50 protein-coding genes and 1 pseudogene (1 of these 51 running past the window's edge) are annotated in these 56,312 nt (G+C 72.8%); 28 read left to right on the top strand and 23 right to left on the bottom strand.

The window, feature by feature from the left end; genetic code table 11:
• The first annotated feature begins 90 nt into the window (after window positions 1-90).
• Together ACFY0X_RS00515 and ACFY0X_RS00510 are read left to right on the top strand one after the other, a co-directional pair.
• Window positions 91-597, top strand: coding sequence for a carboxymuconolactone decarboxylase family protein (locus ACFY0X_RS00515; protein WP_387747198.1), 507 nt, complete (start codon window positions 91-93; stop codon window positions 595-597).
• A 195-nt stretch (window positions 598-792) separates the two neighbouring features.
• On the top strand, window positions 793-2,700 hold the full coding sequence (locus tag ACFY0X_RS00510; protein WP_387747196.1) for a penicillin-binding transpeptidase domain-containing protein: 1,908 nt from the start codon (window positions 793-795) through the stop codon (window positions 2,698-2,700).
• Between the two features lie 57 nt (window positions 2,701-2,757).
• On the opposite strand, the gene ACFY0X_RS00505 is transcribed toward ACFY0X_RS00510, so the two are convergent.
• Entirely contained in the window at window positions 2,758-3,069 is a 312-nt protein-coding gene (locus tag ACFY0X_RS00505; protein WP_387747194.1) for a hypothetical protein, read from the bottom strand.
• 242 nt (window positions 3,070-3,311) lie between these two features.
• Here ACFY0X_RS00505 and ACFY0X_RS00500 point away from each other — a divergent pair, with 242 nt between their 5' ends.
• Window positions 3,312-4,220 carry a UTP--glucose-1-phosphate uridylyltransferase gene (locus ACFY0X_RS00500; protein WP_387747192.1) on the top strand — a complete coding sequence of 303 codons (909 nt, stop codon included), beginning with the start codon at window positions 3,312-3,314 and terminating at the stop codon, window positions 4,218-4,220.
• Between the two features lie 80 nt (window positions 4,221-4,300).
• Here the strand turns inward: ACFY0X_RS00500 and ACFY0X_RS00495 are convergent, their stop codons facing one another.
• Window positions 4,301-5,578, bottom strand: a complete 1,278-nt coding sequence (locus tag ACFY0X_RS00495; protein WP_387747190.1) for an FAD-dependent monooxygenase — start codon at window positions 5,576-5,578, stop codon at window positions 4,301-4,303.
• 377 nt (window positions 5,579-5,955) lie between these two features.
• Between ACFY0X_RS00495 and ACFY0X_RS00490 the strand changes: the two genes are divergently transcribed.
• From ACFY0X_RS00490 to ACFY0X_RS00465, 6 genes are all read left to right on the top strand, one after another.
• Complete coding sequence (locus ACFY0X_RS00490; protein ID WP_387747188.1) at window positions 5,956-6,288, top strand: hypothetical protein; 333 nt, start codon at window positions 5,956-5,958, stop codon at window positions 6,286-6,288.
• 137 nt (window positions 6,289-6,425) lie between these two features.
• Window positions 6,426-8,003 (top strand): peptidoglycan-binding protein, encoded by a 1,578-nt coding sequence (locus ACFY0X_RS00485; RefSeq protein ID WP_387747186.1) that lies wholly within the window; start codon window positions 6,426-6,428, stop codon window positions 8,001-8,003.
• A 5-nt stretch (window positions 8,004-8,008) separates the two neighbouring features.
• On the top strand, window positions 8,009-8,503 hold the full coding sequence (locus ACFY0X_RS00480) for a protease inhibitor I42 family protein (RefSeq protein WP_387747183.1): 495 nt from the start codon (window positions 8,009-8,011) through the stop codon (window positions 8,501-8,503).
• Window positions 8,500-8,904 carry a hypothetical protein gene (locus ACFY0X_RS00475; protein ID WP_387747180.1) on the top strand — a complete coding sequence of 135 codons (405 nt, stop codon included), beginning with the start codon at window positions 8,500-8,502 and terminating at the stop codon, window positions 8,902-8,904. Before ACFY0X_RS00480 ends, ACFY0X_RS00475 begins: the two co-directional genes overlap by 4 nt.
• Window positions 8,905-9,103: 199 nt before the next feature.
• Complete coding sequence (locus ACFY0X_RS00470; protein ID WP_387747177.1) at window positions 9,104-9,934, top strand: glycerophosphodiester phosphodiesterase; 831 nt, start codon at window positions 9,104-9,106, stop codon at window positions 9,932-9,934.
• Between the two features lie 164 nt (window positions 9,935-10,098).
• Complete coding sequence (locus tag ACFY0X_RS00465; RefSeq protein ID WP_387748039.1) at window positions 10,099-11,427, top strand: MFS transporter; 1,329 nt, start codon at window positions 10,099-10,101, stop codon at window positions 11,425-11,427.
• A gap of 92 nt (window positions 11,428-11,519) precedes the next feature.
• Here the strand turns inward: ACFY0X_RS00465 and ACFY0X_RS00460 are convergent, their stop codons facing one another.
• Both ACFY0X_RS00460 and ACFY0X_RS00455 read right to left on the bottom strand, forming a co-directional pair.
• Window positions 11,520-13,106 carry a trypsin-like serine protease gene (locus tag ACFY0X_RS00460; protein WP_387747174.1) on the bottom strand — a complete coding sequence of 529 codons (1,587 nt, stop codon included), beginning with the start codon at window positions 13,104-13,106 and terminating at the stop codon, window positions 11,520-11,522.
• Window positions 13,107-13,383: 277 nt separating this feature from the next.
• Window positions 13,384-13,905: a hypothetical protein gene (locus ACFY0X_RS00455; RefSeq protein WP_387747171.1), complete on the bottom strand. Its 522-nt coding sequence runs from the start codon at window positions 13,903-13,905 to the stop codon at window positions 13,384-13,386.
• Between the two features lie 331 nt (window positions 13,906-14,236).
• On the opposite strand from ACFY0X_RS00455, the pseudogene ACFY0X_RS00450 reads away from it, so the two are divergent.
• The 3 genes and pseudogenes from ACFY0X_RS00450 to ACFY0X_RS00440 all read left to right on the top strand — a co-directional run.
• Window positions 14,237-14,500 (top strand): annotated as a pseudogene (locus ACFY0X_RS00450) (ALF repeat-containing protein); the annotation flags it as partial.
• Window positions 14,501-14,518: 18 nt separating this feature from the next.
• Window positions 14,519-17,857, top strand: a complete 3,339-nt coding sequence (locus ACFY0X_RS00445; protein ID WP_387748037.1) for an ALF repeat-containing protein — start codon at window positions 14,519-14,521, stop codon at window positions 17,855-17,857.
• Between the two features lie 74 nt (window positions 17,858-17,931).
• Window positions 17,932-18,471, top strand: a complete 540-nt coding sequence (locus ACFY0X_RS00440; RefSeq protein WP_387747168.1) for a hypothetical protein — start codon at window positions 17,932-17,934, stop codon at window positions 18,469-18,471.
• A 185-nt stretch (window positions 18,472-18,656) separates the two neighbouring features.
• On the opposite strand, the gene ACFY0X_RS00435 is transcribed toward ACFY0X_RS00440, so the two are convergent.
• Complete coding sequence (locus ACFY0X_RS00435; protein WP_387747165.1) at window positions 18,657-19,022, bottom strand: hypothetical protein; 366 nt, start codon at window positions 19,020-19,022, stop codon at window positions 18,657-18,659.
• Between the two features lie 579 nt (window positions 19,023-19,601).
• Window positions 19,602-20,915 carry a helix-turn-helix transcriptional regulator gene (locus ACFY0X_RS00430; RefSeq protein ID WP_387747162.1) on the bottom strand — a complete coding sequence of 438 codons (1,314 nt, stop codon included), beginning with the start codon at window positions 20,913-20,915 and terminating at the stop codon, window positions 19,602-19,604.
• Window positions 20,916-21,074: 159 nt separating this feature from the next.
• Between ACFY0X_RS00430 and tgmA the strand changes: the two genes are divergently transcribed.
• From tgmA to tgmC, 3 genes are read left to right on the top strand one after another with little or no spacing between them, the layout of a single operon-like run.
• Entirely contained in the window at window positions 21,075-21,347 is a 273-nt protein-coding gene (gene tgmA / locus ACFY0X_RS00425; protein ID WP_387747159.1) for a putative ATP-grasp-modified RiPP, read from the top strand.
• Window positions 21,347-22,309 carry an ATP-grasp ribosomal peptide maturase gene (gene tgmB / locus ACFY0X_RS00420; protein ID WP_387747156.1) on the top strand — a complete coding sequence of 321 codons (963 nt, stop codon included), beginning with the start codon at window positions 21,347-21,349 and terminating at the stop codon, window positions 22,307-22,309. The genes tgmA and tgmB overlap by 1 nt, the downstream gene beginning before the upstream one ends.
• Complete coding sequence (gene tgmC / locus ACFY0X_RS00415) at window positions 22,306-23,448, top strand: ATP-grasp peptide maturase system methyltransferase (RefSeq protein WP_387747153.1); 1,143 nt, start codon at window positions 22,306-22,308, stop codon at window positions 23,446-23,448. Before tgmB ends, tgmC begins: the two co-directional genes overlap by 4 nt.
• Window positions 23,449-23,965: 517 nt before the next feature.
• On the opposite strand, the gene ACFY0X_RS00410 is transcribed toward tgmC, so the two are convergent.
• The 4 genes from ACFY0X_RS00410 to ACFY0X_RS00395 all read right to left on the bottom strand — a co-directional run bounded on the left by ACFY0X_RS00410 (window position 23,966) and on the right by ACFY0X_RS00395 (window position 25,775).
• Window positions 23,966-24,340, bottom strand: coding sequence for a hypothetical protein (locus tag ACFY0X_RS00410; protein WP_387747150.1), 375 nt, complete (start codon window positions 24,338-24,340; stop codon window positions 23,966-23,968).
• A gap of 660 nt (window positions 24,341-25,000) precedes the next feature.
• Window positions 25,001-25,174 (bottom strand): hypothetical protein, encoded by a 174-nt coding sequence (locus tag ACFY0X_RS00405; protein ID WP_387747147.1) that lies wholly within the window; start codon window positions 25,172-25,174, stop codon window positions 25,001-25,003.
• Entirely contained in the window at window positions 25,171-25,416 is a 246-nt protein-coding gene (locus ACFY0X_RS00400; RefSeq protein WP_387747144.1) for a hypothetical protein, read from the bottom strand. The genes ACFY0X_RS00405 and ACFY0X_RS00400 overlap by 4 nt, the downstream gene beginning before the upstream one ends.
• A complete protein-coding gene (locus ACFY0X_RS00395) occupies window positions 25,413-25,775 on the bottom strand; it encodes an ATP-binding protein (protein WP_387747141.1) in 363 nt (120 codons plus the stop codon). The genes ACFY0X_RS00400 and ACFY0X_RS00395 overlap by 4 nt, the downstream gene beginning before the upstream one ends.
• Window positions 25,776-26,088: 313 nt before the next feature.
• Between ACFY0X_RS00395 and ACFY0X_RS00390 the strand changes: the two genes are divergently transcribed.
• The 3 genes from ACFY0X_RS00390 (at window position 26,089) to ACFY0X_RS00380 (ending at window position 27,744) form a co-directional block, all read left to right on the top strand.
• The gene (locus tag ACFY0X_RS00390) at window positions 26,089-26,952 is read left to right on the top strand and encodes a helix-turn-helix domain-containing protein (RefSeq protein WP_387747138.1); all 864 of its coding nucleotides are present in this window, start codon (window positions 26,089-26,091) and stop codon (window positions 26,950-26,952) included.
• Window positions 26,945-27,148 carry a DUF397 domain-containing protein gene (locus tag ACFY0X_RS00385; protein ID WP_387747135.1) on the top strand — a complete coding sequence of 68 codons (204 nt, stop codon included), beginning with the start codon at window positions 26,945-26,947 and terminating at the stop codon, window positions 27,146-27,148. The genes ACFY0X_RS00390 and ACFY0X_RS00385 overlap by 8 nt, the downstream gene beginning before the upstream one ends.
• Before the next feature lie 71 nt (window positions 27,149-27,219).
• On the top strand, window positions 27,220-27,744 hold the full coding sequence (locus ACFY0X_RS00380; RefSeq protein WP_387747132.1) for a DUF6879 family protein: 525 nt from the start codon (window positions 27,220-27,222) through the stop codon (window positions 27,742-27,744).
• A gap of 66 nt (window positions 27,745-27,810) precedes the next feature.
• Here the strand turns inward: ACFY0X_RS00380 and ACFY0X_RS00375 are convergent, their stop codons facing one another.
• The 4 genes from ACFY0X_RS00375 to ACFY0X_RS00360 all read right to left on the bottom strand — a co-directional run bounded on the left by ACFY0X_RS00375 (window position 27,811) and on the right by ACFY0X_RS00360 (window position 36,505).
• On the bottom strand, window positions 27,811-28,506 hold the full coding sequence (locus ACFY0X_RS00375) for a hypothetical protein (RefSeq protein ID WP_387747129.1): 696 nt from the start codon (window positions 28,504-28,506) through the stop codon (window positions 27,811-27,813).
• Window positions 28,503-32,693: an NEW3 domain-containing protein gene (locus ACFY0X_RS00370; RefSeq protein WP_387747126.1), complete on the bottom strand. Its 4,191-nt coding sequence runs from the start codon at window positions 32,691-32,693 to the stop codon at window positions 28,503-28,505. The genes ACFY0X_RS00375 and ACFY0X_RS00370 overlap by 4 nt, the downstream gene beginning before the upstream one ends.
• A gap of 23 nt (window positions 32,694-32,716) precedes the next feature.
• A complete protein-coding gene (locus ACFY0X_RS00365; RefSeq protein WP_387747123.1) occupies window positions 32,717-35,164 on the bottom strand; it encodes a discoidin domain-containing protein in 2,448 nt (815 codons plus the stop codon).
• A gap of 252 nt (window positions 35,165-35,416) precedes the next feature.
• A complete protein-coding gene (locus ACFY0X_RS00360) occupies window positions 35,417-36,505 on the bottom strand; it encodes a LacI family DNA-binding transcriptional regulator (RefSeq protein ID WP_387747120.1) in 1,089 nt (362 codons plus the stop codon).
• A 209-nt stretch (window positions 36,506-36,714) separates the two neighbouring features.
• Here ACFY0X_RS00360 and ACFY0X_RS00355 point away from each other — a divergent pair, with 209 nt between their 5' ends.
• From ACFY0X_RS00355 to manA, 7 genes are all read left to right on the top strand, one after another.
• Window positions 36,715-38,004 carry an ABC transporter substrate-binding protein gene (locus ACFY0X_RS00355; protein ID WP_387747117.1) on the top strand — a complete coding sequence of 430 codons (1,290 nt, stop codon included), beginning with the start codon at window positions 36,715-36,717 and terminating at the stop codon, window positions 38,002-38,004.
• Window positions 38,005-38,114: 110 nt separating this feature from the next.
• Window positions 38,115-38,987 carry a carbohydrate ABC transporter permease gene (locus ACFY0X_RS00350; protein ID WP_387747114.1) on the top strand — a complete coding sequence of 291 codons (873 nt, stop codon included), beginning with the start codon at window positions 38,115-38,117 and terminating at the stop codon, window positions 38,985-38,987.
• A 3-nt stretch (window positions 38,988-38,990) separates the two neighbouring features.
• Window positions 38,991-39,917 (top strand): carbohydrate ABC transporter permease, encoded by a 927-nt coding sequence (locus ACFY0X_RS00345; protein WP_387747111.1) that lies wholly within the window; start codon window positions 38,991-38,993, stop codon window positions 39,915-39,917.
• A 42-nt stretch (window positions 39,918-39,959) separates the two neighbouring features.
• On the top strand, window positions 39,960-41,246 hold the full coding sequence (locus tag ACFY0X_RS00340) for a glycosyl hydrolase (protein WP_387747108.1): 1,287 nt from the start codon (window positions 39,960-39,962) through the stop codon (window positions 41,244-41,246).
• A 1-nt stretch (window position 41,247) separates the two neighbouring features.
• The gene (locus ACFY0X_RS00335; RefSeq protein WP_387747105.1) at window positions 41,248-44,289 is read left to right on the top strand and encodes an alpha-mannosidase; all 3,042 of its coding nucleotides are present in this window, start codon (window positions 41,248-41,250) and stop codon (window positions 44,287-44,289) included.
• 147 nt (window positions 44,290-44,436) lie between these two features.
• On the top strand, window positions 44,437-45,369 hold the full coding sequence (locus ACFY0X_RS00330) for an ROK family protein (RefSeq protein ID WP_387747102.1): 933 nt from the start codon (window positions 44,437-44,439) through the stop codon (window positions 45,367-45,369).
• A gap of 20 nt (window positions 45,370-45,389) precedes the next feature.
• The gene (gene manA / locus ACFY0X_RS00325; RefSeq protein WP_387747100.1) at window positions 45,390-46,679 is read left to right on the top strand and encodes a mannose-6-phosphate isomerase, class I; all 1,290 of its coding nucleotides are present in this window, start codon (window positions 45,390-45,392) and stop codon (window positions 46,677-46,679) included.
• Window positions 46,680-46,776: 97 nt separating this feature from the next.
• Here the strand turns inward: manA and ACFY0X_RS00320 are convergent, their stop codons facing one another.
• The 6 genes from ACFY0X_RS00320 to ACFY0X_RS00295 all read right to left on the bottom strand — a co-directional run bounded on the left by ACFY0X_RS00320 (window position 46,777) and on the right by ACFY0X_RS00295 (window position 51,843).
• Window positions 46,777-47,172, bottom strand: a complete 396-nt coding sequence (locus ACFY0X_RS00320) for a DUF2267 domain-containing protein (protein WP_387747097.1) — start codon at window positions 47,170-47,172, stop codon at window positions 46,777-46,779.
• Window positions 47,173-47,427: 255 nt separating this feature from the next.
• Complete coding sequence (locus ACFY0X_RS00315) at window positions 47,428-48,042, bottom strand: acyl-CoA thioesterase (protein WP_387747094.1); 615 nt, start codon at window positions 48,040-48,042, stop codon at window positions 47,428-47,430.
• Between the two features lie 17 nt (window positions 48,043-48,059).
• Window positions 48,060-48,257, bottom strand: a complete 198-nt coding sequence (locus tag ACFY0X_RS00310) for a hypothetical protein (protein WP_049657510.1) — start codon at window positions 48,255-48,257, stop codon at window positions 48,060-48,062.
• 371 nt (window positions 48,258-48,628) lie between these two features.
• A complete protein-coding gene (locus ACFY0X_RS00305) occupies window positions 48,629-49,591 on the bottom strand; it encodes a DUF6528 family protein (protein ID WP_387747091.1) in 963 nt (320 codons plus the stop codon).
• A gap of 258 nt (window positions 49,592-49,849) precedes the next feature.
• Entirely contained in the window at window positions 49,850-51,238 is a 1,389-nt protein-coding gene (locus ACFY0X_RS00300; protein ID WP_387747088.1) for an NAD(P)/FAD-dependent oxidoreductase, read from the bottom strand.
• Window positions 51,239-51,345: 107 nt separating this feature from the next.
• Window positions 51,346-51,843, bottom strand: a complete 498-nt coding sequence (locus ACFY0X_RS00295) for a flavoprotein (RefSeq protein ID WP_387747085.1) — start codon at window positions 51,841-51,843, stop codon at window positions 51,346-51,348.
• A 212-nt stretch (window positions 51,844-52,055) separates the two neighbouring features.
• On the opposite strand from ACFY0X_RS00295, the gene ACFY0X_RS00290 reads away from it, so the two are divergent.
• Both ACFY0X_RS00290 and dmpI read left to right on the top strand, forming a co-directional pair.
• The gene (locus ACFY0X_RS00290) at window positions 52,056-52,949 is read left to right on the top strand and encodes a LysR substrate-binding domain-containing protein (RefSeq protein WP_387747082.1); all 894 of its coding nucleotides are present in this window, start codon (window positions 52,056-52,058) and stop codon (window positions 52,947-52,949) included.
• A 102-nt stretch (window positions 52,950-53,051) separates the two neighbouring features.
• Window positions 53,052-53,234 (top strand): 4-oxalocrotonate tautomerase DmpI, encoded by a 183-nt coding sequence (gene dmpI, locus ACFY0X_RS00285; RefSeq protein ID WP_387747079.1) that lies wholly within the window; start codon window positions 53,052-53,054, stop codon window positions 53,232-53,234.
• Between the two features lie 125 nt (window positions 53,235-53,359).
• Here the strand turns inward: dmpI and ACFY0X_RS00280 are convergent, their stop codons facing one another.
• A complete protein-coding gene (locus ACFY0X_RS00280) occupies window positions 53,360-53,842 on the bottom strand; it encodes a hypothetical protein (RefSeq protein ID WP_387747076.1) in 483 nt (160 codons plus the stop codon).
• Window positions 53,843-54,022: 180 nt separating this feature from the next.
• The gene (locus tag ACFY0X_RS00275; protein WP_387747073.1) at window positions 54,023-54,979 is read right to left on the bottom strand and encodes an FAD-dependent oxidoreductase; all 957 of its coding nucleotides are present in this window, start codon (window positions 54,977-54,979) and stop codon (window positions 54,023-54,025) included.
• 381 nt (window positions 54,980-55,360) lie between these two features.
• Between ACFY0X_RS00275 and ACFY0X_RS00270 the strand changes: the two genes are divergently transcribed.
• Entirely contained in the window at window positions 55,361-55,918 is a 558-nt protein-coding gene (locus ACFY0X_RS00270; RefSeq protein WP_387747070.1) for an RICIN domain-containing protein, read from the top strand.
• 92 nt (window positions 55,919-56,010) lie between these two features.
• Here ACFY0X_RS00270 and ACFY0X_RS00265 read toward each other — a convergent pair whose 3' ends face one another.
• A protein-coding gene (locus tag ACFY0X_RS00265; RefSeq protein ID WP_387747067.1) for a cysteine/serine endopeptidase inhibitor crosses the window boundary here: on the bottom strand, window positions 56,011-56,312 show its 3' portion. The gene runs 184 nt beyond the window's last position; only the last 302 of its 486 coding nucleotides appear in the window; its start codon lies beyond the right edge, outside the window — the gene reads right to left on this strand; its stop codon occupies window positions 56,011-56,013.

Here is a 56,312-nt window from a genome sequence, read left to right as displayed (position 1 = left end):
AGGAAAACGGGCTCCGGCTGTCACACATCCGCGCCGCGATCCGTCGGACCGGTGACCGCACGGTTCACCCGCGAGAAGAGGAACGCCACGATGAACGCCCGCCCGATCACCGCCGAGATCCCGCTGCGCCCGCGCATGGCCCAGGACCCGGTGGAGCTCGTCCCCGAGATCTCCGAGGTCTCGGCCGCCCTGTTCAAGGCGACCGGCAACCACTCGGTCCCCCGCAGCACCATCAGCCTGATCCAGCTGCGGGCCGGCCAGATCGCCGGCAGCACCTACCTGACCGTCCTGCACACCGGCTTCCTGCGCAAGGCCGGCGAGTCGGAGGAGCGGATCGCCTCGGTGGCCGGCTGGCAGGACTCCCCCTGGTTCACCGCCCCCGAGCGCGCCGCGCTCGCCCTGGTCGAGGCCGTCCTCCAGCCCAACCCCCACGGTGAGCGGGTGTCGGACGCGCTGTACGCCGAGGTCGCCGGGTACTACGACGACAAGGCGTTGACCACGCTCATGCTCGCCATCGGCCAGGTCAACTTCTTCACCGCCATCGCCCTGGTCGCCAAGCCCGTCCCGGGCCGCTCCTTCACCGACCCCTGGGCCTGACCGGCCCCGGGGCCCGGCCCCGGTAGCCCGCCCGGCCGAGCGCCGGGCGGGCCGTCCCGCCGTCGACCGGTCCGGTGGTCCGGCATAGGCTGATCCGCGCCCGAACGGACCTTCGTCCGGTCATCGGGCCGGCGGGCCGACATGCCGGAGGGGGCGTGCCCGCAGCACACACGGGATCGCAGGGGGGACGGAACCATGTCCGGGGAGCGTAGGAACGACCGGCACGACCAGGACGGCCGGCACGACGAGGACGGCCGGCACGACGAGGACCACTGGCACGAAGACGATCACTGGCACGGCGAGGACCACGTGCACGACGACGGGTTCCACGGGCCGGACGGCCACGGGGCCTACCAGGGATACGACGAGCTCGCTGACGACGACGGCCCGTACGACGCCCGTGACGCCTACGCCGAGGACGGGGACGGCGACGGCGACGGCGACGGCGCCCCGCGCGGTTCGGCCAGGCGCCGGATCGTGCTGGTGGCGGTCGGCGGGGTCTTCACCGCCCTGCTGGCGGTCGGCGGCTACGGCGCCTACAACGTGATGAACGCCGTGACGAACAACGGCCCCTCCGGCGGCGGCCAGGGCTCCAGCGCCGCGGCGCAGGCCCCGCAGGTCCCGCCGACCGCCGAGCAGGCCGAGTCGGCGGCCAGGGAGTTCCTGGCGGCCTGGAGCCGCGGTGACGTCACGGCCGCCGCCGGTCTGACGGACCGCCCGGAGAGCGCCCGCGCCGCGCTGACGTCGTTCCAGCAGCAGGTGGGTGCCCGCTCGCTCGCCCTGACCGGGACGGGCCGGGCGCAGACCGACACCCCGAGCGAGCCGGCCCTCGGGTTCCGGGTGAAGGCGGAGTTCGAGGGCACCCCGGACGCCTGGGAGTACGACAGCGTGCTGAGCTTCGTCCGGTCCCAGGACGGGCGGCCGGTGGTGCGCTGGCGGCCTTCCGTGGTCCACCCCAGGCTCACCACCGGGACGACCATCGGGGTGAGGGCGCTGCCCAACCCGGTGTCCAAGCCCACCGACCGCAAGGGCCGGCCGCTGGACGCCTTCCCGTCACTGCGCGCCGTCCTCCCCCAGATCGCCCCGCCGGACGGCGCCGCCGTCGCCACCGGTCGGGCCGTGGTGCTCTCGAACGCCGGCGGGACCGGCGGCGAGCCGGAGCAGCTGTTCGTGCTGACGCCGTCGAGCGCCCCGCAGGTCAGGCTCACCCTGGACGCCGACCTCCAGCAGGTCGCCGAGGACGCGGTCAAACAGCAGTCGGCGAACGGCAATCCGGCCTCGCTGGTGGCCGTCCAGCCGAGCACCGGCAACATCCTGGCGATCGCGAGCGCCCCGCAGGGCGGCTTCAACCGGGCGGTCGCCGGCGGTCAGGCGCCCGGCTCGACGATGAAGGTGATCACCTCGGCCGCCCTGCTGGAGGCCGGGGTGACCCCGGACACCGTGGTGCCCTGCAAGGACACCACCTACTCCCCGCGCGCCTGGCACAACGACGAGCGCGGCGACTTCCCGGACTACACCCTCGCCGACGACTTCTCCCACTCCTGCAACACCGGCTTCATCGACAAGGGCCTGGAGAAGCTCCAGCCCGGCGCCCTCGGCAAGGTGGCCCGTGAGCAGTTCGGCCTCGGCCTGGAGTGGCACATCGGCATCCCGAGCCGGGACGGCACCATCCCGGCGCCCGGGAACAAGGACGAGGCCGCGGCCCAGTACATCGGCCAGGGCCAGATCCAGGTCAACTCGCTGCTGATGGCGTCGGTCGCCGCCACCGTGCAGAGCGGAACGTTCCGCCAGCCCGTGCTGCGCGAGGACGCCAAGCGGGCGACGGCGCCCGGCAGGCTCCCGGCCGACGTCGCCCGGGACCTGCGCGCCATGATGGCCAGGACCGCCACCCAGGGCACCGCCCGCACCCCGATGGCCGGCCTGTCCGGCCAGATCGGCGCCAAGACCGGCACCGTCGAGGCCGGCGGGCAGAACAACAACAGCTGGTTCATCGCCTACTGCGGGGACCTCGCCGTCGCCGCCGAGGTCGAGGGCGGCGGGCACGGCTTCAGCGCGGCGGGCGTGGCCGCGGCCCAGGTGCTGAAGGCAGGCGGCAAGGGCTGAGCGGGCGGCCGTACGGCCGTGCGGCGGCCGCGCGCCGGCCGTGCGGCCGCCGGGTGTTCAGGAGGATCCGCCCCCGCCGCGGATCAGGCGGAGGTTCGGCAGGCCGGGGTACGGCGGGGTGTGCTCCGCCTCCCGGTCGGTGATCAGGTCGGCCAGCATCCGGGCGCCCCTCGCCCGGAACGCGGCCTTGCGCTCCTCGTCGGCCTCCTCCTCGCCGGGGTAGAGGGTGATGTGGACGGCTCCCTCCTCGTCCTCCCAGGAGTAGCTGCGGTACGGCGGCAGCTCGGGCCAGTCCGGCTCGGCGCCGTCCGGCGCTTCGGGCCCGTCCTTCGCCTCGGGCTCGTTCGGCATCTCCGGCTCGTCCGTCATGGGGAACCTCCGGTGGTCGTCCTCTGGTGGTCTGACACCGTGGGCAACGAGCCGGGAGCAAAAAGGGCCCGGTCCGGCGGCTCGCTCCTCCCCGCCCACGGCACCGCCGGACGGCTGCCGGGGGGCCAACTTCCGTACGCCGACCGTCCACTTAACGACAGGTCGGGCCTTGATAGCGTCGGCACCGTAACGCCGCGTCACCACGGCGCAGCAGCAGCACCGACGAAACGAGAGGGCGTCACATGGCCCCCAGGACGATCCGCCGAGCCGTCATCCCCGCCGCCGGGCTCGGCTCCCGCCTCCTGCCGCTGACCAAGGCGACCCCCAAGGAGATGCTGCCCGTCGGTGACAAGCCGGTGATCGAGCACACCGTGCGGGAGCTGGTCGAGAGCGGCATCACCGACATCACCATCGTCGTGAACGGCGACAAGGGCCTGATCCAGGAGCACTTCCGCCCCAACCCCGTCCTGGTCGAGCAGCTGCGCCGGGACGGCAAGACGGCGTTCGCGGCGGCGGTCGAGGAGGTCGGCGAACTGTCCCGCAAGGGCCACATCAGCTACCTCTACCAGCACGGCCCGTACGGCAACGGCACCCCGGTGCTCAACGCCGCCCGCCACTTCGGCGACGAGCCCTGCCTGGTGCTCTGGCCCGACGACGTCTTCGTGGCCGAGGTCCCCCGCGCGCAGCAGCTGATCCGGGCGTACGAGCAGACCAACGCGCCGGTGCTCGCGCTGATGCCGATGGCGCCTGAGGACTCCTACCGCTACGGCGTGCCGGTGGTGAAGGAGGACCTCGGCGGCGGCTCGCTGCGGATCACCGGCCTGGTCGAGAAGCCGAAGCCGGACGACGCGCCCTCCTCCTACGCCGCGATCGGCGGCTACGTCATCACCCCCGGCATCGTCGACGAGCTGCGCGAGCTGACCCTCCGATGGGCCGAGAAGCCCGAGGACGAGGTGTACCTGACCGACGCCATCAACGCCTACGCGGCCCGGCGCGCGGTCTACGGGCAGGTCATCGACGGCACCTGGTACGACACCGGCAACCCCGCCGCCTACCTGCGCGCCCAGTTCGCCGCCGCGCTCGCCAATCCCGAGTACGGCCCCGAGCTGCGCCGGCTGGCCGCGGAGCTCTCCCCGCCCGTCGCCCGGTAGGGGCGCGGGACGGGCCGTGCCCGACGGGCGGGCCGACGGGCCGTACCCGACGACCGGGCACGGCCCGTCGGCCCGGCCGGTCAGTAGTCCGGCAGGTCGAAGGCGAGGGCCGCCTGGTGGAGCGCCTCCAGCCTCGGGTCGACCAGTCCGAGGTTCGTGACCATCTCGGACCGGGCCTTCCGGTCCCCGGTCACCTCCAGGATCGCCTGGTTCGCGGCCACGTGGTCGCGCAGCCGCCGCTCGTAGGCGGGGAAGGCCGTGCGGTGGTCGCCGTCGGCCGCGTGCAGTTCGCCCGCCAGGACGTAGGCGGCGGTCAGGGCCACGCTGGTGCCCTGGCCGGTGGCCGGGGAGCAGCAGTAGCCGGCGTCGCCGAGCAGGACGACGCGGTTCTTGGACCAGCGGTCCATCCGGATCTGGGCGATGACGTCGTAGTGGAAGGACGCCCCGGGCTCCTCCATCGCCCGGAGGAAGCGCGGCACCTCCCAGCGGGCGTGGGCGGACCGCTCGGCGACCAGCGCGCGCTGCCGGGCGGGCTCGCGCGGGAGCATGTCGTCGAGCGGCTCGTCGCTGTGGAAGCCGACGAAGACGCGCAGCTCGCTGTTCTCGCGGACGGTCATCGCCATGCAGAACCAGTTCGGGTCGGCGCTGTCCCGGAAGGCGACCTCCCAGCGGTCGAGGCCGAGGTGGTTGGGCGCGCTCCAGCCGGCGAGGTAGGTGCCGATGGGGTGCAGGTAGTCCGCCTCGGGGCCGAAGACGAGGCGGCGGGTGTTCGAGTGCAGGCCGTCGGCGCCGACGACCAGGTCGAAGGGGCGCTCGGTGCCGCTGCGGAACCGCACCTCGACGCCCTCCGGGTGCTGCACCAGGGTCTCGATCGCGTCGTCGAAGCGGTACTCGACGCCGGGCCCGGCGCTCCCCGCGGTTACGGCTGCTCCGGCTGCTCCGACGGCCCCGGCGGCCCCGGTGCCCTCGGCGGTCTTCTCCGCTCCGACGATCAGCTCGGCGAGTTCGTCGCGCAGGATCTCCACGTCCGGGCCCTCGATCGGCCCGCCGCTGGCCGTCCACTCGGTGCTGCGGTTCAGCTCTCGGCCGTCCGCGTCGACCACGGACATCCCGAGCAGCCCGGTCCGGCGGGCCCGGACCTCCTCCAGCAGCCCCATCCGCTCGACCACCGTCAGGGCGGTGCCGCGGATGTCCACCGCCTGCCCGCCGCCGCGCAGCGAGGGGGCCCGCTCCACGACGGTGACGTGGAAGCCGTAGCGGTTCAGCCAGTAGGCGAGCGCGGTGCCGGCGATCCCGGCGCCGGAGACCAGGACCGAGGTGGTGCGCGGGTCGGAGTCCGGCCGGGTGCTGTTCGACATGGTGACCTCCCATGGGTCGTCTGCCTCGTTTCGACTCCAGCCTGGGACGGGCCACTTGCAGGTGGTGGACAGGGCGCTGTCACCGCTGACAGGTCACCGGCACCGCGCTGACAGGACGGTGCCCTCGCCGGGCCGGCGCGGCGCCGGCGGCAGCCGTCGCTCGGCGCCGCACCGGCCGTGGACGGGGCGTGGACGGGGCGTGGGCGGGCCGTGAACGGGGCGCCGGCGGCGGTGGTCACCGGATGGTGGACGGTGTGTCATGAATCGGCAACACCGCTGCGACCAGGCGCGATACGAATTGCCCGGGCACCGGAGGGCCCGTATGGTGCTCGGACGCCGTCGCGCGGACGGCTCGGGGGACGCACGAGAGGTGAACCATGGCGCAGGGGTCGGGGTACGCGATCCAGGCCGGCGGGGCCGAGGGTCAGGCGAAGGCGCTGGACAAGGCGTCCGGCGACGAGGGCAGGATCGGGACGGCGATCAGCGACCCGATGTGCTACACCGCGGACGTGTTCGGAGGTGAGGACGTCGACCCGGCGTACCAGAACTTCAGCAGCGCCTGGCAGGCGGAGAGCGCGACGATCAAGAGCGCGCTGAGCGAGCTGGCGGGGAAGGTACGGAGCTCCTCGGCCGGTTACCAGTCGGCCGACGGCACCGTGGTGAAGGACCTCGCGGCCGCGGGCAGCGGCGAGTACCGGCCCTTCGGCTGAGCCGGGCGTCCGACGGACGGACGGCCGACGGACGGCCGACGGGCCGCCGGCAGCGGCCGACGGGCAGCGGTGAGAACGAGCAGCACCAGCAGGAACCACACCACGGGCAAGGAAACAGGGGGGGCGAACGAGCCGCCATGGCAGGGGAATCCACCACCCAGCGCTGCAAGGCGCTGAGCGAACGGCTGAAGGACGTCCGCGGGGCGGACAGCAAGAACGGCCTGATCTCCGCGATCAAGGGCGCCCTCGCGGTGCACGCCCCGGTCGGGGACGTGGGCACCATCGAGGCCACCGGCAACCGCTACAAGACCGCGGCCGCCGACTCCAACCAGCTCCACCAGGACGTCCTGGCGGTGTCCACCTCCGGGCTGCCGGACGTCTGGACCGGTTCGACGGGCGCGAAGGCCGCCGAGGTGGTGGCCGCCGCCGCCCGGGCCGTCGACCAGCAGACCACCGCGCTCCACAACGGCGGGATAGCCCTGCTCCACCTCGCGGACGCGCTGCGCACCGCCCAGAGCCAGGACGGCGCCGCGCGCTCCGGGCTCCAGCAGGTGCTGAGCTCGCTGGGCGGCGAGGACGGCTGGTTCGACGACATGGTCGAGTACGACGACGAGGAGGCGGAGCGCAAGAAGGCCCAGCAGGCCGCCGCCCCGTACGTCGAGTCGATGCTGGCCGCCGCCAAGCACGCCGACGAGGCCGCCCGGGCCGCGGCCCGCGACCTGAACAAGCTGGCCTCCGAGGCCCGCGCGGGCAAGATGAAGACCAACGCGGTCACCGCCGCCGACAAGATCGTGCTGGCCGAGACCTCCGGTCCGGACGGTCCGACCGAGCTTAACGAGCTGCTGACCGCCAACGACATGAAGCGGTCCGGCGAGTACCTGGACAAGATGAACGAGAAGGACCGGGCGGACTTCGAGAAGCTGCTCGCCGACTCCAAGTCGCCGCAGGAGCGCGCCTATCTGATGAAGGCGCTGGCGGCCGGTCACAACATGGACGAGATCCGCACCTTCCAGGGCAAGATCCACGGCAAGGACCCGGAGTGGCTCCGGACCCACCTGACGCCCGTCCACACCGAGGACGACGACACCACCAGCGGCGGGACCAACGACGACGGCTCCAACCGGAACACGGACGAGGTGACCTTCGACGGCGCCCGCTGGCAGCAGGCGAACACCGAGGGCACCTGCGTCGCCTCCTCCACCGTCACCGCCCGGGCGATGGTCGACCCGCTCTACGCGCTGGACCTGACCGGCGGCCCGACCGGCCAGGAGGACGACCCGGCGGCGTTCCAGCGGCGACTGCTCGCCGAGCAGCACCGGGTGCACCAGGAGGGCGACGGCGGCGACAACTGGGACGGCATGGGGCCGGACGGCAAGGAAAGGGTGCTGGAGCACGAGGTCAGCCCGCACACCGGCGCCGAGTTCGACTACAAGAAGATGCCGGACGCCGACTCCCGGCGCGAGCTGCTGCCGGACATCGAGAAGTCGGTCGCCGACGGCAAGCCGGTGCCGGTCGGGGTGGAGGGCTACGACAAGGACGGCAAGCGGTCGGGCCACGCCATGATGATCGTCGGCCAGGAGGGCAACATGCTGCAGATCTACAACCCGTGGGGCACCACCACCTGGGTCAGCGAGGACGACTTCGTCAACGGCCGCATGGGCGGGGCCTCGGACAACCGGCTGCCCACCGCCTACGCCGTCCACATGCCGAAGTGACCGGGATGGCAAGGGTGTTCACCAGGAGGCCGGTGCGGAAGGCGGCGCTGGCGGCCGTCCTCGCCGCCGGGCTGACGGTCGGGCTGACGGCCTGCGGACAGGACGGGCCGGCCGGATCGGGCGGGTCGAGCGGATCGAGCGGATCGGGCCGCGGCCGGCTGCTCGGCCCGGAGGAGCGCTCGGTGACCCTCGCCGTCGGCGAGCGCTTCACGGTCGCCGTCCGGGACAACTCCTCGGCCGGCGACCGCTGGAGCGTCGCGGACCCGAAACCGGACGCCGCGGTCGCGGCCCTGGCCGACGAGCAGCTCGACCTCCCGAAGGAGTCGAAGACCTCGGACGGCGTCGGCGGCACCCGCTTCTACACCTTCGAGGCCAAGGGCGGCGGGACCACCGCCGTCACCCTCCTCAACTGCTTCCGCGGTTACTGCAACCTCCCCACCACCGGCGAAGAGAACAGGAAACTGGTCGTGCGCAACACCTACACGGTGACGGTCCGATGAGCCCCGACGACCGCTTCCGCCCCAAGGGCGACGACGAGCTGCTCCGGCTCGACGTGTCCGCCATGCTCCGCTACGGCCTGGCCTTCGCCGGGCCGCACCGGGCCGCGCTGTTCGGCGAGGGCGCCGTCGCGGCCGCCCTGGCCGCCGACCGGCTGGGGGTGCTCCCCCGGTCGCTCACCTTCCTCGCCGAGGTGGTGCGCAGCGGCGGCGCCCGCTACGCCGCGGACCTCGCCGAACCGCTGCCCGGGGCGGAGCCGGCCCGGCTCGCCCGCGACTGGCTGGGCTCGGCGGCCACCACCGTCACCACCGTCGACGGCGACCAGTTGCTCGCGCGCTGGCTGGAGGCCGTCGCGGAGATCCTCGGCATGCGCCGGGACGCCCGCGCGGCGGCGGGCGGCTGAGCGGCGGGTGCTGTGCACCGGGGGGGTGGGGCGCGGGGGCCGCGCGCCGGAACTGGGGCGCGGACGCCGGGAGCCGGGGCCCGGGGCCGGGTGATCGTTACTGCTTGACAGGGTACGTAATACTGTAACGCGCTGGTACGCCCACGGATCCCGGCCTCGCGGGCCCGCCGGGTCCCCTCCCCGCAGCTCGGAGCAGCACATGCACCCCTTCCTCGACCACCCCGGGCCGCTCGCCTTCGCACACCGGGGCGGTGACCTCGGGCGCCCCGAGAACTCGCTCGCCGCCTTCGAGGCCGCCGTCGCGCTCGGCTACCGCTACCTGGAGACGGACGTGCACGCGACGTCCGACGGCGTGCTGGTGGCCTTCCACGACTCGCGCCTCGACCGGGTCACCGACCGCACCGGCGCCGTCTCGGAGCTGCCCTGGGAGGACGTCAGGCGGGCGCGGATCGGCGGGACCGAGCCGGTGCCGCTGCTGGAGGACCTGCTCGGCGCGTTCCCCGGGGCCCGCTTCAACATCGACGTCAAGGCCGCGCCGGCCGTCGCGCCGCTGGTCGAGGCGATCCGCCGGACCGGCTCCTGGGACCGGGTCTGCGTCGGCGGCTTCTCCGACACCCGGCTGGCCGCCGTCCGGGCCGCCGCCGGGCCCCGGCTGGCTACCTCGCTGGGCCCGCGTGAGGTGGCCCGGCTACGGCTGCGCTCGCTGGCCGAACCGTTCCTGCCGTCGTCCGCGCTCGGTCCGCAGTCCCGGCGCCCGGGAGCGCCCTTCACCGGGCTGTGCGCGCAGGTGCCGGAGCGGCACCGGGGCGTCCGGGTCGTCGACCGGGCCTTCGTCCGAACCGCCCACCGGCTCGGCCTCCAGGTGCACGTCTGGACTGTGGACGATCCCACACGGATCAGGGCTCTCCTCGACCTGGGTGTGGATGGCATCATGGCCGATCGCATCGACGTCCTGCGGGACGTCCTCGGCGAGCGCGGCTGCTGGACGGACGGCAGCACGGGCTCCAGCACGGTGATGGGAACCCCATGAGCTCCACGAACTCGGCGACGCACCTGCCGGACGACCCACCGACCGACCCCACGGCCGCCGACCCGGCCACCTCCGCCTCCTCCGCCGCCTCCGGTCCCTCCGCCTCCCCTGTTTCCCCCGCCTCCTCCGCCTCCTCCGCCGACGACGCCCGCGCCCTGCGGCGGATGCAGTTCGGCTGGTACGTCAACGACTGGGCGAACGCCGCCTTCTCGGCCACCGTCCTGACGGTGTTCCTCGGCCCGTACCTGACCACCGTCGCCAAGGAGGCCGCCGACGCGGCCGGCAACGTGCACCCGCTCGGCCTGTCGATCCGCGCGGGATCGTTCTTCCCGTACACGGTCTCCTTCTCCGTGCTGCTCTCGGTCGCGGTTATGCTGCTGACCGGCACCGTCGCCGACCGCACCGGGCGACACAAGGAGCTGATGTGCGGCTTCGCGTACGTCGGTTCGCTCGCCACGATGGGGATGTTCCTCCTCGACGGCGACCGCTACCTGCTCGGCGGCGCGCTGCTGGTGGTCGCCAACATCTCGTACGCGACCTCGGTCGCGCTCTCCTACGCCTACCTGCCCGGCCTGGCCTCCCCCGACGAGCGCGACAAGGTCTCCTCCACGGGCTGGGCCTACGGCTACGCGGGCGGCGGACTGCTGCTGATCGCCAACCTGGTGCTGTTCCAGGGCCACGACGCCTTCGGCCTGGACTCCGGCACCGCCGTCCGGATCTGCCTCGCCTCGGCCGGTCTGTGGTGGGCGCTGTTCACCGTCGTCCCGATGCTGCGACTGCCCTCCCGGGCCGGGGTCGCCCCCAGCCGCGCCGCCGAGGGCCCGACCGCCCCCGGGGACGGCGAGCCCGCCGGCGGCAGCCTGCGCGAACTCGCCCGCACCCTGCGCGGCATGCGCAAGCACCCGCTCACCCTGCTCTACCTCGCCGCCTTCCTCTGCTACAACGACGGCATCCAGACCGTCGTCTCCCAGGCCTCGCTCTACGGCAGCGAGGAACTCGGCATGGACCAGACCTCGTTGGTCACCGCCGTGCTCCTGGTCCAGGTGGTGGCGATCGGCGGCGCGCTGCTGCTCGGCCGGATAGCCCACCGGTACGGCGCCAAGCGGACGATCCTCGGCTCCCTGGTCGGCTGGGTCGTCACCGTCGCCCTCGGCTACTTCATGCCCGCCCACCAGCCCGCCTGGTTCTACGCCCTGGCCTGCATGATCGGCCTGGTCCTCGGCGGCAGCCAGGCGCTCTCCCGCTCCCTGTTCTCCCACCTCATCCCACCCGGCCGGGAGGCCGAGTACTTCAGCTTCTACAAGGTCAGCGACCGCGGCACCAGCTGGATGGGCCCGCTCGTCTTCGGCGTCGCCTACCAGCTCACCGGTAGCTACCGCTCGGCGATCATCTCGCTGCTGGTCTTCTTCGTCATCGGCTTCGCCGTCCTGCTCAAGGTCCCGGTCCGCCGGGCCATCGAGGCCGTCGGCAACCCGGTCCCCGAGCGCCTCTGACGTCCCCCCGGCTCGGACGACCAGGGCCCGGCCGCTCCCCGATCCGTCGGGGAGCGGCCGGGCCCTCGGCGTGGAAACGGCCTGCCGTTCCGTCAGCCGTCGGTGGGGGCCGCGGTGGCGGCGATGCCCTGGATGCTGCTGCTGTCGACGAGGTGGAAGGTGGTCCAGCTGCCGTCGGCCTTCTTGTCGGCGGTCCAGATCCGGTCGTCGGAGCCGATGGCGAACAGGCGGATGGTGTCGCCGATGGTGGTGGTGGCCACCTGCTTGACACCGCCGGCGTCGGGGACCTTGTCGAAGGTGGTCCAGGGGCCGTTGTCGGTGCTGTCGGTGGTCCAGATCGCGGCGTCGCCGCCGACGGCGAACAGCCGCACGGTGGTGCCGACCGTGGTGGCCGCGATGTGCCGGATGGCGCTGCTGGGGATGCGCTCGAAGGTGGTCCACGTCCCGGCGGTGTAGTCGCCGGTGGTGGTCCAGATCTCGTCGTTGCCGCCGATCGCGAACAGCCGCACGGTGTTGCCGACGGTGGTGGCGGTCACCTGCTTGATGCCGCTGCTGGGCAGGGCCTCGAACGGGGACCAGGTACCAGCCGCGTAGTCGCCCGCCGCGGTGTAGATCCGGCCGTCGCCACCGATGGCGAACAGCCGGACCTTGTCGCCCATGGCGACGGCGGTCACCTGCTGGATGCCGCTGTTGTCCGGCACCGGCTCGAAGGGGCTCCAGGCGTTGGTGGCGGTGTCCTTGGTGGCCGTCCAGATGCGCTGGTCGGAGCCGATCCCGAAGAGGCGGATCTTGTCGCCCATCGTGACGGCGCTGATCTGCCGGATGCCGCTGCCGTTCGACACGGACTCGAAGGTGCCCCACACGTCCGTGGTGTACGAGCCCTCGTTCGCCCAGACCTTGGTGTCCCCGCCGACCGCGAGCAGTTCGCTGGCCGCACGGGACGCCTTGACCTGCCGCACCCAGCCCCCGAGGTCGTCGACGCGGGAGCTGTAGGCGCCGGTGCGGGTCTCGGTGACCGGGGTGCCCAGGCAGCCGCCCTGCCAGGAGCGCGAGGCGACGGCCACCAACTCGGCCCGGCCGTTGACCTCCCGGATAGCCGGGGCACCGGTGTCACCCTTGCAGATCGCCGCACCGTTCGTGCCCGTGATGCCGATGCCCGTCGGGTTCACCGAATCGAGGCCGAACACGCCGGAGTGGACCATCAGCGGCGCCCACTCGTCCTTCGTCCGGCCGACACCGGGAACGCGCAGGCTCTGCCCGGCGGCCGGCGCGGTGGCCGCCAGCGGCAGCGGGGCGACGCCGTCCACGGCCCTGGTGAGACGGGCCAGCACCAAGTCGCGGTCCTGACGCGGCACCAGCTCGGCCACCTGGGCCGACTTGGCCCCGACGGTGACGGTGGTCGCCCACTTCGGCGCACCGGCCGCCAGGGCCTGCGGCTGCGCCGGGTCGTCCGCGAAGCAGGACGCGGCGGTGAGCGCCCAGTAGCGGTCTACCAGCGCGCCCGTGCAGCCGCGCAGGTGGTCACCGATCACCAGGCTCGCGGTGAAGGCGTAGGAACCGTCGGCGGCCGGGTCGCCGACCACGGCACCGGCCGGGGCGAAGCTGCTCAGCGTGCTCGCGGCAGCGGCCGCGAGCAGCACGCCGGCCCGCCGGAGGCGGGGCTGGGACTTGCGGGACATCGGGAATTCCCCCTGGGATACGAGAAGGTGGTGCCCCGCCGAACCGGCGGGACGCGGTGCGGGGTTGAATCAGCCAGCGGTCACAGCCGTGGCGGCCTTGACCCGTACGACACCGCCGGGGCAGACGCCACGGTCTTGCGAATGGGTGCTCAGCATGCCGACGGTCACGGCCACCACGACCAGCAGGCCCGCCGCCCCTGGGCGGGACGAAGGCTTTCGCAATTTCACTTGACTTCCTGCAAAGCCACAGTCGACCACTGTCGGACGAATCGGCCGGTCAGCGGTGGGCGACCAGACGCAGCAGCATGTGGTCGTTCTGGTCCGGGTCCGAGGCCTCGCCGATCGGCGTCCAGATGTACTCGCCGGGCCCGTTCTTCGCGATGTCGAAGGTCTTTTCCGTCCCCTTGACCACCGCAGTCGCCTTGGTCGTGTAGTCGTTGCCCCGGATACCGACCACCTTGGGCAGCTCAAGCTCAAGGAATCCGCCCGTTCCGGTGACCTTGAAGCAGACCCGCTCGTCCCGGCCGCGCGCCCACACTTCGATCAGGTTCTGCCCGTCGACGCAGTCCGCGAGCAGGATGTGCCCGTCGCCACGCTTCAGCACCAAATTACGGTCCTTGAGGATCTGCTCCGCACCCGGGTGGATGAAGTCCTCGACGGCCGGAGGCGGAGTGTCAGTACTGGCCGTGGTCACCGCGGCGCCTCCGGCAGTGCCCGCCGCGGCCACGCTGGAAATGCCGATGAGCACCGTCGCGGCAGCCAGGGCGCCGACGATAACAGGACGGTGTCGCATGCGCATGGGATCCCCTCATTCGAAGTTTTTCGGAAGTCGACGCCGGTTCGCAGCTCGACTGCTTCTGGAGCAGGTCATTCATATCACCGTGTCAGCCCGGTAGTTACGCACCTTCGGACACGGAGTGAGTTGCCTTTGCTGATATCAATGGCGGTACGCCCGATTTGCCGCTATAGCGAGTTCAAGCCAGCCTGTCCGAAACTTTTCGCCCTGAGGTTGAGGGTCGATTTATGTGCCACTCGCTCTGTATGGTCGCGGATCGTGCGCATCATCGCGCCAGGCTGCACCCCCGAAGCAGTCCGCTCCGGGCGGTGAACGGCGACTTCATCGAGGGGACATGGGGATTAAGGGGAGCGGAAGCTCAGGAAATGGCCTGCGCAATCCGTGGCGGACACGGACAGCCATAGCAGGGCTGTGTGCCGTGTCACTACTGATGGGAATAACGGGCGGTTCCGCGGCGGCTCTGCCCGCGGAGGCCACATCAGATGCGCCGACCGCACCGAGCGACCGGGAGAAGGTGTTCACGGCGTGGCTCAGTGGCGGCCGTGCTACCAAGGCGGCCGCTCAGAACGCTCTGTTGGGGTCCGATCAGGACGTAAAAGCCTTTCTGGACGGCAAGTTGAAATCCGTCCAAGCGGAGGACGACCGGGTCGCCGCACTGCAACTGATCAACACCAGCGGCCGAGGGGTACGCGAGGCAGCCGGCAAGGCGCTCAGCGGCACGCCCGAGGAACTGCACACCTTCCTCACCACGGGCTATGAAGGGCCGTGGAAGGAGGACCTCCGGGTCGCCGTGCTGACCTCCATCAGTCTGGACGAACGCGGCGCGCGCGACGCGGCGCAGGCCGCCCTCAAGGACGGCTCCCTCGAGGCGTTCCAGGCGTTCCTGGACAGCGGTCGAGCGAAGGCCCAGGAGGAGGACGACCGGGTCGACACCCTGCGGCTGATCGCCGTCGGCGGCCCCCAGGTCCGCGACGCCGCCCAGCAGGCGCTCAAGAACGGGCCGGTGGAGGTGAAGGAGTTCCTGCGCAACGGCCAGCACGTGGCTCGGGCCCGCGACCAGGAGAAGATGACGGTCTCCCAGCTCGCGGAGGAGGCGCGCACCGCCGGTCAGCAGGCCCTCCAGGAGACCGAGGCCGCGAAGCAGGCCTCGGCCCGCGCCGTCGTCGCCGCGCAGCAGGCCAAGGCCGCTGCCGAGCGCGCCGCGCAGGAGACTGCCGCGGCCAAGGACTCCGCGCAGCAGGCCAGCGAAGCCGCCGGCCGGGCCGCGGATGCCACGAACCAGGCCGCCCAGGCGGCGGCCACCGCGATCGAGGCCGCCAATGCGGCCCACTCGGCGACCCGGGTGGCGGCCAGCGCCGCCTCCGCCGCCGCGTCGGCCGCGACCGCAGCCGGCAACGCGGCGTCCCGGGCCTACCAGGCGGCCACCGCGGCCGCTGGGGACGCCGGTCAGGCAGCCAACGCATCCGCTGCTGCCAAGGTCGCGCGAGATGCCGCCGCGAACGCGCAGCGTGCCGCGGAATCCGTCGACCACGCGCTCACCGCGGTGAACAACGCGGTGGACGCGGCCAAGTCCGCCGCCAGCGCCGGGTCGAATGCGGCCGCGGCCGCTGATGCCGCCGCCCAGGCCGGCGGTTATTCGCAGGCGGCCGGCGCCCAGGCCGAGCGGGCGAAGGGCGCGGCGGCCAAGGCCCGCGCGGCCGCCGCCACCGCGAGCAGGGCCGCCAGCTCCGCCGAGACCCTGGCCGGGCGTGCGGCCATCGCCGCCCAGGAGGCCAAGACGGCGGCGAATGACGCTGCCACCCACGCCAACAACGCTGCTCAGGCGGCAGAGGAGGCCGCGGCGCACGCCGGTCAGGCGGCCGGTGACGCCAGCCAGGCCACTCTCCACGCCCAGGCCGCCGTGGCCGCGGCCAACACCGCGTCCAAGGCCGCGGCCACGGCCCGCCAAGTCGAGGAGACCGCGCGCGCCGCGGAAGCCGCCCAGCTGGCGGCGGAGAAGGACAAGCGGATCCAGCAGGCTCAGGAGCTGAAGAAGCAGTACGACGAGCAGCAGGCCAAGGACCGCGAGGACCGGGCAGAGGCAGTGCGGGTCGACACCGAGACCAAGCAACTGCTGTCCGACGCCGTGGCCCCGGGCACCGACCCGACCGCCGCCGCGCGAATGGGCCGTCAGGCTGCCGCCAACCTCTTCTCCACCGGCGGCCCCTGGACCAGCCAGGCCGCCAAGGACGCGCTCACCGGTTCCGACAGTGACGTGCTGGAGTGGCTGAAGCAGCGCCGAGCTCTCGCCTCCGAGCACGACGACATGTCCCGCGTCGCCCACCTCTCCGAGTCCACCAACCCGCGCCTGCGCACCGCGGCCTTCACCGCGCTGAACGGGTCCACGCAGGATGTCCAGACCTTCCTCAACGGGGGCCAGGACACGGCCATGGCCGAGGACAACCGGGTCGAGATCCTGCGGATCATCAGCCAGGGCGGCCGAGCGGTCAAGGAAGCCGGCAGCAGGGCCATCGACACCAATACGCCCGCAGCCTTCCACCAGTTCCTCGACACCGAGCAGTACCGGGCCCGGGAGGAGGACGACCGGGTGACGGCGCTCTCGCTGCTCACGGCGGGCGGCCCCCAGTTGACCGCCTCCGCCCAGGTCGCCCTGGCCGGACCGCCCACACAGCTGCGCAACTTCGTCGCCGTGGCCCAGTACCGGGCCGCCGAACAGGACCAGCAGAGCGCCCTCCATGCCGCCGACATCCGGCGAATCGTGGCCGACGCGTCGAACACCGCCGCCACCGCCCAGGAGACGGCTGCGACCGCGACCGCGGCGGCGCTGACGGCCCAGGGCGCCTCCCAGGAGGCCGCGCAGTACGCCGCTCAGGCCCGCCAGTCCGCCGACGAGGCCAAGGGCTACGCGGACCAGGCTCGCCAGTCCTCGGACCAGGCGGACAAGTCGGCCCAGCAGGCCGCGATGTCCGCGCAACAGGCCAGAACCGCCGAGAAGTCGGCCCGTGCCGATGCCTCCGCCGCGACCAAGTCTGCGGCCTGGGCGTCCTACTCCGCATCGAAGGCGGCCGCGTACGCGAACTCGGCCTACGGCTCCGCTGCCCAGGCCCGGAACTCGGCGCTGGCCGCAGGCCGGAGCGCCCAGGAGGCGGCGCAGGCCGGCACCGACGCGATGCGCAGCGCGGTGGACAAGATCGCCGCCGAGGAGCGTGCCCGCGCCGCCCAGCAGAACCAGTCGCCGTCGACACCGCCCCCGCCGGGCTCGGTCACCGTCGGCGACCAGGACGGCCACGACTACATCAGCGACCAGGACGACCCGAAGAAGCACCCGCCGTTCCACGAGCCGAGCAGCTGGGAGAAGTTCTTCCGCAACCTCGGCAGCCAGGGGCAGCCGGACCCGATGCTCACCATCGTCGGCGGCGCCGAGCTCTGGGCCTGCCACGCCGGGTCGATGTCCTGCGAGCTGTTCCGGTACTGGGAGAAGAAGTCCGGCAAGCCGTTCAACTTCTCGGCCGACCAGATGCGGGACCTGTACAACAACCCGACCATGCAGAACGACCTCAACGAGAGGGCCGCCAAGTACGCGCAGTCCGCGGCGGAGAAGTGCACCGGCGGGGTCGGCACCACGTGCTCGGTGAAGCTGGACTCCAACTGGCTCGGATTCACCTACAAGTGGCCCGGTTCCAAGGACCACATCTTCGCGCTGCACTCCGTCCAGTACCGCGTCAGCGGAGAGGTGACGGCAACGGTCGTCAGCCCGGGCAAGGTGCGGCTCTCCGGGGACTACCGGTACGACCTGAAGAAGGAATACAACTTCGACATGGACAAGCCGCCGATCGACGTGTACGGCATCCCGGTCGACGTGAAAATGCTGGCCATGGCACCGAGTCAGGGGTACGCCCGCGACTTCACCGTCCAGGGGAGCATGACCGGGCACATCGACTCCACCACTGGTTGATCGCTCGATCCGGTTCGAGTACCGTCCTGCGGGGCCTTCCCCGCGGGACGGCGCCCGCCCGGGAAAGGACACTGATGCGAGTACGGAACACGGCGGGATCGCCCGGCTACGGGGCGGTGCGACGCGCAGCGGCGGTGGCCGCGAGCGTGGTCGTCACCCTCGCCCTGGCGGTCGGCTGCACGACGGCGGACCCGGACCCCAGGGCGTACCCGAGTTCCCCGAAGGGGCAGACCCTCGAAGGGGTCGCGAAGGCGTTCGGCCTGGACCTCCCCGCGTGCGACCTGCAAGGCGTCGGGTTCTCCGGGAGCGCGAAGTACCCCGGTCAGAACCTGAACCTGAGCTTCCGGGCCTCGAAGGACTGTGTGGACCGATTCCTTTCCGCTCACTCGGCCGACCTCGCCCGCCCCGTGCACTGGACCCCGGGGCAGGGGAACCAGACCGGGTTCGACGACGCCGAGACTCGCGGCTTCGGATGGACCTTCGACAAGGCAGTGACCTACGACCTCTTCGTGGACTTCAAGACCTCCACCGGAAGCCGTTTCAGTGTGGTGGTGGACCCGGGACAGACGGAGCGGACGGTGTACATGGAATCCCGCTACCTGGGCGGCTCCTAACCAGGGGCCTGACGCCACGCTGCGCAACTTCCGTGCCGAGCACTTCCTGAGGCGCCTGCCGGCCGTCCGCCGATCCGGCGGGCGGCCGGCAGGCGCGTTCATTCCGCCTGGCCGCGAAGACGGCCTGGGGCGGGCGGATTTACCAGCCGTCTCCCTGGTCGGCGCGTACCCGCCCGCGGTCGGCGTCAGCAGCCGATGGAGCGCATGCTGAGGCTGGTGAAGCGGGTGCCCGAGGGGGCGTGGAGGGTGATGGCGCGGGACTTGCCCTTGCCGCCGGCCCAGTCGCTGTCGACGTAGCCGCCGTTGGAGAGGCCGCCGCGCACGTAGGGACAGCGGCCGTCCGCCTTGGTGTCGTGCACCGTGCCGACGACCTTGGTGTCGTAGTTGCACCACTTGCCGTTCGCGTAGCCCTGGCCGGAGCTGATGCTCCAGTTCTGGGTGCAGGAGTCGGCGGGCGGCGCGGCGTGGGCGCCGGTGAGCGGGACGAGCAGGGAGAGGAGGGCCATAGCGGCGACGACGGCTCCGTGGACGGCGAAACGGTGCTTGGACATGGCGGTACCTCCACACGGGTGCGCGGGTGGACATCCGGGCCGGGCGACGGGGGCGGCGCGGCGGTTCAGGGCGCGCGGCTCGCGGCCCGGCACATGACTCGCGGCGAGCGGTTCGCGGCGCGGCCGGCGGGCGCCGACCTCGGCGGTCCGTCGATCGTGACGTAGTCGAACGACTACCGTCAACTACGCAGCGGCGTAAGGTCGCTGGCAATGTGTCCCGTTGGCACGGGGTGGCACGGGCGACCCAAGGGGTACGTCCCGCACCATCGGGACGGGTCGGGCGGTCGGCCATCTGCACGAACGTCGGCCCGGAGTTCGGCCTTGCCGCTCGCCCTTCTGGGCCCGGTACGCGGCGACCCGCACCCGGGGGACGCAGCGCGGGACGCAGTAGCGCTGCGAGTGAGGCCGGCACCGGCGGGGGCGCGGGTGTGCGGGGAACAGGGCGCCGGCCGGGCAGACTGACCTGGGGGCGGGCCGGATGGCGATCGAGCAGGGCGGTGATCAGTTCGGCGGCCCGGTCCGGATCGTCGGTCCCGAGGACGGCGATCACCTCGGCGGCGGTCGCGCCGCCGAGCGCGGTCAACTGTTCTGGAGTCGCGTCAATATCTCGCGTACATCGCCCAGTTGGCGGTATCGCCGGAATCCGGGCGCGAGGTCGCGCACCAGTGCGACGCACCGTGGGGCCCCGATGCGCGTGGCCAAGTCCAGCGCCTCCCGGGCGACGGCGAGCGCCTGCTCGACGTCCTTGGACTGCAGGTAGCCGCCGGCCTGGTACGTCAGGAAGATCCCGCGCGTCTTGTCGCGGGCGCGGGGCAGCAGCGCCATGCCCTCGGCGATCCGCACGTGCGCTTCCCCGGTACGGCCGAGGTCGAGCAGGCACTGCCCGGAGTCGACGGCGAGGTCGGCCGGGCCCATCCACGCACACCAGTCCGGGGCCGGGTCCGCCGAATCCGTCCCGAGCGCGGTCTCGGACGCCGACAGATCCCGGTAGCAGGCCGCACGCTCGCCCAGCGTGGCGTACGCCCTGGCGCGGCGCAGGAGCAGCAGCGACCTGGCGGTGGGATGCCGCGTCCCGGACAGGGCGTACCCGAGCTGATCGACCGAGACCTTCGGTTCGCCGAGCCAGTTCGACTGGTAGGCGAAGTCCGAGAGCACCCCCGCACCGTGGTCGCGGTCACCCGCCGCGTGGGCGGACTGCAGGGCGGCTCCCCAGAGCTTGCCGGCCGCCCAGTGCCTCCCCTGGTCGAAGCGGTACCAGCCGCAGGTGGTGGCCAGCGAGGCCGCCAGGAGATGGAGGCGTCGGCCGATGGCCTCGCCGTAGCGGCCGTCGGCGATCAGGTCGGTCACCGTGGCCAGCTGGGCATCCAGCAACCGGGCGGTGTGCTGGCGCTGTTCGGTCGGCAGAGCCGTCAACTCCCTGCTGGTCGCCTCCAGCCAGTCCACGAGTCCGTCGTCCACCCGCCGGCCGCCCGGCGCGGAGTTCAGACGCTCGGGCTCGATCACCGCCCACTGGGCGGCGAGCCCCGCCAGGGAAACGGCGCTGTACGTCATGAAGGTGCGACGGTCCATGAGGGCTCTCTGTGCGTCGTGGAGTGCTTGGACGGTGTGGCCGACGCCCAACGACAGCGGCTCGTCGCGGCCGGGCAGCCAGTAGGGCCAGCCGTACGCCGCCATCTCCGAGACCGTGACGCCGAAGACTTCGGCGAGGAGGAGCTGGGAGTCGGGGTTTGGGGTCTTGCGCCCGTTCTCCCACCGGCTCACGGCGGTCTTGTCGGCGCCGGAGCGCAGCCCTTGGCCGCGAGCGGCCCTGTCGAGACGGGCGGCGAGATCCCCCTGAGACCAGCCGCGCAGTTCACGCGCATGGGCGAGGGGATGCCGGATCGGGTCGTCCACGGGCCAATCCCATCATCGGCAGTGACCGCGAGCATATCGCCGACACGGGCGGGACAACCCCGGGACAACAGACGAAGCCTGGCCGGTGAGGACGAGTTGCGGTGTACTCGCGATACACCGAAGGACTTCCTTCGCAGGACGGAAACGGAGGCGCAGAACATGACGCAGTCGCCCGCGCCGTGGGGCACGCGACGGATGGCTCCGTACGCGGCCACCCCCACGATCCCGGAGCACACGCCCGTGATCGACCCCGAGACGCAGATTGCGGTCATCGTGGACGACCACGGCCGAACCGTCGAGCTGGGCAGCCACGGCACCAGCACGAGCGGCCTCACTTCCACGATGACCACCCCGGGCGACGGGGCCGGGCCGGGCGGTGCGACCGACGCGGACACCACCGAGTCCTACGACCAGGACCAGAGTTCCGGCTGATGGGTGACAGCAGGTCGGTCCTGGTGCTGACCAACGCCTACGACGTGACGGCGGACGTGGTGTTGCGGCTTCTCGCCGACCGCCGGGTGCCCGTGGTCCGCCTCGACCCCGGCACCGACCTGCACGCGGGCGCCTCGCTGACCGCCGCGTACCGCACGGGCGAGCAGCGGGGCACCCTGCGCACGGCAAGCCGGGAGATCGACACCACTCGGATCCGGTCCGTCTGGGTGCGTCGGCCCTCGCCGTACGAGGGGCCGCAGGGGCTGAGCGACCAGGACCGCCGGTTCGCCGCCGAACAGGCGCTGTGGGGCGCCGGGGGAATCCTCACGTCACTGCCGGGCGCCCACTACCTCAATCACCCGTGGAACAACCGGGCCGCCGAGTTCAAGCCCGGCCAGCTCTCGACCGCGCAGCGCTGCGGGTTCCTGGTGCCCAGCACAGTGATCACCAACGACCCCGACGAGGCACGGGCGTTCGCCACCTGCCAGCCCGCCGGGGTGGTCTACAAGCCGGTGTGGAACACGCCCTACCGCGTGGCGGGCCGGCCGCACAGCGTGTGGGTCCGGGAGGTTCTGGGGGCCGAGATCGCCGACGCCGTGTCGGTCTGCCCGCACATGTTCCAGGCCAAGGTCGGCAAGGCGTTCGACGTACGGGTGACCGCGATCGGCGGCCGGCTGTACGGGATCCGGATCGACAGCCCTGATCTCGACTGGCGCTACCGCCAGGAGCTGATGACGTGCACACCGATCGAGGTGCCCCGGTCGGTCAGCCGTCCGATCACCGCCTACCTGGCCGAACTCCGTTTGGGCTACGGCGCGTTCGACTTCGCCGTCACCGCCGTCGGCGACTGGTACTTCCTCGAGTGCAATCCGAACGGCCAGTGGGCGTGGCAGCCGACGGAGACCACCACGGCGATCGCCCACGCCATCGCCGACCAGTTGGAGAAGGGCCCCGACACATGAACACGGCAACCCGGCTTCGCGCCGCCCTGGCGGACAGGCTCGCCGAGGACGGCACCCCCATGGAGCCCGAGTGGGGCAGCGCCGTCAGGGCGGTGCCCCGCGAGCTGTTCACCGGATCCTACTTCCGGCCGGTGGCGGGCAGCGCCCCCACCAGCTACCGGCCCGTCCGCGAGGGCGAGCCCGGATGGCTGGAGGGTGTCTACTCCGACGAAACGCTGATCACTCAACTCGACGGCCGCATCCGGGCCGACGACGTGTCCGAGGAGGCCGTACACGGTTCCCCGTCCTCGTCGTCCACCCTGCCCTCGCTGGTCCTGCGCATGTGGCACCGGCTCGGCGCCGAGCCCGGACACCGGGTGCTGGAGATCGGCACCGGGACCGGTTACTCGACCGCCCTCGGCGCGCACCGCCTCGGGGACGGCAGCCTCACCAGCATCGAGTACGACCCCGTGGTGGGCGCGGCTGCCGCAGCGGCGCTCAAGGCGGCGAACTTCGCGCCCCGATTGGTCATCGGCGACGGGCTGCGCGGTGATCCGGACGGTGGGCGGTACGACCGGCTGATCGCCACCTGCTCGGTCCGGTACATCCCGCTGCCGTGGCTTCATCAGGTGGAGCCGGGGGGAAGGATCCTGGTCACGCTGTCCGGGTGGGGTTACGCCAACGCCCTCGCGCTGCTCGACGTGACCGGCCCGGGAGAGGCCACGGGCCGCTTCCTGCCCGGCTGCACCAGCTTCATGATCGCCCGCCCCCACGACCGGCCGCCCCGCCCGACGCTGGCGCTCCTCCCCGGGGAGGAGCGCCCGAGCCGGATCGACCCCGCGAAGCTCGACGACTGGACCGGCGGTTGGATCGCCCAGCTCGCGGCGCCCTCGGCCGAGCGCCTGGGGGCGGGAGCGGAACAGATCCTCTGGGACGTGTCCACCGGTTCCCAGGCCCGGACCGCCCGCGACCACGACGGCGGGTGGACAGTCGTCCAGCACGGTCCCGTCCGCCTGTGGGACCGGGTCGAGCAGGCGGTGCACCGCTGGCAGGCCGCCGGCGAACCCCGCCAGGAGGAATTCGGCATCACGGTCTCACCCACCGGCCAGCAGGTCTGGCTCCGCACCGAGGACGGCCCCGGCTGGGACCTCCCGATCTGACGCACAGCGGCCCGGCCGGGCCACCCCACAGATCCCGAACCTCTTCGGCCCCGCCGCGCACGGCACGAGCGCGGCGGGGCGAGCACGGCGGGGCGAGCGCGGCGGGGCGAGTCGGACGACTCGGCCCGGCTGTCGGCACGGTCAGGCAAGCACGCACCCGGTCGGGTACTCGTTCCAGCGTTCGGGGACGACCGAACCGATGGCAGCGGTGCACGTACCGCACTCGGCGTCTCCCGGGGACAGGTCCGAGTACGGGATGACTGACGTCCTCTCAACGAGATCCTGGCCCCCACTTCCGGCAATGCTCCCGCTCTGCGCACCGTCGGCGCTCCTGCCACTGCGGGCGTCTCCGGAAAGCCGGCGGCCGACGCGTAGGCGTGGCGCGAAGCCCGACGGCACCGGTGCGGAGGCGGCGCGACGCCCGTCCGGGATGTCCCGGACGGGCGTCGCGCCGCCTTACTGATCGTTTCGAAATGACTGCGTCAGCACCGAAGGCGATCTTGAGTCAGGGGTTGCGTCACGGTCGTGTTGAGGCCTTGCGGAGGAGCTCTGCAGCGGTGCACGTCTGATCAGGGTCGATGGCAAGGCAGATGTTGAAGCCCTGATCATCGTGCTGGACCTGGGCATGGAGGCTGCAGTCGAGCCTCGTGCCAAGGTCCGCCTCAGCCGTGAGCGACTTGCCTTCGGTCGCCGACTCCGAGGAGATGTAGCTGTTCGGCGAGCCGTGCGGTGCGAAGAACAGCCACCTGCCGGTCGTGATGCTCGGAGAGCAGGTGTAGTCGGGCACGGCGTGGGTGAGTCCACTCGCCGTCAGGCTGTGGTCGGCAGCCATGTGCACTCTGGCGCCGGCTGCATTGCCCCAGTCGCCCACCAGATCAACCTGCTGGATCACGGCTTCGCCGCCGCCGGCCCCCGCACACGAGGTGCACGCGAGAACCAGGCACCCGAGAACTGCCGCCATCCGCCCGAAGGGCCTGCCGAGCCGGTAGGCCGGGCATCGCACTCTGTCACCGACCCGCAACGAAGGCCGCCCAGCCTTGCCGGTTCCGGCTGGAAACGCGCGCTCCGCTCCCATGACTCCGCCCCTCGGTTGACTGTCTCGGCAGCATGCGCCCAGCGCTGCAGGGAGCAGCGGCCGTCCCGGGGCAAGCTTGCCAGATATTTTGAACATGTTCAATGATTGGTCGGCGGCCCCGTTCAGGCCGCCCGCCGCAGGCACCGCAGCGGGCCGTCGAGGGCGTACAGGACGCCGCCGAGTCCGTAGCGGACCTGCGCGGCGGCGTACCGCGCGTCACCGGCGTCCAGTTGCTCGAACGCCGGCCAGACCGGGCGGGCGCCAGTAGACCGCCTGCACTCGCTCGCGGGACACCGTCCCGCGGAGCCGGTTGGCCGTCAAGAGCGCAAAGGAGTGGGGTCGAAGCGGACCCCAAGTCGATGTTCTCGGGTTGGGCGGGGCCGCCGGGGCGTTCCACGCGGCTGACCGGGGTGAGGAATTGGGCGCGTTCATGGCCGGGCCGAGTCGGGCGACTCGGCCCGGCCGCGTCCGGCGCGTTCACGTGGGTGTGCGCCGGGTCGGGTGCTGGTTCCGGCGTTCGGGGCCGACCGGCGCATCGGGCCTGGGAATCCGGAGGGCTGTGACCGCACCGAGGGCGACGGTGGTGAACGCGAGTGCCAGGAGGTCGGCGAACGCGGCGCCGACCAGGAAGGTCGCGGTACCGGGACTCATCTGCGGTCGCCCCCTTCCGGGCCGGGCAGGAGGTGGAGGAGGTTCAGCAGGGTGCTGACCGGCGCATGGCCGAAGTCGACCAGGATGCGGCCGTCGGGGGTGGACTCACCGGCCGAGGCGGAGCCCCAGAGAAGCCCGAACGGCATTCCGCGCCTGTGCAACTCGCCCAGGAGCGCCGTGATCTGCGGCCCGGTGTAGTCGCGCATCCGGGGGTCGTCCGGCGCGACGGGCTCGCGGGTCACGCGAGCGACTCCAGCTCGTACCAGACGACCTTGCCGCGCTTCTGGGGGTCGACGCCCCAGCGGTGGGTCAGCCCCTGGACGAGCTGGAGGCCGCGGCCGCACTCGCCGAGGTCGGTGGGCAGACGCTGTTCGGGGAGCACGTCGCTCTCGTCCGCGACGGAGACGCGGAGGGTACGGCCGAGCAGGGAGAAGTAGACGACGGGGGCGGCCGTGGCACCGTGCCGCCAGGCGTTGACGATGAGCTCGCAGAGGGCGAGTTCGGCGTTGAAGACGGTCTCGGACGCCCAGCCGGCGCGGGCCAGGGCGTCCCGCAGGGCCTGCCGGGTGAGAATGATCGAGGGCGTGTTACGGGTGCACACGGGAACCTCCGTGAGGTGGTGGCGTGGGAGAGGTGAGCCGGCGGATTCGTCGCCGTGAGCCAAGTCAGGGCAGGGCTGGTTGATGCCGCGCGTGACTGCTCTGCGGTGCGCGGGCAGCAGGCGCCTGCTGCCCGGGAGAACGAGCGTTACTGACGATCCGTCGGATCGATCTGACGGCGACCATAGCGCAGGGCCGTGATAAAATTTCCATGGATCCGCGATATTCCCTCTAAGGTGGCATCGCCAGCCCGCAGATGGACCGTCGCCCGACCTGCGCGGCAGACTGGGATCACCCTCGCCGCGGAAGGAACCAATGGCTCGCAGCAACCCCACACTCCGCCAACGCCGACTCGGCGCAGAGCTTCGAAGGATGCGGGAACAGGCCGGCTTCGGCGGCAGTCAGCTCGGCCGTGCCGTCGGAATGAATCCGGCCCAGGTGACACAGATGGAGGCCGGAAAGATCGGCATCAGTGTCGAACGGCTTCATACGATCGCCGCGACCTGCATGTGCGTCAATCAACCCCTGATCGACGCACTCGCCGAGATCATCACGAACCGTGGTAGGAGCAGTTGGTGGGAGGAGTACCGGGACACCCTGGCGACGGACTTCCTCGAGGTCGCCGAGCTTGAGAGCGACGCGGAGCGGCTGACCACGTACTCGACGTCCTTGATCCCCGGCCTGTTGCAGACCGGCGCCTACGCCACCGCGCTGTTCGCCCAGACCTACCCTCCGCTGCCGCACCACGAGATCGACCTCAGGACCGCCTTTCGCATACAGCGCCAGCGAGTGGTCCGCTCCGGTGCCGTGCCCTACACGGCGTTCATCCATCAGGCCGCCCTCCACATGCAGTTCGGCGGGCCTCGGGTGCTCACCGAACAGCTCAACGCACTGGACGTAGACTCGGAACACCCGAACATCTCCGTTCGAGTGGTGCCGTTCAGCGCCGGGGTCGTCCCGAGCCCCAGCGAGAACTTCACCTATGCGGCAGGGCCGATCACCGAGTTGGACAGTGCAGAGATGGACACCGGACACGGGATCCGTCTCTTCGACGCTCCGGCTCACCTCGCGAGGTTCCGCGCCCTGATCGCGCAGATGGACTCCACGGCCCTGTCCGAGGAGGCCTCACGAGACTTGATCCGATCTGTCAAGAAAGAAATGGAACAAGAGCATGGCTAGCTCCACGTGGCAGAAGTCCAGCTTCTCCGGCGCAACGGACAACTGTGTCGAACTGCGCACAGAATGTGGGCTGGTGGAGCTCCGCGAGTCCGACGACGCCGACGTCATAGTCCGCACCGCCTCCGTCAGCTTCGCCACGTTCCTCGACGCCGCCAAGGCCGGCGAGTTCGACCACCACGCCGACTCCGCCACCTGACACCACCGGCCCCTCGCTCCGCGGAGCGAGGGGCCGGTACAGGTTGGTCCCGACCTTGAGGAAGGCCTGTGATGACGCAGAACGCGCCGGACTTCGCCGAGTTGCTGAGGGGTGCGAGGCGCTCCGCCGTGCACCTGGAGATGCATGACAGCTACTCGGTCGGTGACGAGGCCGAGTCCTTCGATCGCTTCAAGAGGACCGGCGAGGTGGACGACGACCCGAACGCGTCGTTCTGGCCGACGTGGATTCCCCTGGTGGAGGACGCGATCTCCCGGGGCGTCGTCATGCGCCGCGCCCGCATCGTCTCGGAGCCGGTGACCGACTACATCAGGTACGAGCACGCCCTCACCCCCGTCAACCTCGCGGCCGGCGAACGGGTCCGGTGGCTCCCCCGAAGCCGGGCGTCGACCATCGCCCTGCCGGGCAACGACTTCTGGCTGATCGACCGGCGACTGGTGCTCTTCCACTGGTTCACGGGCGACGGGGACTGGGCGGGGCACACCTTCACGGAGGACGAAGCGGCGGTGCGGCTCTGCTCGGCGGCATTCGAGGCCGTGTGGGCGGCGGGCATCCCCCACGAGGAGTTCATCGTCTGACTCCCCATGACACCCGTGGGCGGCCCTTCGCTCCACGGGGCGAAGGGCCGCCCGGAAGGGGCCAGCTCAGTGGCGGTGGTGGTTGTCGGGTTGGGCGGGGTCGCCCGGGTGTTCCAGGCCCTCGACCAGGGTGAGGCGGTGGGCACGGGCGTGGTCGAGCCAGCGGACGAAGGCGGCTCGGCGGGCGGCGTCGCGGAGGGCGGGGGTGGGGTCGGGGGCTTCCGGGGGCGTGGTCACGGCGAGGAGGGCGGCTGTCCAGGGGCCGGTGGTGACCCACTCGCCCTCCGGTGCCGTGCGGAGGGCTTCGGCGAGGGCCTTCGGAAGGGTTTCGGGGTCGGCTTCCAACTCGCCGTCGGCGAGGGCGATATGCCAGCGTTCCGCGGGCGGCCGGGTGGTCATGGTGCGGTAGTGGGCGACGTCGGTGGGTGAGGGCTCGATGTCGGCCGTCACGGAGTTGTAGACGGCTCGGACGGCTGCACTGCCCTCGTAGGCTGCCGCGGTGATGGAGCCGAGTTCGACGGCGGCTTGTTGGTCGAGGTGGGCGGGGAGCGAAGACCCCACGGGCAGGTCGCGTTCGGCGGCCACCGTCTCGCACAACGCCTCGGTCAGCAGCACCTGGGCGACCCACCGGGTGAGCTGGCGGTCCTCCGAACTGCCGGGCTGCGGCAGGGCGGTGGCGCGGGGGCCGTTCCGCAGGGCGGCGAGGCGGCGGTCGAGCGCCGTACGCGGGAGGGGGCGTCCGTCGAGCAGGCCGAGGGTCATGCCTCCACCACCAGGGCGACGGTCGGGGCGTACTGGCAGCGGCCGAACCACATGACCTTCGCCAGGGCCCAGTACGAGCCCGGATCGGTGGATTCGGGGGCGGCGACGGCGAATTCGACCACCGTGGAGGAGCCAGGCGGGACGGTGAAGCCCCGGACCGGTTCGGCGATGGCCTCCCAGGTGCCCCACGGGGAGACCAGCTGCAGCTCGCCGCGGATCTCGCCGCGCGTGCGGTTGGTCAGGGTGAGCGCGAGGGTGGCCCGGCCGCCGGGGGCGAGCCGCAGGGTCTCGGCCGCGACCTCGACGGTCAGGCCGGTGTCGCGGCCGGTGGTGGCCTTGGTGCCCTGGGCGATCGTCCAGTCCTCGGGGGTCTCGCCGGGGACGGGCAGCAGGTCGGGGAGGTCGCCGACGGCGATGGTGACCACGTCCTCGATCTGCTGGCCGTCGTGCTCGATCCGCACCGCCGCGAAGTGGAGCCCGGGCTCGGCGCCGGCCGGCGGGGTGAGGGTCACCGGGAAGCGCAGGTGCCCGTCCGCCTCCAGCCGGTACGGGCGGCTGCCGAGGCTGGTCGTCCAGCCCTCGGGCGGCAGCACCACGGCCGTGCCCTCGACCGCCGCGTCCCGCAGCTGGGAGGAGAGGGCGACCGAGAGCGTCACGGGCTCCCCCGTCGTCCGCAGCAGCCCGGGCGAGGCGCCGACCGACACCGGCAGGTAGCCGAGCGGTGCCGGGCCCCGGTTGTGCAGCCAGTAGCGGGCGTGGACGGGTTGGGCGACCTCGGCTGCCGGGCCGAGGTCCGTCGAGCCCGCCGGAGCCGAGACGGCGGGGGTCGCGAGCAGGGTGGCGATCTGCGACCCGGCGAGGTCGAGCCCGGATCCACCCGAAGGAAGCGGCCGTTCCAGCAGGTCGGCGGCCTGGAACGAGCCCAGCCCGAGCGCGCCGCCGAGCCGCGCCGTCCGGCCGAGGCCGGTCGACTCGACCAGCCGGACGGCCAGATCCGGCCCCACCGGCGCCGCCGATCCGCGGGCGATCGGGTTTCCGGCCGGCTTGAGCGCTCCCAGCAGCACCTCGCACTGCGGTTCGACCCGCAGCCACGACAGCGTGGCCGGCAGCGGCCCGTCCTGGGCCTCGGCGATCCGGGCGTACAGCGGGTGGTTGAACTCCTGGCCCCGGGCAGGCAGCATCTGCGAGCGCCAGTCGCCGTCCCCGCCGACCAGCGCGTAGCTGAACTCGTGCGTCCAGTGCTGGAGCTGGAAGGATGCTCCGTCGGGAAGGGTGCGCCGGGGCGGGTCGATCCAGACCCCCGAGGGCCAGCCGGTGCAGGAGCGCATCAGCGACAGGTGCAGGGCCCCGGTGGTGTCGACGGCGAAGCCGGGCAGGCCGAATGTCAGCAACGCCACAGTGTGGTTGGCCAGTTGGTCGGAGACCGCCGTCGGGCAGACGGCGGTGATCCGGGCGTCGGCCAGGTCCTCGACCAGCGCCGCCACGGCCACCCCGTCGGAGACGACGAGCGCCGGCAGCGCCCGCAGGTCGCGCAGGTCGGCGTCCGGCCGCCAGACCTCGGCGAGCGGCGTCAGCGCCGGCACCCACACCGCGCCGTGCGCCTTCAGGACGGCCGCGTACTCCTCCCCCGCCGTGGATATCAACTCCCGTGCCGCCTCGTTGGCTTCGGGGCCGCCGACGACGATCCGGAAGTCCGGCAGGTTGGAGTCCACGTCCAGCCAGCCGTACCGCGCCCAGTCCGCCCCCGAGGTGGTGGCCGTGACGCCGACCCGGGCGAGCGCGACGACCAGCGGACGGGCGTCGGCGTCGTCGTCCAACGCGGGGACGACGACCTCCGCCACGCCGAGGGCGCGGGAGCCGACGGCCGTCCCGGCGGTGTCGGTCAGCTCGATCCGCGCGGTGGCGCCGAGGCCGAACCAGGTGTTGGCCGGGTTGTCCAGGGTCCACGGCGCCTCCGCCGAGTCGACGTCCGGCATCGCGAAGCCGCGTCCGACGACCGCGCCCGCGACCTCGCTGACCGGCAGGCCACCGGGGACGTCCACCGGGAAGCGCAGTCGCAGCAGCCGGTCGGCGCCGGAGTAGTCCACCACCCGGGTACGGCAGTCGACCCGGTCGAGGCCGCGCCAGAGCGTGACGGTCTGCTCGTACCGGACCGCGTCGACCGTCCCCTCGATCACCAGCCGCTCGCCGAGCGGCCCGGTCTCCCGGCGGACCGACGCCACGCCGTCCCCGGAGCCGACCACCGGGCCGCTGGGCACCAGGTGCCAGGGGCCCTCGCCGAAGTCGGGGTGCTGCGGGTACTCCTCGTACACCCGCAGCTCGTTGCCGATCCGGCCGTCCTGGATCAACTCCCGGTCGTGCCGCAGGTCCCACACCGAACACAGGCCGCCGCCGCGGGCCGGGTCGGCGGTGACGCGGTACCGGTCGCCCTCGATCACGAAGCCGTCGGCGGCCGTCCACGGCTGTTCCGGGGCGCCCTCCACCAGCCGCCAGGTGCGCCAGCCGAGCGCGGGCACGTCGGCGGCCAGGAAGCGCAGCGTCCCCCGGTCGACGGCGCTCGGCACCGCGTCGCCCCGGTCGTCCAGCACCCTCACCGACCTCACGTCGGAAGGGAGTTCGACGGTGACGAGGTCGGTCCGGTCGAAGGAGAGCGGGTTGGTCACCACGATCGCCCGGCCCGGCCCCACCGTGGAGATCCGCGCCGCCAGGGCGTCCAGCGCGGCGTCCCGGACGCCGGAGGCCAGGTCGTAGGCCTCCCGCCAGCCGCCGAGCAGGTCCAGGTAGACCTGGTCGGACTCGGAGCCGGTGATCGCGTCGTGGTGGGCGCCGTAGGCGAGTTGGCGCCAGACCTTGTCGAGGGCGGCGGCCGGGTAGCGACCGAGGCCGTGGACGGCGGCGAGGGTGGCGAGCTTCTCGGCGTCCACGGCCGCGACCTCGCCGGCCCGTTGGGCCTGCTTGGTGTCGATGTACGAGACGTCCTTGCCGGTGTACACCGGGTTCATGTCGCGGGTCTGCGGGCTGGGCCGGCGTCCGGTGGCGGCGAGTTCGGCGCGCACGGCGTCGAGGAAGTCGCGCGGGACGGCGCAGACGAACCGCGGCCAGAGGTACTTGGCGGCCCAGGAGCGGTGGATCTCGGTGACCCACTTGTTCGGCGGGGTGTAGTCCGTCCCGACCGGCAGCAGCAGGTTCTTCGTCGCGCCCACCGGCTTGAGCTTGCGGTACAGCTCGTAGACGGCCTGTTCGGCGGTGGCGAGGTCGGCGGAGGAGTCCATCCACCAGCCGGCCGAGTAGTGGTGCGGCATGTAGTGGGTGAGCACGCCCTCGCCGCCGGGGGCGATCCACTCGAACTCGCTCGGGAACTGCATCACCCGGGCGTCGTCCTTGGCCTCGCGGAAGTTCTTCTGGATCGGGCCCCACTGGTGGAAGGGGCCGCGCGCCCAGGCGCTGCCGGTCAGGCCGGCCGCGGCGAGGTGGCCGGGGAACTGCGGGTCGTGCCCGAACACGTCGAGCTGCCAGGCGGTCCGCGGGTCGCCGCCGAGGATGTCGCGCTGGTAGCCGATGCCGTGGACGATGTTGCGGATGGTGGTCTCGGCGCCGGTGAGGTTGGTGTTGGGCTCGTTGTAGGTGCCGCCGACGAGTTCGACCTGGCCGCGTTCCAGCAGCTGCCGGAGCGTCTCGCGGCGCTCCGGGTGCTGGTCGAAGTAGGGCTTCAGGTAGTCGACTTCGGCGAGCACGAACTTGTACACCGGGTCCCGCAGGGCGAGGTCCAGGTGGGCGTCGACGAGGGCGAAGCCGTTGCGCTCCCACAGCGGCCGGGTGGTGGCGTCGGCGGAGAGCAGCTCCCACGGGGAGGTGTAGGCGGCCTGGGTGTTCCACCAGACCGGGTCGTAGTGGAAGTGCGAGACCAGGAACATCGTCCAGCCGGGCTCGGCGACGTCGACCACGCCTTCGGCGGACGCGCCTTCGACGCCGACCACCACGGGCAGCCGGTCGCCGGGCGAGGCCCCGCTGATCTCCAGCGGGACCTCGACCAGCCCCGTGCCGGTCGCCTCGCCGCGGACACCCGGGCCGCTGACGGTGATCCGGGCGGCCGGGCCCTCCAGCCGCACCCGCAGCACTTGGCGCGGGGCGTGCTCGGGGCCGACGAACAGGTCGGTGCTCTCGACGGCGGTGATGGTGACCGGCACGGGGTGCTTCCTTTCCTACGGGGCTACGCGCCCCAGGCCTCGAACTCGTAGATGCGGGCGGCCGGGTCGGTGGTCTGGGCGGGCGTGGTGACCACCAGCCGGACGTAGCGGGCGGTGGTGTTCACCGGGTGGCTCGTCGTGCCGGCCGTGTTGCCGGTGACGTCGGCGACCGTCGTCCAGGGGTCGTTCACACCCGACCGGACCTGGATGGCGAAGTCGCGGGTGTTGTACGACGCGCTCTCGCCGCCGGCCGCGGCGTGCTTGACCACGAACCTGGACAGCTGCTTCGCCGAACCGAGGTCCACCTCCAGCGTCTTGGCGGCCGTCAGGGCGCACCACTTGTCGCCGTTCCCGCCGCTGACGCTGCCGTTGACGGCCTTGGCCGGGCCCTCGTTGGCGTTGCACTGGCCGGAGGCGGTGGCCGGGCGGTTGAGCGCGAGGTTGCTGGAGGTCGACGGGGTCCCGTTCCAACTCACCGTGGTGGAGGCGGCGGTGGAGCGCCCGTAGGTGGTGGACACCGCCTCGACGTCCAGCGTGGCGGCGCTCTCGGTGCCGGCCCGGTCGAGCCGCCCGACGAAGTAGGCGTCGTTGGGCGTGGCGCCGAGGAAGGTGCGGCTGCCGTCCGGGTTGCGCCGGTACACCTCGTAGTGGTGCACGTTGCCGCCGGCCGCCGCCGTCCAGGACAGCCGCAGGGACTGGCTGGAGCCGGGCGTGACGTCGCTCGCGCCGAGCACGGTGAGGCCGGACGGTGCCGCCGGGGTCTCCACCGAGCCGTCGTAGAGGGCGACTTGGCCGACCCGAAGGTCGTACGACGGGTCGCTGCCCTCGACCCGCAGGGCGATCTGGGCGACGGTGCGGCCGGCGTACGGGGAGAGGTCGAGGGTGTGCCGCTCCCAGCCGGTACCGGAGTTGGAGCCGACATCGATCGTGGTGAAGCTGCCCGGCGCGTCGGTGAAGGAGACGGCGGCCTTCAGCCTGGTCGGCCCGGCGGCCGGGGCCTTGACCACCAGGTCCAGCTTGGTGTTCGCGGCGACCGCCAGCCTGGTCTGGTACAGCCGGACGGTGTTGGCGGCGTCCAGCTTTCCGCTCAGCCGCAGCGAGGAGCCGCCCTGGTAGGCGTCGGTGAAGTCGACGGACGGGGTGAGCCTGCTGCCGCTCGACTCGACCACCCAGCGGTAGGTGGGCGGGACGTCCTGGAGCGAGAGGTTGTTCCAGCCGCCGGTGGCGACCCGGGTGCCGGCCGCGTTGTAGAAGTCGCCCTGCCCGGTGTCGAAGTTGGTGACGAAGGGCTTGGCGGTGATCGGCGAGGACTCGGCGACGTAGCCGGCCAGTCCGGGCCAGCTCGCCGAGAGGTCGATCCTGGACGGGTCGTTGGCGGCGCCGACCCAGTAGCGGGCGTCCTTGGCGTAGAAGTCGGCGCGGTCGGCGGCGGACTTCCAGGTCCACTCCGGGCGGTAGAGGCCGAGCGAGGTGGTGTGCGGCCGCCCGGACGGGAAGAGGGTGTTCCAGTCCACCCCGGTGTTGTAGCCGCCGGCCTCGGTGTCGATGCCGGTGTAGAGCTCGTACTCGCTGCGGCCCAGCTGCCGGGCCAGTGTCCGGGAGGAGGCGAGGCCGCTCGCCGACCAGTTGAAGTTCAGGAACATCGAGTCCGAGGTGCGCTTCGAACCGTCTTGCAGGAACGGCGAGTTGGCCGAGGTGAGGGCGTTCTGCCAGTTGACCGAGCCGGAGGTGGTCATCGCGTCGTACCACATGAACTCGGTGCCGCTCTGCGCCTTGGTGTACTGCATCAGGTTGCGCACCTCGGCCGCCAGGGCCGAATCGCCGCCGCCGGTCTCCTGGTTGATGAACCAGCCGTCGAAGCCGTAGTACTGCGCGGCCTGGACGAGCTTGTCGGCGACGGGGTAGCGGCTGCCCGACTTCTGGACGAAGTCGCGGACCCACTGGAGCTGGCCGCCGTACGCGCCGGGCGGGAAGAAGACCGTGCCGTACACCTTGACGCCGTTGCGGTGGGCGGCGTCGATCACGGTCGGGTTGGGGGCCAGGATCAGGCCCTCGCCGGCCGAGCCGCCCCAGAACACCAGCTTGTCGACGTACTGCCAGTAGCCGAAGGCGTAGTAGTTCGGGTCGGCGGAGCCCTGCGAGGGGTTGTTGGAGGTGGGGCCGAAGGAGACCAGCGAGGCGATCTTCCCCTCGCCGCTCCGGGCGTTGGGGTTGGCCCGCAGCGCCGGGTCGCCGGTGCGCGGCTGGAGCGGGACGCGGGAGCGGTTGAAGCGGGCGTCCGGGTCGGTCGCCGGGTCCCAGTTCAGGATGCTGTTGGGGTACCAGTAGGAGACGAAGGGCTGGCTTCCCGTTCCCGCGGCAGAGGCGGCGGGTGCCGCGGCCGGTATCGGGTCGGCCCAGGCCGCGGGAGCGGTGGTCAGCGCGGCCGACGCGAGGACGGCGCTGAGCAGCAGGGGGAGGCGTCGTGACATGCGGTGGCTCCGATCGAGCGGAGGAGGGTGGGGGCGGGCCCGCCGTCGCGGACGGGCCCGGCTGCATGCGGGCGTGCCGGTGCTGGATCGAGTGGGGGGCGTACCGCTGCCGCCCTCGGCCGGGAGCCCGGACGGGCATCGGGCTTCCGCGGTGCGCCGGGGGCGACGGCGGAACGGGGAGCGGATCGGGCAGCGGGAGCCGGGCGTGGTGCGGCGGAGCGCGCCGAGCGGGTCCCGCTCGGCGCTGCGAGGCTAAACCGGTTCAGAACCGCTGTCAACGATGCGCGCAGCAACCACCCCGGCGGGGGAAGCGGCCGGCCCCACCGCCCCGGGCGGCGAGGTGGACTCCCGTACGGTCAGCCGCGGCGTGGGCATCTGCAGGTCGCGCCCCGGTCCCGGCTCGTCCAGCGCCGCCAGCAGGCTGCGCGCGACCTGCTCGCCGAGCGCGAAGGTGTCCCGGCTGAGCGCGGTCAGCGGCGGGTGGACGATCCGCGCGAGCACCGAGTCGTCGAAGGAGACGATGGACAGCTCGCCGGGCACCGCGACGCCCATCTCCCCCGCGACGCCGAGGCCCGCGACGGCCATCACGTCGCTGTCGTAGACGATCGCGGTGGGCCGCCGGGCCCGGGACAGCAGCGTCCGGGTGGCGGCCGCGCCCTCGGCGTCGCTGAAGTCGGTGGGCACCGACACCGCCTCCTCCAGCCCCAGCCGGCGCGAGGCGTCGCGCAGCGCGCGGATCCGCCGCTGGGTGTGCTGGAAGTGCGGCAGCCCGGCGAGGTGGGCGATCCGGCGGTGCCCGACGGCGGCCAGGTAGTCCACGATCGACAGCATCGCCTCCCGGTCGTCGGCCCAGATCCGCAGCTGGTTGCCGCCCTTGCCGGGCCCGCCCAGCACCACGGCGGGCAGCCCGAGTTCGTCCAGCACGGGCAGCCGCGGGTCCCTGACCTGGAGGTCGACCACGATGAAGCCGTCCACCCGGTGCTCGGAGGCCCAGCCCCGGTAGACGTCGATCTCGGCGGCGGTGTCCTCCACCACCATCAGGTGCAGCGCGATCGAGCTGGCCGAGAGCACCGCCTGGAGCCCGGACAGCAGTTGGCTGAAGAACGGCTCGACGCCGATGGTGCGGGCCGGTCGGGCGATCACCAGGCCGACGGCGTCGGCCCGGGCTCCGCCGAGGGCCCGCGCGGCGCTGTGCGGGCGCCAGTTCATCTCCTCGGCGACCCGCAGGATCCGGGCCCTGGTCGCCTCGCTCACGCCCGGCCGGCCGTTGAGCGCGAAGGACACCGCGCCCTTGGAGACACCGGCCTGGCGGGCGATGTCGGCGATCGTCGGTCTGCCCACAGAACCCGACTCCTCTCTTGACATCCAAGTTTAGGCGGGAGCATAGTCCCTGGCATAGCTAGACCGGTTTAGTTAGTCAGGTTCCGGAATCCGGCACAACCCCCGTCGTGCACGACCCCCGTCGCACGACCCGGTTGGGCCGGAACCCGCAGGCACCACCCCCGAAGTGCGCACGATCCCCCACCCACCCCCAGGACCGGGAGACCCTCATGCGAAGAATCTGGGCGGCACTGACCACGACCGCGCTCGCCACCGCCGCCCTCAGCGGCTGCGGGCTCGGTTCCGGCGACGCCAAGGACAGCGACGCGGTGGCGAGTGCGGCCGCCACCGGCGAGGTCAAGGGCAAGGTCTCGCTCCAGACCTGGGCGCTCAAGCCGAAGTTCACCGACTACATGCAGGGCGTGATCGACGGCTTCAAGAAGAAGTACCCCGGCGTCGAGGTCGAGTGGCTCGACCAGCCCGGCGAGGGCTACTCCGACAAGGTGCTCAGCCAGGCCGCCGCCGGCACCCTGCCCGACGTGGTCAACCTCCCGCCGGACTTCGCCTTCCCGCTGGCGAAGAAGGACGTCCTGCTGGACGTCGCCAAGGCCGACCCGAAGCTCGGCGAGGAGTACGTCTCCGGCGGCGTGGACGCCTACCGGTTCAACGGCCACCAGGGCACCTTCGGCTACCCGTGGTACCTCAACACCGATGTGAACTACTGGAGTTCGGAACTCCTCACGAAGTTCGGACTGGACCCGCAGAAGCCCCCGACCAGCCTGGACGAGCTGATCGCCCAGGCCCGGGTGATGAAGGAGAAGTCCGGCGGCCAGACCTACCTGATGAGCCGCAAGCCGGGCATCGGTGACCTGTACAACATCGGCGTGAAGATCATGTCCGACGACGGCAGGACCTTCACCTTCAACACCCCCGAGGCCGCCGCGCTGCTCGACAAGTACCGCGACGCCTTCAAGGAGGGCCTGATGCCGAACGGGGTGCTGACCGACACCTACGCCGGCAACTCCAAGCTCTTCAGCTCCGGCACCGCGGCCTGGACCACCGGCGGCGGCAACTTCATCACCAGCCTCGCCACCGACAACCCGACCCTCGCCCCGAAGGTCGTCCCCTCCGCCGCGATGGGCACCCCGCCGCTGTACGTCCAGGGCCTGTCCATCCCGAAGAACACCAAGAACCCGGCCGCCGCCGTGGCGCTCGCCCGCTGGGTGACCAGCCCCGAGAACCAGGCCGCCTTCGCCCACCTGACCAGCGTCTTCCCGTCCACCAAGGCCTCCGCGAACGACCCGTTCTTCAGCAAGGGCGACGGCACCAACGCGGGCGACGCCAAGGTGATCGCCTTCACCTCGCTCGCCAAGGCGAAGCTGATCCAGCCCGTCGAGGTGGACGACGCGATGGCCACCGTCATCAAGCAGCAGTTCGCCCTGGCCATCAGCGGCGAGACCAGCTCCAAGCAGGCGCTGGACACCGCCGTCGAGCAGTGCAACAAGCTGCTCAAGGGCTGACGCCCGACACCCGGGCACCACTCCGCGTACCGGCGCGGGCGGCGGGCCTCCCCCACCCGCCGCCCGCCGGGAGCCACCCGCACCACCTCAGGCCCCAGGAAGGCAACGGCATGACCCACCGGCGTTGGTTCACCCCCTGGCTGCTCGCCGGCCCCGCGATAGTCTGGCTGGCCGTCTTCAACCTCTGGCCGGCCGTCAACACGGTGATCCTCTCCTTCACCAACGCCAAGCCCCTGGGCGGCGGGCAGTTCACCGGCCTGGAGAACTACGGCCGGCTGCTGGACGACGAGCAGCTCGCCGACGCCCTGCTCAACAGCATCGTGTTCATGCTGGTCTGCCTGCCCCTGCTGACCGTCCTGCCGCTGCTGCTCGCCCTGCTGGTGCAGCGCAGGATCCCCGGCATCACCTTCTTCCGCACCGCCTTCTACACCCCGGTGATCGCCTCCGCCGTCGTGGTGGCGCTGATCTGGGGCTGGGTGCTGGACGACCGCGGTCTGGTCAACGGCCTGCTCGGGCAGTCCGGGCTGGCCGACTCCCCGGTCCCCTTCCTGACCGACCGCTGGCTGCTGCTGTTCAGCGCGATCGCCCTGACCGTCTGGAAGGGCCTCGGCTACTACATGGTGATCTACCTGTCCGCCCTCGCCAACGTCCCGCGCGAGCTGCACGAGGCCGCGGCCGTGGACGGCGCCGGCCCGCTGCACCGGTTCCGGCACGTCACCCTGCCCGGGGTGCGCCCGACCATGGTCCTGATCTCCGCGCTGATCTCGGTGAGCTCGCTGCGCGTGTTCTCCGAGCTGTACGTGCTCTCCAACGGCCTGGGCGGCCCGGGCGGCCGGGACATGTCGGTGGTGATGCTGATCCAGATGTACAGCCGCGGCTTCAACGGCCACCTGGGCTACGCCTCGGCGCTCAGCCTGCTGCTGTTCGTCATCACCCTTGGCCCGATGCTGTTCCTGATGCGCCTGAACCGGAAGGCGGCCTGACCCATGACCACCATCCGCACGAGGGCCGCCGGGCCCGACGACCCGACCGGGCCCGACCGCGCGCCCGGGCCCGTCAAGCCGGCCGGGCCCGCCCGGGGCTTCAACACCCCCTCCACCGCCCAGACCGTCGCCCGCTACCTGCTCCTGGTGCTGGTCCTGCTGCTGGTGATCGGCCCCTTCCTGTGGCAGCTGTCCACCTCGCTCAAGGGCCCCGCCGAGGACGTCTACACCCGCACCCCGAGCTTCCTGCCCGACCAGCCGACCCTGGGCAACTACGGCAAGGTCGCCGACGTCATCCCGGTGTGGACCTACGCGCTCAACTCGGTGATCGTCGCCGCCGTCTGCATCACCGGCAACGTGGTCGGCTGCACCCTGGCCGGCTACGCGCTCGCCCGGCTGCGCTTCCGCGGCGCCAAGCTCGTCCTGGGCCTGTTCCTCGCCACCCTGATCCTGCCCGGCGAGGTCACCATCGTCTCCCAGTACGTGCTGGTGCGCGGCCTCGGCCTGGCCGACACCCTGGCCGGCGTCGCGCTGCCGGGTTCGATCGCGATGCTCAACGTGCTGCTGATGCGCACCGCCTTCGCCGCCGTCCCGGTCGAGCTGGACCAGGCCGCGCTGGTGGACGGCGCCAACGTCTGGCAGCGGCTGTGGCACATCGGCCTGCCGAACGTGCGCGGCATGCTCAGCGTGATCGTGATCTTCACCTTCATCGGTGCCTGGGACGACTTCCTGTGGCCGCTGATCGTGCTCAACGACCCGCAGAAGTACACCCTCACCGTCGGGCTCCAGTACCTCAACGGCACCTTCTCCGCCAACCCCCGGCTGATCGCGGCCGGCACCATGATCGCCTTCCTGCCGATCGTCGTGGTGTTCGCCGTCTGCCAGCGCTTCTTCTTCAAGGGCGTCGAGGAGGGAGCCGTCAAGGGATAGCCCACCGCCCGTACGCCCCGAACCCGTTGAGGAAGATGCCCGATGACCACCGCTCCCCGTTTCGGTGTCAACTACACCCCCAGCGCCGGCTGGTTCCACCACTGGCTCGACTTCGACCTCGACGCCGTGCGCGCCGACTTCGACTCCATCGCCGCCCTCGGCCTGGACCACGTACGGGTCTTCCCGCTCTGGCCGGTCTTCCAGCCCAACCGCACCCTGATCCGCCCGCGCGCCGTCGAGCAGCTGACGGCCCTGGTGGACGCGGCCGGCGAGCGCGGGCTGGACGTCGCGGTGGACGGCCTGCAGGGCCACCTGTCCAGCTTCGACTTCCTGCCGTCCTGGACGCGGACCTGGCACCGGCGCAACATCTTCACCGACCCCGAGGTGCTCGACGGCCAGGCCGCGTACCTGCGCACCCTCGCCGGAGCGCTGCGCGAGCGGCCCAACTTCCTCGGGATGACGCTCGGCAACGAGATCAACCAGTTCTCCGGCGCCCCGCACCCCGACCCCGACCGGGCCACCCCCGCCGAGGCGGAGGCCTGGCTGCGCCGGATGCTCGACGCCTGCGAACAGGGCGCCCCCGGCCGGCTGCACCTGCACGCCTCCTACGACGCGGCCTGGTACCTGGACGAGCACCCGTTCACCCCCTGGCACTCGGCCCGGATCGGCGCCGCGACCGCCGTGCACTCCTGGGTGTTCAACGGCACCGCCCAGCGCTACGGCGCCCACTCCACCGCCACCGCCCAGCACGCCGCGTACCTGGTCGAGCTCTCCAAGGCCTGGGCGGACGACCCGGCCCGCCCGGTCTGGCTGCAGGAGGTCGGTGCGCCCGCCCCGTACATCACGGCGCAGGACGCGGCGCGCTTCACCGGCGCCACGGTGGCGGCCGTACTGGACTGCCCGGACCTGTGGGGCGTGACCTGGTGGTGCTCGCACGACGTGGACCGCTCGCTCGCCGACTTCCCCGAACTGGAGTACAGCCTCGGCCTGTTGACCACCGACCGGACGGTCAAGCCGGCCGGCGCCCGGCTCGCCGAGGCCGCCGCCGAGGCCCGCCGGTCCTGGCAGCCGCCGAAGCCGCGCAGCACCGCCGTGGTGGTCGCCACCGGCGACGAGGTCACCTCGCCGCGGCGCGCGGTCTGCGGCCCCGGCGGTCCGGTGTACGAGGCGTTCATGCGCCTCGCCGAGGACGGCGCCCGGCCGACCGCGGTGCTCGCCGAGCACGCCGAGGACCGCGAGCACCTCGCCGCGCGCGGCATCACCGAGGTGGTCCACCCCTCCGACGTACCCTCCCTCCAACCGTCCCCAGCCCGCAACGGAGCCCGCTGACATGCACGATGACCGCACCCTGGTCGAGTCCCGCCTCAAGCGCGTCCTGGACGAGCGCATCCGCCCGGCCGTCTACCCCGAGTCCGTCCCGCTGGAGGTCGGCATCTGGACGGCGCCCGGCGAGCCCGTCCCGGTCGCCGAGGGCCTGGCCGCCCCGCGCACCCCGATCGCGGTCGGCGACGCCTGGGGCGCGCCCTGGGGCACCAGCTGGATCACCGTGACGGGCACCGTGCCCGAGGCCTGGGCCGGGCGCACCGTCGAGGCGCTGATCGACCTCGGCTTCGACGCCAACATGCCCGGCTTCCAGTGCGAGGGCCTGGTCTACCGCCCGGACGGCTCCCCGGTGAAGGGCCTCAACCCGCAGAACCAGTGGGTGCGGATCGCCGCCCCGGCGGCCGGCGGCGAGCAGGTGCTGCTGCACGTCGAGGCCGCCTCCAACCCGGTCATCCTGGACTACCACCCCTTCCTGCCGACCGAGTTGGGCGACAAGGAGACGGCCGGCGACCAGCCGCAGTACAAGCTGGCCCGGATGGACCTGGCCGTCTTCGACGAGACGGTCTGGCAGCTGGTGCTGGACCTGGAGGTGCTCGGCGAGCTGATGGCCGAGCTGCCGGTGGAGGGCCCCCGCCGCTGGGAGATCCTGCGCGCGGTCGAGCGGGCGCTCGACGCGGTCGACCTCCAGGACGTCAACGGCACGGCCGCGGCCGCCCGTTCGCAGCTGGAAGGGGTGCTGGCCGCGCCCGCCGTGCCGTCCGCGCACCGGATCAGCGCGATCGGCCACGCCCACATCGACTCGGCCTGGCTCTGGCCGCTGCGCGAGACCGTCCGCAAGGTGGCCCGCACCACCGCCAACATGACCGCGCTGCTGGAGGACGAGCCGGAGTTCCGCTACACCATGTCCCAGGCGCAGCAGTTCGCCTGGATCAAGGAGCACCGGCCCGAGGTGTACGCCCGGGTCCGGAAGGCCGTGGCGGAGGGCCGGTTCGTGCCGGCCGGCGGCATGTGGGTCGAGTCCGACACCAACATGCCGAGCTCGGAGGCGATGGCCCGGCAGTTCGTGCACGGCAAGCGGTTCTTCCTGGACGAGTTCGGGGTGGAGAACCACGAGGCGTGGCTGCCGGACACCTTCGGCTTCACCGGCGGCCTGCCTCAGATCATCCGCAACGCGGGCTCCAAGTGGCTGCTGACCCAGAAGATCTCGTGGAGCCAGGTGAACCGGTTCCCGCACCACACCTTCCTCTGGGAGGGCATCGACGGGACCAGGATCTTCACCCACTTCCCGCCGGTGGACACCTACAACTGCTCGATGAAGGGCAGCGAGATCGCCCACGCGGCGAGGAACTTCAAGGACAAGGGCGTCGCCCGGCACTCGCTCGCCCCGACCGGCTGGGGCGACGGCGGCGGCGGCACCACGCGCGAGATGGTCGCCAAGGCGGCCCGGATGAAGGACCTGGAGGGCTCGGCCACCGTCCGCTGGGAGGACCCGGCCGAGTTCTTCGCCAAGGCCGAGGCCGAGTACCCGGACCCGCCGGTCTGGGTCGGCGAGCTCTACCTGGAGCTGCACCGCGCCACCCTGACCAGCCAGGCGAAGACCAAGCAGGGCAACCGGCGCAGCGAGAACCTGCTGCGCGAGGCCGAACTCTGGTGCGCCATCGCCGCGTTGCGCACCGGCGCGGCCTACCCGTACGAGCAGCTGGACCGGATCTGGAAGACCGTGCTGCTGCACCAGTTCCACGACATCCTGCCCGGCTCGTCCATCGCCTGGGTGCACCGCGAGGCCGAGGCGACGTACGCCGCGCTGGCCGCCGAGCTGGAGGGGCTGATCGGCGCGGCCCAGCAGGCGCTGGCCGGGGCCGCCGACGGCGGACGCGAGCTGGTGTTCAACGCGGCGCCGCACACCCGCTCGGCGGTGCCGGCGGGCGGGGCCGCCGTGGTCGCGTCGCCGGGCGCCGGCTGCGAGGCGGTGGAGCGGCCGGAGGGCGGCTTCACCCTGCACAACGGCCTGCTGGAGGTCGTCGTGGACGCGGACGGCCTGATCGCCTCGGTGGTCGACCTCGCGACCGGCCGGGAGACCGTCGCGCCCGGCAGCCGGGCCAACCTGCTCCAGCTGCACCCCGACTTCCCCAACATGTGGGACGCCTGGGACGTGGACCAGTTCTACCGCAACACCGTCACCGACCTGACCGGCGTGGACTCGCTCACCGCCACCTGCTCCCCCGACGCGGCCTCGGTGCGGATCGCCCGCTCCTTCGGCTCCTCCACCGTCGTCCAGACCCTCACCCTGCCGGCCGGCGAGCAGCGACTGGACATCGACACCGAGGTCGACTGGCACGAGACCGAGAAGTTCCTCAAGGCCGCGTTCCCGCTGGACATCCACACCGAGCGCTACGCCGCCGAGACCCAGTTCGGCCACCTCTACCGGCCCACCCACACCAACACCAGCTGGGACGCCGCCAAGTTCGAGGCCTGCAACCACCGCTTCGTCCACCTCGACGAGCCCGGCTGGGGCGTCGCCCTGGTCACCGCCTCCACCTACGGCCACGACGTCACCCGCGCGGTGCGCGCCGACGACGGCGGGACGACCACCACCGTCCGCTTCTCGCTGCTGCGCGCCCCGCGCTTCCCCGACCCGAAGACCGACCAGGGCCTGCACCGCTTCCGGCACGCCCTGGTGCCGGGCGCGGCGATCGGCGACGCCGTCCGCGAGGGCTACCGGATCGGCCTGCCCGAGCGGCGGGTCACCGGCAGCGCCGAGCAGGTCGCTCCGCTGGTGGAGGTGGACGACGACGCCCTGGTGGTGAGCGCCGTCAAGCTCGCCGACGACCGCAGCGGGGACCTGATCGTCCGGGTCTACGAGGCCGGCGGCGGCCGCGTCCGGGGGCGGCTGACCACCTCCTTCCCGTTGGCCGGTGCCGTCCCCTGCGACCTGCTGGAGCGGCCCTGGGACGGCACCCGGGGGGAGGTCGCGGTCGAGGACGGCGCGGTGCGGCTCGCGCTGCGGCCGTTCGAGCTGGTCACGCTGCGGCTCAGCGCGGCCCGCTGAGCGGCTGGACCACTGAGCCCATTGAGCCGCTGGACCACTGAGCCGCTGGGCCACGGGTCCGTCGGTCCGCTGGTCCACGTACGCTGTTCGGCGCCTCGGCCGCCTCGGCCGGGGCGCCGCCCCCATCGACCGCTTCTGGAGCCCACCGTGCCCGTCACCCCGCTGTTCGCCGCCGTCGACGTCGGCGGTACCAAGATCGCCGGGGCGCTGGTCGACACCGACGGACGGCTGCGGCACCGGCTCCAGCTGCCCACCCCTGCCGCCGAGCCGGGCGCGGCCGTGCTCGCCGTGGTGCACCGGGTGCTGGAACGGCTCGCCGCTACGGCCGACTGGGCCGCCGTGACGGCCGTCGGGATCGGCAGCGCCGGCCCGGTCGACCTCACCGACGGCACCGTCAGCCCGGTCAACATCCCCGGCTGGCGCGGCTTCCCGCTGGTCGCCGAGGTCGCCGCGCACCCGGCGGTGGCGGCCCGCGCGCTGCCCGTCCACCTCGCCGGGGACGGCGTGGCGATGGCCGCCGCCGAGCACTGGCAGGGCGCGGCCCGGGGCGCCGCCAACGCGCTCTGCCTGGTGGTGTCGACCGGCGTCGGCGCCGGGCTGGTGCTCGACGGCGTGGTGCGCCCCGGCCCCAGCGGCAACGCCGGCCACCTCGGCCACATCACCGTCGACCTGGACGGCGAGCCCTGCCCGTGCGGCTCGCGCGGCTGCCTGGAAGGCCTCGCCAGCGGCACCGCGATCGCCCGCCGCGCACTCGCCGAGGGCTGGCGGCCCGTGGACGGCGACCGGACGGCCCGCGCCGTCGCCGCCTCCGCCGCCGCGGGCGACCCGGTCGCGCTCGCCTCCTTCGACCGCGCCGCCCAGGCGCTGGCCGCCGGGATCGCCGCCACGGCCGCCCTGGTGGACCTCTCCCGGGTGGTGATCGGCGGCGGCGTGGCCGCGGCCGGGGACGTGCTGCTCACCCCGCTCGCCCGCCACCTGGACCGCTACGCCGCCCTCTCGTACATCCGCGGCCTGGACGTGCGCCGCGCCGAACTCGGCACCGACGCCGGGCTGATCGGCGCGGCCGCGCTCTGCCGCTGACCCTCCCCGGAGCCACCCGCATGCCGCCGCCCGCCCTCCCGCCGTTCCCCCTCCCCCCGTTCGGCCTCCTGCGCAATCCCGTCCGCCGCTACGCCTGGGGGTCGGCCACCGCCATCCCCGCGCTCACCGGCACCGCGCCCGACGGCACGCCGCAGGCCGAACTCTGGCTGGGCGCCCACCCCTCGGCGCCGTCCCTGCTGACCGTCGACGGCCGCGGCGGCGAGGGCGGACCGCGGCCGCTGGACGGGCTGATCGACGCCGACCCGGACGGCTGGCTCGGGCCGGACACCGTACGGCGGTTCGGCCCGGCGCTGCCGTTCCTGTTCAAGGTGCTGGCCGCCGAGCGGGCGCTCTCGCTCCAGGTCCACCCCACCCGGGCCCAGGCCGAGGCCGGGTACGCGGTGGAGCAGGCCCGCGGCATCCCGCTGGACGCGCCGGAGCGGGTCTTCAAGGACCGCGGGCACAAGCCCGAACTCATCTGTGCCCTCGGCGACTTCGAGGCACTGTGCGGCTTCCGACCGACCGCCGGCACCGCCCGGCTGCTGGACACGCTCGACGTACTCCCCGACTGGGCCGCCGACCTGCGCACCCGGCCCGCCGAGGCGGTGCTGCCCGGGCTGCTGCGCTCCGGGCTGAACGCCTCCGACGACGAACTCGCCGCCGTCACCGGGGCGTTGCGCCGCACGGCGGCCGCCGGCGGGCCGTACGCCGCGAGCTGCGCCGCGTACGCCCGGCTCGCCGAGGAGTACCCCGGCGACCGGGGGCTGCTCGCCGCGCTGCTGCTCAACCACGTCCGGCTCACCGCCGGGCAGGCGCTGTACCTGGATGCCGGGGTGCCGCACGCCTATCTGCGGGGCGTGGGCGTGGAGTTGATGGCCAACTCGGACAACGTGCTGCGTTGCGGGCTCACCCCCAAGCACGTCGACGTGGACGGCCTGCTGGCGGTCACGTCCTTCCGCCCCCAGGAGCCCGAGGTGCTCCTGCCGCGCCCGCTCGGGAGCGGCTCCGGCGACGGCTCCGGAACCGGCACCGGCACCGGCACCGGCACCGAAAATGGAACCGAGGAGCGGTTCCCCTCACCCGCCGAGGAGTTCGGCCTCTCCCGGCTGCGCCCCGGCGCCGCCGCCGTCCGGGTCGACCTCCCCACCCCGCAGATCCTGCTCTGCGTCTCCGGCCGGGCCCGGCTGCGGGCGCCCGGTGGCGCCGAACTCCCGCTCCCCGCGGGCGCGTCGGCCTATCTGCGTCCGGGCGCCGGGCCGGTCGAGCTGACCGGCCCGGGCACGGAGCTGTTCCGGGCCACCACGGGGTAGACGGCCGCCACGCGGTCACGGCCGCCCCGGGATCGCGGCCGCCCCGGAGCCGCCGGCGCGGCTCCGGGGGCACGGGCGGCTCCCGGCGTGGGCGGGTTCAGGCCCGGGCGGGATGGCCGAACAACAGGTCGTAGCCCTCCGGGAGTTGCTCGATCACCCGGTCCACCAGTACCCCCGGGACCAGGTCGGCGACGGTGCTGAGCACGGCCCCGATGTCCCACTGCGCCGTCGCCGGGGTGGCCCCGTCGATCCACCCCACCACGGCCTCCACGAAGCGCTCGGCGGTCAGCGGCTCGGCCGCGGGCGCGGCGTCGCGCAGCAGCGACGCGTAGGTGACGGGCAGCGCGTCGGCGAGTTCGTTCCGTTCGGAGCCCACCAGGTGCTCGCCGAGCAGGGCGAGCACGACCCGGACGGCGTGGTCCGCCTCGGCCTCGCCCCGGTACTCGCCGCGCTCCACGACGCGGGCGAGGAAGTCCTCCCAGGAGATGGTCATCGCATCCTCCTTCCGGTCGGCGGCGCCGGCCGGACCGACGGCGGCCTGCTCGCCCGGAGCCGGGAGGGGAGTCGCAGCCCGTGACCGCCGCGGGACGTACCGGTGCCCGTGCTGCTCAGGGTAACTCGCCCCGGCGCCTCCGGAACCGGCCTGCCGCCACGGAACGCGGGACCGTACGGCCCGCCCGCCCCCGGGGTTCGGCCGGGCGGACCGACGCCGTCGTCGATCACGCCACCGGCCGCCCGCGCCGGCGGTTCAGCCCGCCGAGGCGTGGCACCGCCTGCGCGGCCGCCGGGCCGGCAGCAGCCCACCGGTGGCCGCACCGGCCGGTACGCGCTGCGCCGGGGCCGTCGCGCTCACCGGCGCCGCGGCCGGCGTCACCGGCGTCCCCGTCGGCACGGTGGTCGCCGTGGTCACGGTCGTCGCCGCGGTCACCGTCGTGGCCGCCAGGGCGGCTTGGGCGCGGGCCCCGTCCGTCATAAACGCCGAGAGAAAGACCCGCTCGGCCGGGCTGAGCGGCCGCGAGCGGCCGGATTCGCGGTCCCGCGCGACCACCACGGTCCGCGCCCGCATATAGGTCAGCCGATCCCGGCAGACATTCACCTCGACCTGCGCGGAACTCCGTCCGAGCCGCTCCACGGTGAGCCGCACCGCCAACGGCTCCGGCCGGTGGTGCAACTGCTCCAGGTAGTCGATCTCGTGCCGCGCGATAATGAATCCGGACGGGAACAGCGACTCCCGCACGGCGGTTTCGTGGTGGCAGAACAGGTCGTAAATCCCCTCCTGGATGTAGCCGACCAGGCGGGCGTTGTTGATGTGCCCGTTCTCGTCGACGTCGCTCCACCGGGTGGGGCAGGACAGCACGTGCACGCCCGGCTGGACCGCGCTCACTGCCGGGTCAGCCCGGCACCGGCGGGGAGCAGCGCACGCTGCAACCTGGCGTAGTAGCCGGAGTGTTCGGCCGCCATCCGGGCCGCGGTCCACCCCTCCTCGGCCGCCTCGGCGGCGGCCTGGACGACCAGACTGTCGAGCACGGCGTCGACCGCGCGGCACAGGTCGTGAACGGCCGCGAGCCGCTCGGTCACATCCGCCCCGCTCCCCGCGTTCCGGGACGGGAAGGCTGCCAGAGATTCCATCGCGAGCTGAAGGTCGTCAACTCCATCCGGCCGGTTTTCCACAGGGAAATTCCGCATGTTTTTCTCCATGACTCATTCGGCCTCTACGGCCCAGTAGCTAGCGTTCGAATACACCGGATCGGTGTCGACCCCCCGACCCCACGACGCTATCCCAGCCGACCGGGGTCGACGGATGGTTTGCGGACCGCGACGGAAAACTGACCTCCATCGGAGTAGTTTGTCGGTGTACACAATATGCCCCATCAGCCGAATGCCGTCCGCAATTCGGGTGGTATCTCCGACGCGCGCCCCGAGATCGACCCCTCAGGGTCCAGAATCTGCTACCGGACACTCCACCACCTCGCCTTGTAGAGGTGCGTGCCGCGCAGCACCCGCGTCCCCTCCGGCCGGTGCAGGGTGATCACCGAGGTGCACCAGTCGCACGGGGCCGTGTGGTCGGGCGCCACCGTGAGCAGCCGGCCGGTGCCGGGCTCGTCACCGACGCTCTTGAGGTCCCGCTCGGCCGCCGGATCCGCCAGGTGCACAGCGGTGAACCGGTCGGCCGCCGGGTCGTAGCGCCACAGGCCGGCCGACGTGGTCACCCAGAACCGTCCGGGGGACGCCGACACGGCCGCCAGGTCGTGCCCGCCGGGCGCCGGCAGCGGGGTGTTGCGCACCGCGGCGAGGGTCGGCGCGGCCGGGGTGCCGCCGACCCGCAGCGCGGTCAGCGACGTGTCGCCGAGCACCAGGAGCAGGCCGGTCCGGGCGTCCCGGTGCACCCCGTGCGCGCCGGGCAGCGGGAACTCCGCGTACGCCGCGGCCCGCGGGCCCTGCGAGGCCGCGTACAGCCGCACCCAGCCGCCGCTGCTCGCCGCCACGGCCACGTTGCCGTCCGGCAGCAGCTCGATGCTGTGCGGATTGGCGGCCGCCCCCAGGTCCGCGGCCCAGTGGACGCGGCCGGTGGCCGTCTCCACGACCGCGGCCAGCCCGCCGGAGGCGGTGGTCAGCAGGTAGCGACGGCCCTGCCGGACCCGGGACTTCGCCTCGTCCGGACCGGTCCAGCTGCGCGCGGGTGCCAGATCCGCCAACTCCGGTGCCCGGTCGGCACTCCAGGCCCAGACCACCGGCAGCCGGTCCGGGCCCCGGTAGGCCATCAGCTCCTCGGCGCTCTGCAACACCAGCACGCTGCGCGAGGCCTGGTCCACGACCGCCACCTGCCGGCCCGGCGACCCGGCCCACGCGCCGTTCCCGGGCGCGCAGAGCAGCAGGGCGACCGCGAGGGCCGGCGGCGTTCTCCTCAGCACGCCTTCACCGTCGGTGCTGCGGGCCGACTCCGCTCGGCGGCACGTCCGAACGGACGATCGACACCGCGGGGGCGGGACGGCGACTCCAAGGGTCCGCCTCGTCCACTGTCGGGCGCGCCGGTCCGTCGACCACGCTCCTTCCGCCCTGCGGACGTTCGACGCCGACGGCTCGGACCCGGCGGTTCGACGGCCATCGGCTCAGCACCCGGCGGCTCAACGCCCAGCGGCTCGGCACCCAGCGGCTCGGCACCCAGCGGCTCAGCGCCCGGCAACGAGGTCCGCGACCCGGGCGATCGGCGAGGTGGTGGCCCGGCCCGCCGCCTCCTGCCGGTCGGCGGCGTGGTACGCGGCGTACATCGCGTGCACGCCCAGCCAGCGCAGCGGCTCCGGCTCCCAGCGCCGCACGGTGTGGCCCACCCAGGGCAGCCGGGTCAACTCGGTGTCCCGGCCGAGCACCAGGTCCCGCAGGGTCCGGCCGGCCAGGTTGCTGGTGGTCACCCCGCTGCCGACGTACCCGCCCGCCCAGCCGAGCCCGCTCACCCGGTCCAGCTCGACGGTGGCGCACCAGTCTCGGGGGACGCCGAGCACGCCCGCCCAGGCGTGGTCGATCCGGGCCTGCGCGGCCGCCGGGAAGAAGCGGTCGAGGATCCGGCGCAGCCGGCGCACCGTCTCCACCTGGGTGCCGCCGTCCGAGTCCGTCCGCGAACCGAACCGGTAGGGCACGCCGCGACCGCCGAGCGCGATCCGGTCGTCGGCGGTGCGCTGGGCGTACATGTAGGCGTGCGCGAAGTCGCCCAGCACCTCCCGGCCCTCCCAGCCGGCCTCCGCCCAGAACCCGGCGGGCAGCGGCTCGGTGGCGACCATCGCCGAGTTCATCGGCAGCCAGGTCCGCCGCTCGCCGCGCAGCCCGGCGGTGAACCCCTCGGTGGCGCGCAGCACTTGGTCGGCGGTGACGGTGCCGTGCGGGGTGACGGCGCGGGGCTTGCGGTAGCCGGAGCCGGGCAGGATGGCGGTCACCGCCGTCCCCTCGTACACCTCGATGCCCGACTCGCGCACGGTGCGGGCGAGTCCGCGGACGAGCTTGGCGGGCTGGATGCGGGCGCCGTACCGGGTCCAGCAGCCGCCGAGGGTGCCGGCGACGTTGATCCGGTCCCCCGCCTCCTTCGCGCCGAGCAGCTCGACGCGGCCTTCGCCGTAGGCCCGCTCACCCTCGACGTGGGCCCGCAGGCGTTCCAACTGCGGTCTGCTGCGGGCGACTTCGAGTACCCCGCCGCGGACGACGTCCGCCTCGATCCGCTCCGCCTCCGCGACGTCGACGACCTCCCCGACCGCCTCGTCCATCAGCCGCTGCATCGCGGCCGCGCGCCGCAGCCCGTACGTCCTCGCGAACGCGCCGCGCCCGGCGAAGCCGTTGTACAGCCAGCCGCCGTTGCGCCCGGAGGCGCCGTAGCCGCAGAAGCGCTGTTCGAGGACGGCGATCCGGAGGCCGGGGTCGGCCTTCTTCAGGTAGTAGGCGGTCCAGAGGCCGGTGTACCCGCCGCCGACGACGCACACGTCGACGTCCCGGTCCCCCGGCAGCCCGGGCCCCGCCCCGGGCACCCCGTCCGCCGCGTACCAGAACGACACCCCGCCGTTGACCGCCGCCACCGGAAACCTCCCACACCCTCGCCGACCTGCCCGGACGCTACCTCCGGAGGTCCGGCGGCGGCCACCCCTCACACTGCCGGGATCCGCGTGCCGCACCAGCCACCCTGTCAGTCCCGCAGCAGCTCCAGGGCCCGCGTCCAGTCGTACGAGCCCGGCGTGGAGTCCGCGATCCGCACCCCCATCCGGCGCAGCTTCGCCAGGCTCTCCGCGTACGCCGGGTGCGCCGACTGCGCCGCGCTCAGGCAGGGCTGCACGGCGACGGGGACGCCCCAGCCGTACGACTCGCAGAGGATGCCGAGGGCGAGGGTGTCGGAGATGCCCAGGGCCCACTTGTTGATCGAGTTGAAGGTGGCCGGGGACACCACGATCGCGTCCGGGTCCGGCAGCGGCCGGGGCTCGCCCGGCCTGCGCCAGGCCGAACGGATCGGATACCCGGTCTGCGCGACGATCGCCCCGGCGTCGATCATCGGCATCGCATGGGGCGTCGCCACCACCCCCACGTCCCACCCCTGCCCCTGCGCCGCCGCGATCAGCTCCCCCACCCCGCCCGCGACCCCCGCCGCGCACACCACCACGTACAGCACCGGCTTCTTCGCCTCGGGCACCCTCGGACTCCCCACTCCCGGCCCACCTGCGGACCCCAGAACAGTAAGCCGTCCGCCTGGTCCGCTCCCTGGCACCCGGCCCCGGCTCCGGGCGGGGCGCCCGCGGGGCGGGGCGCCCGCGGGGCGGGGCGGCGCGGGGCGGGGCGGCGCGGGGCGGCCTGCCCCGGCCTGGGAGGATGGGGCGTCGAGCGCCGATCGAGCAGGGGGACCGCATGGAGCTACGGCAGCTGCGCTGCTTCGTGGCCGTCGCCGAGGAACTGCACTTCGGACGGGCCGCCGAGCGGCTGCTGCTCGGGCAGCCCGCGGTGAGTCAGCAGGTCCGGCGGCTGGAACGGGAGTTGAGGGTCGAGCTGTTCGACCGGTCGCCCCGGTACGTCCGGTTGACCCCGGCCGGCGAGCGCTTCCTGGGCGCGGCCAGGGACGTGCTGGCCGCCGAGGCCGCCGCCCGCGCCGTGGCCGCCGACCTGGCCGCGCCCGCCACGCTCCGGCTCGGCACCGTCACCGGGCTCGGTGAACGGCTCGACCTGATCCTGGACACCTACCAGCGGCGGGCGCCCGAGGTGCGCGTCGAGCTGCGGGACGCCCCGGTGCGGGAGCGGCTGGCCCGCGTGGCGGACGGCCGCCTCGACGCCGCGTTCGTCCGGGGCGCGATCGCCGAGGACAGCCCGGAGCTCCGGTTCCTGCCCGTCTGGCAGGACGAGCTGGTGCTGGCGCTGCCCGGCCGGCACCCCCTCGCCGACCAGTCCGAGGTCGACCTCACGGAACTCGCCGACCTGCCGCTCCGGTTGACCGAACGGCGCAACCATCCGGCGCTGGTGGACCTGGTGATGGACGCCTGCGCGAGGGCCGGCTTCGAGCCGACCCTCGGCCCGCCGCACGGCTCGCTCCAGGACACCCTGGCGTCGATCGGCACCGGCACGCCGATGTGGACGGTGGTGTACGCCGCCAACGCCCGGATGGTGAACGCCCGCCGGATCGCCTTCCGCCCCTGCCGGACCCGGCTGGCCCTGCCGACCTCGATCGCCGTACGGCGTTCCAGCCCGCTCCCGCGGCTGCTCCTGGAAGCCTGCCGATCGGCGGTGACCTGGGACGATCAGGGTTCGTGATCGCTGCCAGAGCGATTCCGGTCTGGGTGCGGCGGGCCCGCCCGGGGTGGACTGTTCCCAGCCGGAGATCCCGGCGGAACACCACCCGGTCAGGAGCCGAGGATGCCGATCGTCACCATTCAGCAGGGCCCGCGCGAGGTCGAGCAGAAGCGCGAGCTGGTCAAGCGGGTCACCGAGGCCTTCGTGGAGGCGCTGGAGGTTCCCGCCGAGAGCGTGTACGTGTGGATCCAGGAGTACCCGGCGGAGAACTGGGGCGCGGCCGGCAAGCTCGTCGCGGACCGGTAGCCCGCCCGGTCGGCAGGCGCCGGCACCGGCCCCCGCCCCGTCCTCGCCGGCACCGGTCCCGCCCCCGCCGCACAGGAAGTCGGGTAGGCCGACTTCCTGTGCGGCGGGTGCTTTCCCGGACCCGCTCAGGGGGCCGCGTAGCGCGTGACGCCGGTGATCCGGCAGTTGACCTTGCCGGACACCTGCGCCGCCCCCGGGGCCTTCTGCACGGCGGCCTGGCTGGGGGCGAGGTTGTTGGTCGCGGCGGCGCCCTCGGCGATGCGGGTGCCCGAGGCGTCGGTGAACTCCAGTTGCACGATGTAGTTGCTGCTCTTGCTGCTGTGGTTGGTGATCCTGACCTCGGCCTCGGGCATCTTCAGCAGGTCGTTGACCGTGCACTTGGTGATCTCGGCGTCCTTGGCGGCGTCGCCACCACCGGCGGGGGCCGCGGCCGGCGGGGCGGCCGCGGGAGCGGTGTCGCCCGCCGCGGGTGCCGCCGGGGCGCCGGCGGTGGTCGCGGCGACAGCGGGGGCGGTGCTCCCGCTGCTGGTGGAGGTGCTGGGGTCGCATGCTGCCAGACCGAGAACGGTGGCGCCGGCGGCGAGCAGGGTGAGGGCGGTGCGACGCATGGGTTCCTCTGGGACGTGGTGCGGTTGGTTGGAGCGACCGTAGCGATGCGCACCGTTGCGCGGGGATCCTGTGATGGGTCCGTGACCGGTCCGGGACCTACCCGTCGGTCATGATCGGAGGACCGTGGGCCGTGCGTTCGAAAATTCGCAAATACGGTCGGGGAAAGCACATATGACGACTCATCCGATCGATCCGAGCGCGGCCGCGTAGTCCGCCGCCGCGTCGGCGCAGCCCCAGCTGAGGGTGACGCCGGCGCCGCCGTGGCCGTAGTTGTGGACGATGCGGCCGGCCGGGTCCGGTTCGAGGCGGGGGCCGCCGTGGCGGGCGGGGCGCAGGCCGACGGCGTGGCCGATGACGCGGGCGTCACGGAGGGCCGGGATGCGGGCCGTGCAGCGGGCGAGGATGGCTGCCGCGGTGGCGGGGTCGGGTGCGGTGTTCCAGTCGTCCGGTTCGAAGGTGCCGCCGAGGACGACGTCGGCGCTGCGGGGGTGGACGTAGGTGTAGCCGCCCGGGTCGTCCTGGATGCGGGTGGAGGCGGGCAGTCCGGGGTTGCGGACCAGGACGAGCTGGCCGCGCACCGGGTGGACGGCCGGGTCGTCGCAGAGCTGTCGGGCGCCGATTCCGGTGGCGTTGACGACCACGGGCGCCCAGGCCCGGGCCTGGTCGAGGGTGTCGAGGCGGCGGTGGACGGTCTCCCCGCCGTGGTCGAGGAACCGGTCGAGCAGCCAGGGCAGGTAGAGCGGCATCTCGACGGCGGGCGCGGTGAACGACCAGCCGTCCGCGCTGTCCGGTCCGCGTTCGGCGGCCGTCAGCCGGCGCAGGTCGGGGACGGCGGCGCCCCACCAGGGCAGGCCCGCCGACTGCTGCTCGTGCTCCAGCATCCGGGTGCTGCGCATCGAGACGCCGGGGACGCCGTCGGCCGCCTGGCGGGCGAACTCGGCGAAGGCGGTCGCGGACCAGTCCGCCACCCGGCCGCTGGTGCCGGTGGCGACCGGCAACCAGACCGCCGCGGCCACGGCCGAGGTCGTCGACAGCAGGTCGTCGGCCGTCACCACGACGACCCGAAGTCCCTTCTCCTGCAGCCGGATCGCTGTGGTGAGCCCGATGATCCCGCTTCCGACCACGACGACGTCCATGGTGAACTCCTCGCTCGAAGGGTGGCCCGCCGGGGGCCGGCGGCCGTCTCCAGGAAAGCCGGTCATGCCGGGGCCGTCCACGACCGGTTCCGACCGGAAGCGACGAGCAACCCTTGCCATCGTCACCCGGGCCGCCGGACGGCTGGTCGAGCGCACCGGCAAGGGCTGTGCGCCGGCGCCGGCCGGGCGCGCGGCCGCCGAGGAGGCACGGCGGGTGCTGCGGGAGCGTGGTGGTAGGCAGCGCGCGGGCGTCGGCGCCGGCGCCGGGCGACGGCATCCGGCCGTGATCCGAACGGCCGATAGTCACCTGTGCCCGGTCGCGGACAGGGTCCTAGCGTCGGGGCACCGACACAGTCCGAGCACGGGAGTCCATGAATGAACATGTCCACACGAGCCGGCTCGATCCTCGGGGCCGCCGCGGCGGCGCTGGCCCTGTGCGCCGGGCCGGCGGCCGCGGGCGGGCAGCCCGCGGCACTGTCGGCGGCCGGCAGCGCCCTGCCGACCCGCACGGCGGGAGCGGCCGCGCAGCCCGACGGGATCTCCACGATCACCAGCGCCAGCCCGGAGGCCGCCGGCAAGTGCCTGGACGTCTACGACTGGGGCAAGGGGCGGGACATCCAGATGTGGGCCTGCCACGGCGGCAGCAACCAGGCCTGGACCATCTCCTGGAACGGCACCAGCGGGGGCTGGAACATCCAGAGCCTCGCCAGCCACCAGTGCGTCGACGGCTCCCTGGGCAAAGGGGAGCAGCTGATCCAGAACTCCTGCGGCACCGGCCTGGGGCAGGCCTGGAAGATCGACTCCTTCGTCGGCGCGTTCCGCGTCGAGAACATCGCCTACCCCGGCCAGTGCATGGACATCTACAACTGGGGGCGCAGCTCGAAGGTCCAGCTCTGGGACTGCGGGAGCCAGGCCAACCAGTACTGGCTGTCCGGCTGACCGACCACCGGCTCTGGGCGGCCCCGGTGCCCGCGACCGCTCCGGTGCCCGCCCCCGCGAACCGGGCGGGGGCGGGCACGGCCGTCAGGGGCTCAGCCGATGGTGGAGCCGGTGATCGGGGCGGAGAGCTCGACGGTCTCGCCGTTGCGCCCGGCCTTGACGAACTGCCAGCTCAGGCCGCTGATGACGCCCTTGTCCAGCGGGGCCAGCTTGGCGAAGGCCGGCTGGCTGAGGTCGATGTGGGTGGAGTCGCAGGACGGACACTGGTCCTTCACCGGGACGGTGACGGTCTTGCCCTGGTAGGTCACCTTGACCGAAATGCCCTTGCAGACGGGGTCGTTGTTCGGGTTGGCGGTGGTCCACCAGGTGTGCGAGACGGCGACCAGCATCTGGG

The organism is Kitasatospora sp. NPDC001547, from assembly GCF_042894165.1.
Lineage (GTDB): Bacteria > Actinomycetota > Actinomycetes > Streptomycetales > Streptomycetaceae > Kitasatospora.
The sequence above is the reverse complement of the archived record's forward strand: the minus strand, read 5'-3'. Positions and strand labels throughout refer to the sequence as shown.

Bases quoted from the DNA above. Each gene is read 5' to 3' on its own strand.
- ACFY0X_RS00280 (WP_387747076.1), bottom strand. From the start codon at position 53,842: ATGCGTCGCACCGCCCTCACCCTGCTCGCCGCCGGCGCCACCGTTCTC.
- ACFY0X_RS00505 (WP_387747194.1), bottom strand. From the start codon at position 3,069: ATGACGGACGAGCCGGAGATGCCGAACGAGCCCGAGGCGAAGGACGGG.
- ACFY0X_RS00460 (WP_387747174.1), bottom strand. From the start codon at position 13,106: ATGTCCCGCAAGTCCCAGCCCCGCCTCCGGCGGGCCGGCGTGCTGCTC.
- ACFY0X_RS00390 (WP_387747138.1), top strand. From the start codon at position 26,089: ATGGCTCGCAGCAACCCCACACTCCGCCAACGCCGACTCGGCGCAGAG.
- tgmB (WP_387747156.1), top strand. From the start codon at position 21,347: ATGGGTGACAGCAGGTCGGTCCTGGTGCTGACCAACGCCTACGACGTG.
- ACFY0X_RS00440 (WP_387747168.1), top strand. From the start codon at position 17,932: ATGCGAGTACGGAACACGGCGGGATCGCCCGGCTACGGGGCGGTGCGA.
- ACFY0X_RS00480 (WP_387747183.1), top strand. From the start codon at position 8,009: ATGGCAAGGGTGTTCACCAGGAGGCCGGTGCGGAAGGCGGCGCTGGCG.
- ACFY0X_RS00510 (WP_387747196.1), top strand. From the start codon at position 793: ATGTCCGGGGAGCGTAGGAACGACCGGCACGACCAGGACGGCCGGCAC.
- ACFY0X_RS00270 (WP_387747070.1), top strand. From the start codon at position 55,361: ATGTCCACACGAGCCGGCTCGATCCTCGGGGCCGCCGCGGCGGCGCTG.
- ACFY0X_RS00485 (WP_387747186.1), top strand. From the start codon at position 6,426: ATGGCAGGGGAATCCACCACCCAGCGCTGCAAGGCGCTGAGCGAACGG.
- ACFY0X_RS00380 (WP_387747132.1), top strand. From the start codon at position 27,220: ATGACGCAGAACGCGCCGGACTTCGCCGAGTTGCTGAGGGGTGCGAGG.
- ACFY0X_RS00475 (WP_387747180.1), top strand. From the start codon at position 8,500: ATGAGCCCCGACGACCGCTTCCGCCCCAAGGGCGACGACGAGCTGCTC.
- ACFY0X_RS00405 (WP_387747147.1), bottom strand. From the start codon at position 25,174: ATGAGTCCCGGTACCGCGACCTTCCTGGTCGGCGCCGCGTTCGCCGAC.
- tgmC (WP_387747153.1), top strand. From the start codon at position 22,306: ATGAACACGGCAACCCGGCTTCGCGCCGCCCTGGCGGACAGGCTCGCC.
- ACFY0X_RS00435 (WP_387747165.1), bottom strand. From the start codon at position 19,022: ATGTCCAAGCACCGTTTCGCCGTCCACGGAGCCGTCGTCGCCGCTATG.
- ACFY0X_RS00335 (WP_387747105.1), top strand. From the start codon at position 41,248: ATGCACGATGACCGCACCCTGGTCGAGTCCCGCCTCAAGCGCGTCCTG.
- ACFY0X_RS00515 (WP_387747198.1), top strand. From the start codon at position 91: ATGAACGCCCGCCCGATCACCGCCGAGATCCCGCTGCGCCCGCGCATG.
- ACFY0X_RS00275 (WP_387747073.1), bottom strand. From the start codon at position 54,979: ATGGACGTCGTCGTGGTCGGAAGCGGGATCATCGGGCTCACCACAGCG.
- ACFY0X_RS00500 (WP_387747192.1), top strand. From the start codon at position 3,312: ATGGCCCCCAGGACGATCCGCCGAGCCGTCATCCCCGCCGCCGGGCTC.
- ACFY0X_RS00320 (WP_387747097.1), bottom strand. From the start codon at position 47,172: ATGACCATCTCCTGGGAGGACTTCCTCGCCCGCGTCGTGGAGCGCGGC.
- ACFY0X_RS00375 (WP_387747129.1), bottom strand. From the start codon at position 28,506: ATGACCCTCGGCCTGCTCGACGGACGCCCCCTCCCGCGTACGGCGCTC.
- tgmA (WP_387747159.1), top strand. From the start codon at position 21,075: ATGACGCAGTCGCCCGCGCCGTGGGGCACGCGACGGATGGCTCCGTAC.
- ACFY0X_RS00350 (WP_387747114.1), top strand. From the start codon at position 38,115: ATGACCCACCGGCGTTGGTTCACCCCCTGGCTGCTCGCCGGCCCCGCG.
- manA (WP_387747100.1), top strand. From the start codon at position 45,390: ATGCCGCCGCCCGCCCTCCCGCCGTTCCCCCTCCCCCCGTTCGGCCTC.
- dmpI (WP_387747079.1), top strand. From the start codon at position 53,052: ATGCCGATCGTCACCATTCAGCAGGGCCCGCGCGAGGTCGAGCAGAAG.
- ACFY0X_RS00345 (WP_387747111.1), top strand. From the start codon at position 38,991: ATGACCACCATCCGCACGAGGGCCGCCGGGCCCGACGACCCGACCGGG.
- ACFY0X_RS00355 (WP_387747117.1), top strand. From the start codon at position 36,715: ATGCGAAGAATCTGGGCGGCACTGACCACGACCGCGCTCGCCACCGCC.
- ACFY0X_RS00290 (WP_387747082.1), top strand. From the start codon at position 52,056: ATGGAGCTACGGCAGCTGCGCTGCTTCGTGGCCGTCGCCGAGGAACTG.
- ACFY0X_RS00470 (WP_387747177.1), top strand. From the start codon at position 9,104: ATGCACCCCTTCCTCGACCACCCCGGGCCGCTCGCCTTCGCACACCGG.
- ACFY0X_RS00495 (WP_387747190.1), bottom strand. From the start codon at position 5,578: ATGTCGAACAGCACCCGGCCGGACTCCGACCCGCGCACCACCTCGGTC.
- ACFY0X_RS00365 (WP_387747123.1), bottom strand. From the start codon at position 35,164: ATGTCACGACGCCTCCCCCTGCTGCTCAGCGCCGTCCTCGCGTCGGCC.
- ACFY0X_RS00455 (WP_387747171.1), bottom strand. From the start codon at position 13,905: ATGCGCATGCGACACCGTCCTGTTATCGTCGGCGCCCTGGCTGCCGCG.
- ACFY0X_RS00490 (WP_387747188.1), top strand. From the start codon at position 5,956: ATGGCGCAGGGGTCGGGGTACGCGATCCAGGCCGGCGGGGCCGAGGGT.
- ACFY0X_RS00385 (WP_387747135.1), top strand. From the start codon at position 26,945: ATGGCTAGCTCCACGTGGCAGAAGTCCAGCTTCTCCGGCGCAACGGAC.
- ACFY0X_RS00465 (WP_387748039.1), top strand. From the start codon at position 10,099: ATGCAGTTCGGCTGGTACGTCAACGACTGGGCGAACGCCGCCTTCTCG.
- ACFY0X_RS00340 (WP_387747108.1), top strand. From the start codon at position 39,960: ATGACCACCGCTCCCCGTTTCGGTGTCAACTACACCCCCAGCGCCGGC.